31 protein-coding genes and 3 pseudogenes (1 of these 34 running past the window's edge) are annotated in these 57,671 nt (G+C 68.2%); 23 read left to right on the forward strand and 11 right to left on the reverse strand.

Features of this window, described 5'->3' with window-relative positions:
- Both CFN78_RS16445 and CFN78_RS16450 read left to right on the forward strand, forming a co-directional pair.
- Positions 1-17,998, forward strand: the 3' portion of a protein-coding gene (locus CFN78_RS16445) for a hypothetical protein (RefSeq protein WP_133116367.1). Its footprint begins 12,602 nt before the window's first position; 17,998 of the gene's 30,600 nt are visible here — the last part of the coding sequence; its start codon lies off the left edge, out of view; it ends in the stop codon at positions 17,996-17,998.
- A 114-nt stretch (positions 17,999-18,112) separates the two neighbouring features.
- Positions 18,113-18,409 (forward strand): hypothetical protein, encoded by a 297-nt coding sequence (locus CFN78_RS16450; protein WP_133116368.1) that lies wholly within the window; start codon positions 18,113-18,115, stop codon positions 18,407-18,409.
- A gap of 13 nt (positions 18,410-18,422) precedes the next feature.
- On the opposite strand, the gene CFN78_RS16455 is transcribed toward CFN78_RS16450, so the two are convergent.
- Positions 18,423-19,037 (reverse strand): helix-turn-helix transcriptional regulator, encoded by a 615-nt coding sequence (locus CFN78_RS16455; protein WP_094863699.1) that lies wholly within the window; start codon positions 19,035-19,037, stop codon positions 18,423-18,425.
- A 228-nt stretch (positions 19,038-19,265) separates the two neighbouring features.
- Between CFN78_RS16455 and CFN78_RS16460 the strand changes: the two genes are divergently transcribed.
- From CFN78_RS16460 to CFN78_RS29165, 16 genes and pseudogenes are all read left to right on the forward strand, one after another.
- A complete protein-coding gene (locus CFN78_RS16460; RefSeq protein ID WP_094863700.1) occupies positions 19,266-19,598 on the forward strand; it encodes a WXG100 family type VII secretion target in 333 nt (110 codons plus the stop codon).
- 26 nt (positions 19,599-19,624) lie between these two features.
- A complete protein-coding gene (locus CFN78_RS29160; RefSeq protein WP_165777579.1) occupies positions 19,625-19,909 on the forward strand; it encodes a WXG100 family type VII secretion target in 285 nt (94 codons plus the stop codon).
- Positions 19,910-20,024: 115 nt separating this feature from the next.
- Positions 20,025-20,591: a hypothetical protein gene (locus tag CFN78_RS16470; protein WP_133116369.1), complete on the forward strand. Its 567-nt coding sequence runs from the start codon at positions 20,025-20,027 to the stop codon at positions 20,589-20,591.
- Between the two features lie 115 nt (positions 20,592-20,706).
- Entirely contained in the window at positions 20,707-23,238 is a 2,532-nt protein-coding gene (locus tag CFN78_RS16475; protein ID WP_094863703.1) for a WXG100 family type VII secretion target, read from the forward strand.
- A 58-nt stretch (positions 23,239-23,296) separates the two neighbouring features.
- Positions 23,297-27,256, forward strand: a complete 3,960-nt coding sequence (eccCa, locus tag CFN78_RS16480; protein WP_094863704.1) for a type VII secretion protein EccCa — start codon at positions 23,297-23,299, stop codon at positions 27,254-27,256.
- 52 nt (positions 27,257-27,308) lie between these two features.
- Positions 27,309-28,679: a type VII secretion integral membrane protein EccD gene (gene eccD / locus CFN78_RS16485; RefSeq protein ID WP_133116370.1), complete on the forward strand. Its 1,371-nt coding sequence runs from the start codon at positions 27,309-27,311 to the stop codon at positions 28,677-28,679.
- A 6-nt stretch (positions 28,680-28,685) separates the two neighbouring features.
- Positions 28,686-30,020 carry a type VII secretion protein EccB gene (gene eccB / locus CFN78_RS16490; RefSeq protein WP_094863706.1) on the forward strand — a complete coding sequence of 445 codons (1,335 nt, stop codon included), beginning with the start codon at positions 28,686-28,688 and terminating at the stop codon, positions 30,018-30,020.
- 2 nt (positions 30,021-30,022) lie between these two features.
- Positions 30,023-32,731: a hypothetical protein gene (locus CFN78_RS16495; protein WP_094863707.1), complete on the forward strand. Its 2,709-nt coding sequence runs from the start codon at positions 30,023-30,025 to the stop codon at positions 32,729-32,731.
- Positions 32,732-32,772: 41 nt separating this feature from the next.
- On the forward strand, positions 32,773-36,051 hold the full coding sequence (locus CFN78_RS16500; RefSeq protein WP_094863708.1) for a right-handed parallel beta-helix repeat-containing protein: 3,279 nt from the start codon (positions 32,773-32,775) through the stop codon (positions 36,049-36,051).
- A gap of 108 nt (positions 36,052-36,159) precedes the next feature.
- The gene (locus tag CFN78_RS16505) at positions 36,160-37,173 is read left to right on the forward strand and encodes a methyltransferase (RefSeq protein ID WP_094863709.1); all 1,014 of its coding nucleotides are present in this window, start codon (positions 36,160-36,162) and stop codon (positions 37,171-37,173) included.
- Between the two features lie 667 nt (positions 37,174-37,840).
- Positions 37,841-38,590 carry an acyl-CoA carboxylase epsilon subunit gene (locus CFN78_RS29520; protein ID WP_240519503.1) on the forward strand — a complete coding sequence of 250 codons (750 nt, stop codon included), beginning with the start codon at positions 37,841-37,843 and terminating at the stop codon, positions 38,588-38,590.
- A 225-nt stretch (positions 38,591-38,815) separates the two neighbouring features.
- Complete coding sequence (locus tag CFN78_RS16520) at positions 38,816-39,853, forward strand: type III polyketide synthase (protein WP_240519496.1); 1,038 nt, start codon at positions 38,816-38,818, stop codon at positions 39,851-39,853.
- Positions 39,854-39,865: 12 nt separating this feature from the next.
- Positions 39,866-40,348: a MaoC family dehydratase gene (locus CFN78_RS16525; RefSeq protein WP_094863711.1), complete on the forward strand. Its 483-nt coding sequence runs from the start codon at positions 39,866-39,868 to the stop codon at positions 40,346-40,348.
- Between the two features lie 34 nt (positions 40,349-40,382).
- Complete coding sequence (locus CFN78_RS16530) at positions 40,383-41,177, forward strand: CoA transferase subunit A (protein ID WP_094863712.1); 795 nt, start codon at positions 40,383-40,385, stop codon at positions 41,175-41,177.
- Complete coding sequence (locus CFN78_RS16535; RefSeq protein WP_094863713.1) at positions 41,174-41,926, forward strand: CoA-transferase subunit beta; 753 nt, start codon at positions 41,174-41,176, stop codon at positions 41,924-41,926. The genes CFN78_RS16530 and CFN78_RS16535 overlap by 4 nt, the downstream gene beginning before the upstream one ends.
- Before the next feature lie 245 nt (positions 41,927-42,171).
- A pseudogene (locus CFN78_RS29165) lies at positions 42,172-42,401 on the forward strand (transposase); the annotation flags it as partial.
- Between the two features lie 679 nt (positions 42,402-43,080).
- Here CFN78_RS29165 and CFN78_RS30320 read toward each other — a convergent pair.
- On the reverse strand, positions 43,081-43,494 hold the full coding sequence (locus CFN78_RS30320) for an alpha/beta hydrolase (protein WP_165777580.1): 414 nt from the start codon (positions 43,492-43,494) through the stop codon (positions 43,081-43,083).
- A gap of 301 nt (positions 43,495-43,795) precedes the next feature.
- On the opposite strand from CFN78_RS30320, the gene CFN78_RS16550 reads away from it, so the two are divergent.
- The 4 genes and pseudogenes from CFN78_RS16550 to CFN78_RS30325 form a co-directional block, all read left to right on the forward strand.
- Positions 43,796-44,521 (forward strand): tryptophan 2,3-dioxygenase family protein, encoded by a 726-nt coding sequence (locus CFN78_RS16550; protein WP_094863716.1) that lies wholly within the window; start codon positions 43,796-43,798, stop codon positions 44,519-44,521.
- Positions 44,518-45,597, forward strand: coding sequence for a methyltransferase (locus CFN78_RS16555; RefSeq protein ID WP_205660535.1), 1,080 nt, complete (start codon positions 44,518-44,520; stop codon positions 45,595-45,597). Before CFN78_RS16550 ends, CFN78_RS16555 begins: the two co-directional genes overlap by 4 nt.
- Entirely contained in the window at positions 45,594-46,841 is a 1,248-nt protein-coding gene (locus CFN78_RS16560; RefSeq protein WP_094863717.1) for an LLM class flavin-dependent oxidoreductase, read from the forward strand. Before CFN78_RS16555 ends, CFN78_RS16560 begins: the two co-directional genes overlap by 4 nt.
- Positions 46,842-46,997: 156 nt before the next feature.
- Positions 46,998-47,375, forward strand: a pseudogene (locus tag CFN78_RS30325) (HAD family hydrolase); the annotation flags it as partial.
- On the opposite strand, the gene CFN78_RS30420 reads toward CFN78_RS30325, so the two are convergent.
- From CFN78_RS30420 to CFN78_RS16595, 7 genes are all read right to left on the reverse strand, one after another.
- Complete coding sequence (locus CFN78_RS30420) at positions 47,283-47,597, reverse strand: hypothetical protein (protein ID WP_165777574.1); 315 nt, start codon at positions 47,595-47,597, stop codon at positions 47,283-47,285. The pseudogene CFN78_RS30325 and the gene CFN78_RS30420 overlap by 93 nt on opposite strands.
- Before the next feature lie 331 nt (positions 47,598-47,928).
- Positions 47,929-48,561 carry a nuclear transport factor 2 family protein gene (locus CFN78_RS16570; protein WP_094863718.1) on the reverse strand — a complete coding sequence of 211 codons (633 nt, stop codon included), beginning with the start codon at positions 48,559-48,561 and terminating at the stop codon, positions 47,929-47,931.
- 161 nt (positions 48,562-48,722) lie between these two features.
- A complete protein-coding gene (locus tag CFN78_RS16575) occupies positions 48,723-51,557 on the reverse strand; it encodes an AfsR/SARP family transcriptional regulator (RefSeq protein ID WP_338065534.1) in 2,835 nt (944 codons plus the stop codon).
- Between the two features lie 41 nt (positions 51,558-51,598).
- Positions 51,599-52,153: an Hsp70 family protein gene (locus tag CFN78_RS16580; protein ID WP_240519497.1), complete on the reverse strand. Its 555-nt coding sequence runs from the start codon at positions 52,151-52,153 to the stop codon at positions 51,599-51,601.
- Between the two features lie 342 nt (positions 52,154-52,495).
- Positions 52,496-53,419, reverse strand: coding sequence for an aldo/keto reductase (locus CFN78_RS16585; protein WP_205660536.1), 924 nt, complete (start codon positions 53,417-53,419; stop codon positions 52,496-52,498).
- A 17-nt stretch (positions 53,420-53,436) separates the two neighbouring features.
- Positions 53,437-54,576, reverse strand: coding sequence for a type III polyketide synthase (locus CFN78_RS16590; RefSeq protein WP_094863722.1), 1,140 nt, complete (start codon positions 54,574-54,576; stop codon positions 53,437-53,439).
- 104 nt (positions 54,577-54,680) lie between these two features.
- Positions 54,681-55,097, reverse strand: a complete 417-nt coding sequence (locus CFN78_RS16595) for a nuclear transport factor 2 family protein (protein ID WP_094863723.1) — start codon at positions 55,095-55,097, stop codon at positions 54,681-54,683.
- A 185-nt stretch (positions 55,098-55,282) separates the two neighbouring features.
- Between CFN78_RS16595 and CFN78_RS29805 the strand changes: the two genes are divergently transcribed.
- The gene (locus tag CFN78_RS29805; protein ID WP_240519498.1) at positions 55,283-55,459 is read left to right on the forward strand and encodes a hypothetical protein; all 177 of its coding nucleotides are present in this window, start codon (positions 55,283-55,285) and stop codon (positions 55,457-55,459) included.
- Between the two features lie 9 nt (positions 55,460-55,468).
- Here CFN78_RS29805 and CFN78_RS30335 read toward each other — a convergent pair.
- Positions 55,469-55,786: pseudogene (locus tag CFN78_RS30335) on the reverse strand (Rieske 2Fe-2S domain-containing protein); the annotation flags it as partial.
- Positions 55,787-55,808: 22 nt separating this feature from the next.
- Complete coding sequence (locus CFN78_RS16605) at positions 55,809-57,314, reverse strand: cytochrome P450 (RefSeq protein WP_094863725.1); 1,506 nt, start codon at positions 57,312-57,314, stop codon at positions 55,809-55,811.
- Between the last annotated feature and the right edge of the window lie 357 nt (positions 57,315-57,671).

Below are 57,671 nucleotides of genomic sequence, written 5' to 3' on the forward strand. Positions count from 1 at the left end.
ACCGGTGCAGCCAACGCTGTATGTGTTCGCCGACGTGGACACCCACGGGCGTTTCCTGGTCCGGGCCCCCGGCGGCTTGTTCGCGTACTCGGGCAGCGAACTGGCCACGGTGGTGCACCTCGCGCACCGCCAGGAGACCGGAGACGCCGCAGGGGAGTCGGTGCGCGGGATTCGTCTCGTCGCATCCTGGTCGGGCAGGCCTGACCACGGTGGCGCCGCGGAGTTCGCCGGGAAGCTCGACCGGGACTTCGGGTGGGACGCCGAGGTGTTCGCCCCGACCGGACGGGTGGTGCTCGGCGAGTCAGGCGTCGACGTCCGGGGTGGCCGCTGGGAGGCCGTTCGCCCGGTACTGCCCAGGGTCGGAGTCGACCGGATCTGGCTGGACGCCGTGCCGCTGCACGACAGGTACGGCCGCGTCGTGGGCGTGAACCTGTCGGTGGACCGTGACCACGTCGTGGTGAACTCGCTCAGCGAGTCGAGGCGAGGGCACGCCACGTTCGAGCCGGACGAGGGAGCGGTTGTCCGTCATTGGTCGAAGCCCCGATGGGTCAACCGGCTGGGCAGCGACGACACCTTCTTCGTCGCGATCCACGGACGTCCACTGAACTTCGTTGTGAACAGTGCGGCGATCCATATGACACCGGAGCAACTCGCGCTGCTCCTGCACGATCACGGCTGGCTGCGGCAGGCCGCGAACCATTCGTCGATCACGCTGCTGGCCTCCGCAACCGGTGCGGTGGAGACACCGGTCTCGGCGGCCGAAGTGTTCGCCAGGGCGGTACGGCGACATGGCCTCGACCGGCCGGTGTTCGCTCCGACCACGGAGTTCGTTGTCACAGACGAGAGTTGGGGGGTGGACGGGCCCGGGAGATTCCGCACCGTCGACCCGTCCGGGTACGAGTTGGCACGCAGAGCCGTGCTGGAACGGCCATTGGTCACCGCCACGGTCGACGCCGCACCGCTGCGCCAGGAGATCGCTGACCTCCTAGCGCGCGGCGCGACTGGGGCCAGCCTTGCCGAGCTACGTCGTCAGGCCGACGCTCTTTTTTCCGATCACACCATGAGCGGGCAGGCCGGATACGTCCACGACCGTGGCGGCACCCCGGTTCAGCTGGGCGGCGGCGCAGTTGCACCGCGGGCCGAGGTCACGGTCAAGGTGATCGCGCTGCGGTCGATCGGTGACGACCGGTACGAGACGACGTATCAGATCGATCTCCGGTGGCCGGACCAGCCACGGGACGCGCCCCGGGTCCTGGTCGGGGAGGCCGACCTGGTGATACGGCTCGAGTCCGACTGGCAAAGCAGGACTCGTCAGTGGCAGGCGCCCTGGGCGCCGCACCAGTGGGGGCGCGTATGGCTGCACGGAGCGCCTTCCCTGCACCGCACCCTCCTTCTCGGAGGCGCGCTCGGCGACCGTGACCGGAACAACCCGCAACTGACCGACCAGGTCGAGCGCTCGGTCCAGACGACGTTCACCGGGGACGCCGCGCGGGACCTGGTCAACGGGCAGTCACGGACCATCCCGATCGGCGGGCCGCAGTCCGGCATCACGGCAGCGGTCACGGCGGAGCTGGACCAGGACGCGACGCAGGTGCGAGTCGACGCCGAGGACATCCCACTCGGACGCACTGTCGGTGCGGTGTACGGCGTCATCCTCCGCACCCGTGAACAACGGCGGCAGTACGTTTTCGGGTCCGTCAGAGTCACGTTGACGGACCAAGCCACGTGGGGTCAGCAGGTTCCGGTGATCGCTGTTCTCGAGGACGCGATGGTCCAGACTGTCGGCGAGCCGGCGGTCAGTACCGATGTCGACGAACTGCGCTCCGAAGCGGAGTGGGTGCGGGACGCCTCGGTCGGCTCATGGATGAGTGACGAGGCGTATCAAGCCGTCCGGCTGCTCGCCACGACCGCGCTGGTGAGAGCAGGCCACCCGGACCTGACGGGCGGTTCGTTCAACGAGATGTTCGCGGCTGCCTGGACGATGCGAGGTCCACGCAGGATCGAGCCGGAGTTCACCCTGCCACTGCTCGACGGGCGGATATCAGTGGTCGTCGAGTCTCGACTGGTACCCGCCGCGATGCCCTATCGGGGCCCGGTAGAGCAGCGCCAGTTCTTGCTCACCAGTACGGAGGGACCGTCGTCCGACCCCTTCCCCGCGCACCGCTGGGCGTACGACTTCGACGCAACCGTCACCGTCACGTCGCCGACCATGCTGCCGGGCATCGAGTCCGTCGCGCTGCCGGATCTGCTGGTGGCTGGACCGCGCCGGGCATCGGTGCGGCGGGCCGGCTTCGACCCGCTGCCGGACGACGGCCAGGAGCCGCAGGACGGGCCCAGACTTCACCGGCGCTCGACCGCGTCAGGCACCCCCTCCGCAACCTGGCACGACAGGGGCCCGACCGACGTGCCGGGCACCTTGGCGCCGTCGGGGCTGGGCGAGTCCGCGCCCCAGGTCGCGCGACGGCCGATCGGCGGGGTGACCGGCGAGCTGCTGTTCGATTCCGACGGACGACTGCGCGGCATCCACTTCCACCCGCAGGGAAGCACGCGGGCTGCGCAAGCGCGGTGGCTGGCTGTAGGTGGCTGGCCGGGCGTGGCCGACGATGAGATCCTGGTCTTCGCAGACGAACACGAGATCGGGTTCGCCGTCCACGGGCCCGATGGCGTGATCGGTCAGCACGGTGCGGAGTTCGCACACACCGTCCAGGGCGCTCTGCCCGCCGACCATCGCGGGACGGGCTACGTCCTGGTGACGCCTGATGCCGCCACACCACGGCGGCAGGGCTCGAACTCGCCCGCGAAAGCGTTCCAGCAGGTACTCACCGCCTTCTATGCCGACGACCGGCCGGTGGTGGCGACGACAGCGGGCACAGTGTCGCCCGACGATCGCGCCTCGTGGACGGTGCTCGCGGAGCCATTCGCCGACGGTGACGAGACGTTCTCGCCGCTGTTCGTGCGCGGCCAGGTGCGAGGAGCGGTGTTCCACGGCCGTGCGGGAGTGACCGATCGGCTGCGGGCGCTGCATCTGGTGGAGGCGGCTCCGGGGAGGGTGGTGACGTTCGACGGCGACAGCGCTGTGCCGATCAGCGACGAGCCCGCGCCGTGGGGCTACGGCAGCGATGCATTCTTCGTGTTCCTCCAGACCGAGCGGCCCGAAGCGCGCGGCCCCGACGGGCCGGGTGCGGTGTTCGCGCGACAGCTCCACCGTCAGGTACTGGGCCCTTACGCCGCGCTGGGGACCTCCGTCGTTCTGTGGCATGACACCCCGGACGGCTATCGCCTCCCGGAGTCCTTCGCCGGACTGTTCCAGCAGACTCTCGACTACGACACCCTGGCCAACCTGCCGGTGTTCGCACCATCGACCGGAGCGCGCCTGCACGTGTTCGACGGAGCGCAGGGGCCTGCGGTCGTCGTCCACGATGGCGGGATCGTCCGTCGTTACGACCACCAGGCGGAAGAACAGGTGACGGCCGCAAGGGAGGCCGCCCTGTTCCCGGTACGCCCGGCCGCCGTACCCAACTGGCAGCTACGCAGACCGAACGGGGAACTGGTTGGATTTCGCCTGCAGCGTCCGGATGTCGTGCGCGACGCCGCGCGCATTCGCTCTGCCCGGTGGCTGTCGTCGGTGTCCTCGGTGTTGTTCGTCTTCGTGGACACCGACGAGCATGGCCGCTTCCTGGTTCAGACCCCGAGCGGTACGGCGGTCTACTCCGGCACCGAACTGGCCACGTTCATCCATCACCAGCATGAAGTGGCATCGGGTACGAGCGCGCCGGCACCGGTCAATATGGTGCACCTCGTCGCCTCCCGATCGGCTCGCCCGGATCATGGCGGTGCGGCGGAGTTCGCCGGGGTGCTTGGCCGCGCCCTCGACTGGGACGTCCAGGTCGTCGCCCCGACCGGCGTGGTCTCCGTCGTCGACTCCAGCCTGCAGATCGAGCATGGTCGGTGGGAGATCGTCCATCCGCACCTGGAGACGGTCGGATTCGATCACCAGAGCCTGAACTCCTTGGTGCTGCGCGACGCGGCAGGCCGGGTCGTGGGAGTCGACCTCACCGGCGACCGCGGCATGGCCGCCGCCGATACCCTTCGGTTGCTGGGTTCAGGGACCTGGCCCGCGCGCAACAACCTCACCCGCCAGGCGTCGTTCGCCCCAGGCGCAATCGCGAACGTCCGCAACTGGTCGTCGCCCAGGTGGCCGCTCATATCCGGCAGGCCGGACACGTTCGTTGTCTCGATCCACGGAGCGGAGTCGACCTTCGGTGGCAACCGCAATGGCGTGCGGTGGACCGGTGACCATTTCGCCCAGTTGCTCGATCGGCACGGGTGGCTGCGGCAGGCCGCGAGATACTCCTCGATCACGCTGTGGGCGTGCAGTTCCGGCAGCCTCCTCCGTCCCGAGGGAGCTGCCGCGTCCTTCAGCACGGCGTTGCGCACGTTTGGCCTCGACCGACGTGTCTTCGCCACGACCACCGTCATGAGCACCTCTGTCGGCATGGTGGGCGTGGACGCACCTGGGACGTTCCGTACGTTCCATCCGTCCGCGAGCGAGGCGACGGTGCGGGCGCGGTGGGTGCGGCCGCCGCTCGGCGCTCTCGTCGACGCCACGCCGTTGCGCCGGGGGCTCTCGGAGCTGCTGGGCCACGTCACGACCGACTCGCGCCGCCCCGGTTGGCTCCCGGCCGTACGGGCGCAGCTCGACGTCGACTTCGCGGACCCCGTGGTCACGGCGCGTTTCGGCGAGATGCTCAATCACGGCGGTGTGCTGGTGCGGCTGGGTGGCGAGAACGGAACGCCCAGGGTGGAGGTGACGCTGGCGGTCATCCTGCTGAGGTGGACCGGTCCCGGCCTCGCCGAAGCCACCTACCGGATGTTCGTCCGCTGGCCGGACCTGCCGCCTGACCCGCACCGGGTCGCCGAAAGGGAGGTCGACGTGCCGGTCGCGCTGTCCTGGCCGAGCCGCCGGGTCACCTATGCGGCGGGTACACCGACGGCCGCGACCGAGTGGGCTCTGGCGGAGATCAGCGGAGGACCGCAGCTGCACACGGCACTCGTCGAGGACGGCCTGGATCGTCATCGACCACAGGTGACCGGCCAGCTCGCGCGCTGGATCGACAGCCTGCGGACAGGTGCCGGCGCCAGGGCGCTCACCAGCGGCGAAGCTCTCACCGCCCGGATCGGCATGCCCGGTCACGAAGCCACCGTGGCCGTGACTGTGAGTATGAGTCAAGAGGCCGTCGACATCACCGAGCACGCGACGCAACTGCCACTGGGGCGGACCAACGGTGCGGGGCACGACTTGCTCTGGCGCAGAGGCGTGCATCGGCGGCAGTATGTCCCTGGCAGGCTCCGAGCTCGGCTGATACCGCTCGACCCGGAGGAAAGCGGGCAACGTCACGATCTGCCGATCACGGCGGAGTTCGAGGGTGCGGTGAGCCGGGTGCTCGACGAGCCGTCGATCTCGGGGACCGATCACCGTGAGTTGCGCTCGGAGGCGGAGTGGGTGCGTGATGCCCACATCGGTACGCCCACCAGATCCAGCCACGGGGTTGCGCTCCTGCAGACCGCGCTCCGCGCGCTGGCCGACGCGGGTTACCCGCCGCGGGTGGGAGCTGTCCTCACGGCACAGTTCGCGGCCGCCCGCTCCCGATTGCGCTTTCCGCGTGGTGAACCGGTGGAGTTCGCCTTGCGGGAGGGTGATCGTGAGCTCTCCGTCGTCGTGGAGGCGGCGTTGACCCCGGCTGCCATGCCCTACCTGGGTTCCGTCGGTGGTGACGAGTTGGTCGTCACGCCCGCGTCCGGGCTGGCTTCGGGGCGATTCACCATGCACCGCTGGGTTTACGACTTCACCGCGTCCGTCACCGTTACGCCCGCGGGCCTTGAACCGACCGTTCGTACCGTCACCGCGTCCGACGTCGTGGCCGTGGGGCCGCGCCGGGTGTCGGTGCAGCAGGCTGGGCTGGATCCGTTGGCGGTCATCGGGCTACCGGCGGTTCCGGGCGAGCAGGGATGGTTCGCGGGCGGCAGTGAACCGGGCGAGGTCCACGCAAGGCCGGTGCGTGATGCCGCGAACCGGGTGGTGGGGGTCGTGTTCCATAGGGCGAGTGATGCGCGGCTGCCCGAGCTGGCCGACCTGTTCGTCGGCGGCGAGGACGGGCCGCCGGGTTTCGTCGAGTCGCACGTTCCCGGCGGGGCTCGGCGTCGCGCGCAGCGGACGGTCTTGACGCGGACGCGCGTACGTCGCGGGGTTGCGCCGTGGAGTGGCGCGCGGCCGTTCTTCGTGTTCGCGCACGGCGACGAGAACGGCCCGGGGCTTTCGGTTGGGCTCGACGGGCGGGCGCTGGCTCGTCGTGTGGTCGACGATGGCGTGCTACCCGCGGACGTCGACGTGGTGCCGTTGGTGGTCTGTCGCGCGGGCGGCCCGGACGGCGTTGCAGGTGACTTCGCGACGGCTTTGGCACAGTTGCGCGGTCAGCCGGTGCGGGTGGTCGCGCCGACGAACGCGGTGCGACTGTCCGACGACGGCACGACGGTGCACAGCCGTGACGACGGCGAATGGAGAACCTTCGACCCGGCGAACGAGCACTTGCTGGCACGCGTGCGCGATGCCCGTCCGCGGATGCAGTTCACGCCCGATGCGGCCCCGCTGCGGGCGGCGGTGCTGGAGGTGCTCGGCGACACCGCGGACTCCTACCGCGCCCAGGTCGAGTCGATGTTGTCCAACGAGGACGTACGCGCCGCCTTCGGCGAGTCCGTGGACGGCGGGCACCTCGTGCAGCTCGGTACGAAGGTGGGTGACTCCGAGCCCGAGATCTCCGTGACGGTGGTGGGAGTCGCCGACACGGGAATGCTTCTGGCCGACACGGGGCGCGCGGTCGACGTGGACAAGCACGAGCAACTGCGCGAGGAATCGGCACACTACGTCGCGGGCAATGTCCCGCGCACGTTCAGCACGACGGCCGAGACCGGCAAGACCGGGCCGAGCGCGCTGCCGTGGTCGGTCCGCGTCCCGCTCCCGCACGGCGGCCTTGAGCTCAGGGCGGGTAGCCTGCTTAATTCCCGGTCGCCGAGCTTCAGCTTCACCCGCTTGGGACGCCGCTCGGACCGGCTGGTCGAGTCGGCGTCGGTGGTCGATCCGAAGGCCTACCTGGTGCGCTACCGCGTCGAGGTCCGGTGGCCGGACGACGACTCCCGAGTCTCGTTCGCCGAGTCGAACCTGACGGTGGGGCTCACCTGGGCTGACCCCGGCTCGCCGGTCACCGCCGCTGTGACGGACCCCGTGACGCACGCCGTGGACCACGCCGAGTTGACCGGAATCCGCGCACTGTTCGACCGCACGTCGGCGCGGGTCGGCGGGTTCCGCGTCAACGACCCGGAGGTCCGCCGGTTCCGTACCTGGCTGGAAGGAATGCCACACGACGCCGCGCGGTTGTTCGCCGGTCAGTCCGTCCGTGGGCGGTTCGACTTCCACGATCACATCGGTACGTCGGTCGTCGTCCGGCTGGCGGACCGGGCCAGCCGTACAGCGGATGTCGCGCGGGTCACGGCGAAGACCGAGCACACCGACGCGCGCACCGAGACCTACAAGGACGAGCATTCCGTTCAGCGTCGGCAGGGCTTGCAGATGCGCGGGTTGGGTAGCGTCTCACCCATCGCGTGGCCGGCCACCATAATGGTCGAACCGGCGCTCGGCATCGCAAAGACATCTGGGGACCTGACGAGAGTCACGCACGACCACACGCGCGACGTCACCCAGCGTTTCGACGGTGAGCTGGAACGCCAGCGGTTCGGCATCATCTATGTGCTCGACGTTCTCGCCCGCGACGAGACGACCCTGGACCTCCGCTATCACAGTCCGGCCACTCGCACCGGCGGCGCGGACCGCATCGATGCCGAAGCCGTGGTCTGGATGCGTGTTCCGGACACGCCCGAGGTAGCGGACGACGAGGACGCGATCGAGGTCCTCGCGGACGAGGCCATGGTCGACGCCGAGCCCGCCGCGGACCAGCCCGCGGAGCCGACGCCGACGGCGGAGGAGGCGGACCAGGTCCGGCACCGGATCGCGGCCAGCTTCGAGATGGATGCCGGACAGGTCGACGCGATCGTCGGGCCGGTGTTGCAGCGCTTGTCCCGCGAAAGGCGGGTCCGGTCACGGCACCTGGCGCAGATCGCCGCCGACATGCGGCTGTTCGTCGCACGCAATACCCGTGAGCTGGCGACGAAGGCCGACGCGGTCAAGTTCCCGCTGAGCGCCTACCACCGCGGGTACCCCGACATCTTCCTGAGCGCGACGATCTGGCCCGCCGAGCAACCGTACCGGGGGCCGGTCGTGGGCGAGACGACCAGCCTGAAGACGACCGTGAAGTACGAGCACTTGGTCTCCCGCGGCCGAGCGGTCGAGTGGGATGCGGACATGACGGTCTCCGGGCGGGCGACGCTGGGCGCGGTCCGGGCGTATGTGAACGGCGCCGCGGGTTACAGCGTCAAGCGCGACACCGACGAGGGATCGGTGACGACTAGTTCGGTCGACCGCTCATCCTCGGGCCAGGCGCACCGGTGGATGTACGACATGGACGTGGCGGTGTCGATCGGCGGCCGGTGGGCGGAACCGACGCCGGTGCTGGACTGGCACGGTGAACCGAGCCTGCGCACCTCGGTCGAGGTGCGCGCGCCGCGGCTGCACGGGTCCGAGCGCGACTACCGGCCGACGGCCGACGACGGCGTCTGGCGCAGCAAGACCGACGACCGGGCGCCCCGCTTCGCCCGAGCGGGCCACCTGCCCGTCGACTACGAGCTCGTGGCCTTCCGGCCGACGCCGAGGCTGCTGACCACCATCACCGGAATGCTCGACAGCGCTAGGACGCACTCGGTCTGGAACGTCGTACGCCGCCCGTGGCTAGGAACCAAGAGACGCAACTTCGACGAGCACGTCTCGCGCCGCTGGCTCGGGGCCAACGACCGTGCCAGGCCTGAGGTCGACCAGCACGACGCGAGCCCGGCGGCGCTCGAGGCGTGGACGGAACCGACCACGCGGATCAACCGGTTCGACATCGCTGCGGTGTGGCGGGACACCCTCAAACTGCGCAGGCCGAGCACCGGGGGACTGGCTGGCTGGCGCGAGCCGATCGCCCGCGTCGACCTGCTCAGCTACCGCGGAAATCCGCGCATTCTCGCCGTCGACGACGAGCACCAGTTCCGTTCGCAGGCCTCGGTCCGGGTCGCCGCCAAGGAACGGGAGCAGCGCTCGGCCGCCTACTTGGTGAGCCAGCGCAACCTGGCCATCAGCACCTGGGGCGTGGCTCGCGGCACTGCCGGGCTGGAGTACTCGCACAAGATCAAGAACGCCACAGAACGCAGCACCACCAACACCGCGACCCAGGACGGCGAACAGTCGCGCACGACTCGCGGCTACCTCGTGTCCTACGACACCGAGACGGAGGTTCGGGCGGCAGCGCGCCACGACTGGTGGGATGCCCTCGGATTCCGGCATCGCGGCTCGTCCCCGCAGGACCTCAGCGCGGCGCGCAAGGCCACGCTCGTCGCCGACGCAGAGCGGATGTGGGTGCCCGCCAGCGAGATTCACACCGTTGGGGAGCTCGACGCAGACAGCATGGCCATGCTCACGCCGGAGGACGCCGCGCGAGTGGCGAAGGCAGGTCCGGCCTCCGCCTATCCGGCGGGTGAGTCCGGACCGGGCCCGGTCGCGCCCGCGATGGTCGGGCACGGGGTCGGCCACGTGCAGTTGCACACCGCGGAGGCGGCGACTGCCACGCTGGAGCACATCTCCAGCGCGGTCGAGGCACACGCCCAGGCATACCGCAGCGCCCGCAGCATGCAGGAGCTGGTCGAGGACCAACTGGCCAACGCCGGAGTCGGCCAGGCGTTCGATCGCATGCTTAACGGCGGCCTGAGCCTTTTCGTGCCGCAGAACGTCGCCATCGGCAAGATCGAACATCGCGTTCAAATCATCGCGCGGCTCGGCCAGGGCCGGTACCTCGACCGGGTACCAGGCTTCGAGATGAGCACGACAAGGGGCAGCAGGCACCGAGCCAGGACGACGGCCACCCACAGCAACACCGGTCAGGTCAACCTGGTCGCGTCCGCGATGACCCCGCTGGGCGAATCGTCCAACACGTACGCGTCCACCGGCGGTCGGCTGGCCGCCCACCGCGAAGCGACCTCGGCACGCACCAGGGCCGACGATCGGCGCGACGGTGTCCGTGTCGCGACGACAGCCGACCGAGTGCGGTTCGTGCATGACCTGGAGATCACCGTCGAGGTCAGCACCTATGCCGCTCGCTCGCGCCTGGGCATGATGGTGTCGCCGCTGGCGTCCGGGGGCGACGGCAAGTACCTCAGCGGGTCCAGCGGTCCGGTCTCGTTCACCATTGCGGATGCTGCCCGCTCCGTGCTGGCTCCGGCGGAGCTGGAACCGGTGAAGCCCGTAAGCGAGGTACCCGGCTGGTGGCGCCGGGAGCGCGTCGAGGCGGGCAAGCCCGTCCGGCTCCGCCCGCAGTCGGTACTGGTCATGCTGGCACATCCAGCGGTCGCGCTGTACCGGCTAGTGGACTTGGTGGTGCGCGAGCCGGGGTCGACGAGGTCACAGCTCCGACCGCAGGCGTCGCACCGGCTCGCGACAGCGCTCGACGTACACCTGCGCGCCGGACGACTGCCCGCGCTGCTGTCGGAAGAGGGCTACCGGATTACCTTCACACGAGGAGAACTACGGGCGCTGACCGTGCGCCTGGATCTGTCCCATCGGGTCGTTGAGGCGGTGCAGCCAGGGGGAATCCAGCGAACGGGCACCACGTCGGTGTCGGCTACGAACACCTCGAACGTGGAGTACGGCCTGATGGCGGGCACGGCGTTGGCGGCGGTTCCCCCAGGTGCCCCCGGTTCCAGAGTTCCCGGGATCGACCTGGTGTCCACGCTGTTGCCGATCGCGAACTCGTCCAAAGCCATGACCAACGAGGTCTTGGGCAAACCACACGCCAGCGGCAAGGACGCTGCCGAAGAAGTGCACTACCGGGTTCGTTCCGTTCCTCGCTGGGTGGTCGTGCCCGAGTTCCGCGGAAACCGACGAGGTCACCCCGTGACGTCTGAACCCGACGACCCGATGTGGCTGTTCGCGGACAGCTCGGCCCTCGCCGACCTTGGCATCCCCGTGCCGGTGACCTCGGCGTCGCAGGAAGCGGCTGGCCAGGCGGATGGTGCGGGCCTGCCCGCTCGGGCCGGTGAACTGCTGTCGATCCCGGACGGGCCGCGCTACCTCCCGATCGACGGACTGCTTCGCGACGTCGAGCGGCGCCTGGGACCACGCGCGCTGACCCTGCTCCCAGCGGCCAGTCCGGACGACCGCTCCGGAAATCGCGCAGCGCTGCGCGCACTGCTCAGCGGCGGACTCGACGCGGCAAGGGCCGCCCGCCTGCAGGAGGCCCCGGAGCGCGTGGCTCTGTGGCACGGCAGGGGGACTCACCTCGCCGAGCTGCGCTACGAGGACCCAGCCGACGAGACGCCGAGGATATCGTTGTCGATCTCCCACCGTGGCAGGTTGCTCGCCGAAGCATCCGCGGTCGTCGACGTCGGCTCGACGGAGGACACCCCGGGCGGGAGACGAGCCGCCCCTGACGACGTAGGAGAGTTGCCCGCGGAGTGGGAGACGGACGCGATCAGGGCATCGCGGGAGGAACTCGCACGACGACTCGACGAGTGGGAAGAGCGGCACGCCGCGACGACGCCGACCGCCGATGGTGTCGTCACGAGCGCTGCCTCGGCGTCGTTGTCCACCGACATCGGCGAGCCCGACGGTGGCCTGGCCCACTGGGCGGAGGTCGCCGAACAGTGGCTGATCCTCAATCCGGATGTCGCCCCGGTCGCGGTGGACGCGGTGAAGGAGGCGGAGCAGGCATATTGGGTCGCCAAAGAAGCGCACGACGCCCTCGTCACTGCGGCCTGGAACACCGCGCGAGGCCAGGTATCACCGCCGTCGTACTTCACCCAACGCGGCATTCTCGGTGAGGGCCGCGTTGAGCAGATCATGGGCAGCTCGCCGACCGACGACACCGAAGCCACCGAGGCGATCACAGCGCTGGCCACCCGCGACCTGCCGACCGAGCTGCGCCGTCCCGTGGTGTCCGCGGTTCATAAGCTGATGCGTCGCTACGGATCGATGCTGACCCTCGAACGGCTGCTGACCGGCGATGGGGTCGTCGTGGGGGAGGGCGACGAGGCGAGCTGGGTCGACCTGCGGCTGTCGTTCGACCTGCGTGGCACCGCGGAGCATGCGCAGGGCGCTACGCGCGACCCCGCCACGCTGGAGCACACGGGCCGCCTGGCGATCACTGGGATCGGCTTCGGCACCTGGACCGGTGACCACGGCCGTACCGTATCGGCTTCGGCTTCGGCCGGTTTGCCGCCGGGCGTCATCGGCGGCCAGGTAGGGGTCGGGCAGACGATCACCACCACGAACGTGGCGATGGCGGCACGGGCGGTCTTCCGCCGCGCGCTCACCCACGAGGCGTCTGCGGCGGCATTCGACGCCGATGTCGCCGTGCACACATCGGTCACGCCCCTCGTTGCCCGCGCCAAGCGGCGGTCCCACGTCAGTCTCGCGCCGAGCGCCTTGCGTTTGCGCTTCCCGGTCGGCAGCACCGACGAGAACGGGCCGATCCGGCCGGTCGGCAACTCCGCCGCGGTCGTCGGCGCCAATCTCGTGGTGGTCGCCACCGATCTGCTGGCGTCGGGCCGGGAACAGGTCATGAACTCGCTGGACGCGGTCTCCGACTCGCTGGTCGGGACCTTCCGCCATCCTGGGACGCGAGCTCAGCTCAGGGCCATGGCCGACCTGCGCTCGCGGGCGTCGGACCTGATGGCCACCGAGGAGGTTCTCGCGGAGGGGGGCAGGTGGCTCGCCCACGGCGTGACGTCGCAGGGCGCGCGGCTCCCGGCACCGCTGCCCGGCACGGTGCACGGCGGGCGGATCGTCCTTGGCAAGCCCGAGGTGTACTCCGTGCAACGGCTGGGTGAGAGTGACGTGCCGCTGTGGGGCATGGCCATCGCGATCGCGCAGGACGTGCCCTCGTTTGGCACATCGAGCTCGACCAATGCCGCCATCACGGGCGGCACCGGACTGAGCTCCGGTCCGGTCTCCGCCAGCTTGGGTTTGACGGTGAGTGCGTCCACCACCCGAAGACTGGCGTCGGAGAGCCGATCCAGGGCCGGGAGTTACCGCACGTTCACCGACCACGGCCGCACCGTGCTGTTCCGGCTTCGTGCGGGCAGCCGGGTCGAAGTTGACACGTCGGCCCCGATCAGTGGGCACCTCCGTGGCAGGACGGTGCACGGCGACGTCTACGTGCGTGTTCCCGCCACCGACGCGGACCGGTTCGAGGCGGCGCTCGTCGGTGACCCGCCATCGGCTCCTGGCGCGAGTGTCGCGCAGCTACGTGAGGTTCCGGCGACGCTGCGGCCCGACCAGCCGTTCGGCATTCACGCCGTACTCGCCGCCCCCGGCGTCGCCACCGTGCTCGACCGTGCGCGCGCTCAGTTCGACGACCTCCTCGCCGTCCTGCGCGGACGCGGCGTCCGGCTCGATCCCGCCGAGGTCATCCGGGTCCGCGCCGACTTAGACGACAGATTGCAATGGGAGATCGTGGCGAACATGGTCGACGACCTGCGGTTCACCCCGGCGCGGATGGAGTTCCGCCTCGCCGGGCGGCAGTACGCGGTCGGCCTGCGGGTCGAGGCCACTCGGCCGCCTGGATACGTCGGGCGTAGGAACGACGTGTCGATGGCGGTAACCAGCGACTCGCGCACGTTGACCTATCTCAGGCAGGGCATCACCAACAGCCGGGCGCTCAAGCTGTCGCTGGCCGACATCACGATCGACACCGCGAACATCGTGCCGGGGACCGACATCGGGCTAGGCGTGGACTTCACTTTCGGCTCCGGCCGCACCCGGGTGGCACACGCCGGTCGCGGCGGCGGCACCCGCGAGGCGATCGACTACCGCGGAGAAGCCGACGTGTGGTCGTATCCGGTGGCCTACACCGTGTCGCTCGAAGCGCCGTACGGCCTCGGTGCTGGTGTGCCGACCACGCTGGACGTCGCGGTGATGCCCCAGCCGGAGCGGGTGGCGGCCGTGGTGCACATCGCGGTGCCCGCGGATATGCCGGCCCGGCCGGAGTTGGCCGACGCCCAGCCGAGAGCGCACGACGACGTGCACGAGGCGCATCGCCTGACGGGAACCCGGTACGACGGCCCGGAGCTACGGGCGCCCGCAGGGTACGCGGCGCCGGCGTTGGTGCGCGGCGTCGAGGACATCCGCAACGCGATCAATCGCGTGTGGCGTGCGGTGGCGCCGCGGAGCACCACGATGCCCGACCTGCCGGTGCTCGGCCACGAACTACGGTCCCGGCTGCACCAGCACGAATGGCTCGTCCACCCCGACCCGGACGACAATGTGGTCCAGCGGTCGGCACCGAGAGTGCGGGTGCGAACGCGGTTGCTCAACGCCCGGCCGATCCACCTCGACCGGCGTTTCGCGTCCCAGCGGATCCACGGCAGCTATGGGATCGTCGACACCGCGACGGTGGATTTCAGGTCGTTCGGCGTCACCGGGCGGCTGCGGCTGGACGACCTGCTCGATGTGGGTCTAGGCACTGAGCGCGGCTGGGAATCGGTGCGCGGCCACGTACCGATCAAGAATTCCGTCTGGACCGAGACGGACGACCATCCGCACGTGTTGTACACGGCCGACCTCGAGGTGACGGTCGAGGGCTACGGGTGGAGCGCGGTGCACGAACTCACGGTCGCTCCTGCGTCGGCGGCGACCACGGTGGTCGTGCCGTCAGGGGCCGACCTGTGGATCTCCACCCGCGTCGTCGCAGAACTGGGGCTGCCCGCGATACCGGAGCACACCGTCGCGCGGGCGCCCGAACCCGTCCGCTACCTGCCGGGCAGTGCCAACCCCGAAGGCGCTCTCGGGGACGTGCAGGTGCGTCGCGTGGACAACTGGTCCGATGTCACGGAGCGCGTGCGCAAGGCGGTCGAGGAGGTCGCGCCGGAGTTCGCCAGGCAGCTGAGCGGGACGGCACCCGTTCTCGACCACTTCCTGCGGCCGGCGAACGCGCCAGCGGCGACCAGGTTGGCCGCCTTCGGTGGGTATGCGATGTCGGTGCCCCGGCCGGTGCTCGGCGGGGTCGAGATCCTCGAGGTGAGAATCACGGCAGACCTCGACTACGGCCGTGCGGCGCACATCCGTACAGACCCGGCGGTCACGATGTCCTCGGAGCGGCGGCCCACCGATCAGCGGGCGGTGGCGACCACGTGGCGGCGGACAGGCATGCAGTACGCCTCGGCTGGCTGGTCCAACGCCACCGGCGGCGGAGCGGGCGAAGGCAGCCGCACCCATACCAGTGTTAACCGTGCTGACGTCGTGTCGCGGACACGGGGCACGCAGGTCGCGATCAGCACCGCACCGACGGCAGAGTTCGACGTGCCTGCCGTCTACACCGTCTCCGTCTTTAAGCACCATGTCCGCGCCGAGCTGTTCCGGACACTGTCCGCCGCGCTGCTGCGGCCGCCCGCCGACCGTGCCCCGGAGAGTCGCGCGGTAGTCGTGCCCGAGCGTCTACGCACCACGGAAAGCGTCGTCCGCCTGCAGGTTCCTGAGGATGAGGCGCCGCTGACACCGCCGGATCCGATTATCGCTACCGTCCACACGGGTCCGTGGGAGCGAGTGCCGGGCGAATCCCGGCCTGGCGAGGTGAGACTTGACCACACGGCGATCATCTCCGCGATGCCGGGACATTCGGACCTGGTGCGGACGCTGGCCGAGCAGGTGCGCCGCGTGGCGCAAGGCCGGACCGGGACGGCCTTCGGCGAAGGCGACCGCATCCTCGGTGCGGGCACCGTCGGGCAGGCCCAGCTCGAGGAGTTCCTCAACGAGGACATGCTGCGAGGGATGTTCCTGCGAGTCCAGGACTTCGGCCACACCATCCCGCTGTACGACAACAGCCCGCTGGCCGAACGCACGTTCACAATCACCGCGGGGCTCCGGGTCGTCAACGCCCGACCGACTCCCGGCCGCAGGCACCTGGTGCACGAGCAGGGGCTGGAGATGTCCAGCATGACGGGTGTTCGGCAGAGCGACACCACCACGATCGGCGCGGACGGCTCCGGCGAAGGGGTCGCGAACCGGGTCGCGGGCGGCGTTGGCGTCAGTTCCTCGGCTCCGGCCAACGGTCCCGGGCAGTTCACGCTGAGGTGGCCGCACTTTCCCGCAGCGTCGACCAGGCCGGAGGACGATTACCTCGAGTACTGGGCCGACGTCGAGTATGACTTCGGTGTTCGACTCGGCCGGTCCAACGCCGTGGTCACCGGACTGAACGTGGCGCTGTCCGGTGTCCATTCGGTCGTGCGCGCCGCGCGCCCGTCACTGGCCGGGGGGCAGGCGCCGCGGATCGACCTGAACGGAGCCACGCAGTGGCGGACCACCACTGTCCGCAACGGTATGCGGTTCCTGGTCAGGAGACCGGACGCGCAACGGCTCGGCCTTCCGCTGGACGCCGAGCTGACGGCGGTCGAGCCACCGAAGGAGTCCTACGTCCGTAGCGGTGATCGGCTGCGGACGCCGCACGGCGTGCTCAGCCTGGCCGCCGTTCAGGACTTCAGCCGTGCGTTGACCGACGCGCTGAACGCCGACCTGCCCGCGTCCGGCGTGGCAGTGGAGACCGTCCCGATGACGCCGCAGGCGGCTGCGGATGCCCTTGGTGTGCGGTTGATCGTCGTAGACGACCAACCACCCGGCCCCGTGCCGGACCGACCCGACCTGCCGTGGCGGCAGGCCCGCCTCGAGCCCACTGAGTACGACGGGCGGCCGAAGGGCTCCGGTCAGACCGTTGTGCTGCTGGCGGAAGGTGACTGCTACCGGGCCGCGACCCTTGGCACCTCCGGCGGCACGGAGTCGACGCGCCGCCGTGAGCGCTTCGCGGCGCCGCCTCCGGGTGTTCCATGGAAGCACTCGACACCGCGGCCGGCTGCCCCACCTTCGTTCCTGCGCGGCTACGACTACACGACGCCGACGCCGCACCAGGCTCGACTGCTGTTCGAGAAACTCGACCTCGCCGCGACGGCCGAGCCGATTCGCGGTGAACTCGACCCTGGTCGCGCCCGGCACCGCCCAGGCTTGACCCTCAACGTACTGGTCGACGGGCGGCCCTCGGCGGTATCGGCGATCGTGCACGCCGTCGACGCGCCGCTGCCCGCGCTGCGCAGGCTGGGCCGGTACGCAGTGGAGAACCGGTCCGAAGTACGTACCGTCCTGTGGACCGACACGGTCAGGGAGGATCTGCGGCTACCCACGGGAAGCGCGGCAGGACGTCGAGCGCGCGCGCTGGTCGACTGGGCCAAGGAACATGGTGTCGTCCTGCTGTCGGTTCCCGAGGTGTTCAACGCCAACGCACCGATGCGGCTGCACGACCTGTACAGCGCCTTCACGCTCGACATGTCCGGTGACGACCGGTCCGCGGCGGACCGCCTGCTGCGCTGGGAAGTCCTCAACCGCTTCGGCGGAATCGTCACCGACGCAGCGCGGCCCGACGCGGATCTGGCCCGGCTGCGGTCGGTGTTGTCGACCAGGGGCGATGACGTCGCGCTGGACGACGTGTCGGAGACGCCAATCGTGGCGCCTGCCGGTCACCCCGTCCCGGAGCGGATGCTCGACGACATGCGCAGGCAGTACCTCCGGCAACACAGGCACCGACCATCGGACGCCCAGAGCGCGTCCGGCGAAGCCCGGTCCGTTGTGCCGCGCGCCATCCGCGCGGTTCCGCATGCTGGGGTTGACGAGCTGGCTCCTGCGAGCACCCAGCGCGAGCCAGAATCGGACTCCGAGGCCGGCGGCGGTGGTTCCCCGGAGACGTCCCGTTCGGATCTGTTGCTGCGGCGGAGGGAGATCCCGCGTTGGTTGCCACGGACGGACAGTCAGGACGAGTGAATCACCGGCGGATGGGCAGACGGCACGTCCTTGCACGCCAGCAGGCCAGGACGGCGGGGCAGAGTGTGCCCGCGGCAATGCGATCGTCCTGGCTTCCGTCGTAGCGTGGTTCAAGTGACTGCAGGGACACCCGACGGTGACGCGGTGAACGATGTCGGTTTCGACGACACCTTCACCCATCTTCTGCTGGCCGACCAGCTCGACGCCGTCATGGACCAGCTGGCGAGCCAGGTGCCGTTACAACGGAGCCAGCAGGCACGAGACAGACTGATCTCGTTTCTCTACGCGCACAGTCAGGCGGCTACGGCACTGCGTCAGTTCGTGGCAGGCTCCTACGACTCCCAGGAACACATGCGGGAGGCGACGATGCTGCTGGAGCGGGTCACCCCGGACGACTTCGTCATCTTCTGATCGCTCGGCGGCCTCAGATGGCTCCGGACCGCAGGGCATAGGCGACGGCGTGCGATCGGTTGCGCAGCTTTAGCCGTAACGTCAGCGCGTGGACGATGTACTTGACCGTGCGCTCCGAGAACATCAGCCGCTTCGCCACGGCCGCCGTGTCCAGACCGTCCGCAAGCAGACGCAGCACCGCCTTCTCACGCTCACTGAATGGCGACGGCGGCTTGTTCGGCGACGAGCGGATCGGGTGCGCAGGCGCTGCCGAGACCGTTTCAACGGCTGGCGCGCTGGTGGCCCGGCCCGCCTCGCGGACGGCCGCAAGCAGGCGTGTTTCCGTCGCCGCCTCGCGATAGACCACGGCACCGAGCGGCAGCCCGGCCAAACCGTCCGTGTCGAACTTGCCCTCGTGCGGGGTGATCAGCACGACCGGGCTGCTGACCTGGCGCGCGACTTGGCGCAGGACGGCTCGGGCGGCGGCCTGGCCTTCTCCCACCTCTTCGAGGACGACGACGGTGACGGTCGCATCGACCGCCGCCTCTCCGGTCACGAGTTCGAGACCGGGAGTCGACCGCAGAAGTCTGCTGATTCCTGCGTGCGTGAGCGGGTCTGCCGCGTATACCGCGACCTTGGTCTTGTCCATCGCGACCTCCACAGAACTGGGCGATGTCAGCAGGGTGAGCGGTAAGACTCAACAGTTTCTTTACGGCTGCCGCTCCGTCCGCGTTTGCGGGCAAGTTCTGAGGTACGGGCGGTACGAGATGCGGCGCCTGCACTCGCCGTCGCCGCCGGCCGACGGTTATCCATATCTGCATACCAACGGCCCGAGCACGTCGGCGCCTGTCACGTACCGAACCTCGAGGGAGCAGAGATGCCTGAAGCCTCCGTATCCGTTCCGGGCATGCAACAAGCATCTGAGCGCATCTCCGATGCCGCCAGCCAGTTGCGCGGACAACTCGGCCAGTTCCAGGAAGCCCAGGTGCGGCTGACCAGCGGACTGACCGGAGAGGCCGCAGAGGTGTTCAACGGAGCTCTGAACTCCTGGACATCGAACTACGAGCAGATCCAAACGGCGCTGACCCGCCTACAGGAATCCATGCGCAACAGCATCGACACCTATACGCAGACCAACAACGCGAACGTTCAGGCGGCACAGGACGCGGTCCAGACGATGAATGCCTCCGGCGGCCTTGCGGGCCTGTAGTCCTCACGAAAGACAGGAGTGATCCCGTGCCTACATACACGATCAACTGGGCCGTCGTGAACAGCGTTTTGTCGCAGTTCGACGTCATCAACCGGCAGATCAACACCATTCTCAGCAACCTCGAGTCCGAGACCGAGTCCAGCCTGCGCGAGTGGACCAGCGACGCACGCCAGGCCTATTCCCAGCGCAAGGCTCAGTGGGACGCCGCGGCAGCACGGCTGCCGGTCACCCTGCGCAGCGCTGAGACCTCGCTGCGGGGGATGGGCGACAACATGCAGAACGCCGAGCGCACCGGCGTAGACCTTTTCTGACCGACCTCCGGAGATGTAACTCATGCCTGAGAGAGCGCAGTCCGCAGCCAGCGTCCTAGCAGCCAGCGCCCTAGGGGTCCGCCTGGACCCGGCCGTCGCGTTCGAGGACGCCAACGTGACTGTCCCGGTCGACTTGGTGAACGAGACCGCGCCAGTCCGCGTGCCCAACCCGCCGGTGTGGTCGGGGTCCGCGGATGGCGGCGACGGGCAGACAGTTGTCAGCGTCGAAGCCATCAGGCACGTCGCGAACTCGATGACCTCGCTCGAGGAGCCGTTGCGTCGCGCCATCGACGACCTGCGCGGGGTGGACATCCGGCCGGGCGGCTTCTATCACGCGACGGCGATGCGCACCGCGATCAACGGAGCCAACAGCGATGGCGGCCTGAAGAGCGAGCTGACCCTCACGCTGACAAGCATCCTGCAGGGCGTGGTGGACATCCGGGACGCGATGGAGACGATGGCTGCCCGGTACACCAGCACCGACCAGCAGAACACCCTCGCCGCCACCGACGTCCAACGGCTCATGGCCGAGGCCGCCGGTGAGTTCACGCAGGCGAGCGGCGGTTCCGGCGCCGCCGCGCCGCCGGTCGCCACCGACTCAGGCGTCCAGCAGGCTTCGGCCACCGGCTCCGGGACGGCAACGGGCGGCTCGGCCACCACCGCCTCCACGCGGGAGAGCTGACAGCAACGTTCGCGGACGTCACGAACGTCTACCGACCCCGGCCCGCCGGGTGCAGCGTTGTCCAGCGCACCCGCGGGCCGGTTTCACTCGCACTACGGCGATGGGAGGACCACAAGTGCCAGACGATGACGACAGGTATGACGGAAACGGGTTCTCCTCCACCGACAACGGCATCTTCGCCGACCTGAACTCCTCGACCGGGGTAGCGGACTACGCGCAGTGGGATTGGAAGCAAATCGCGGCCGCTATCACCGGCGGGACGAACATGACCGGCGACGGCGCAGAAGCGATGGCCACTGCCGTCAGCAGTCCGGACAGCCTGCGTCAGGCCGCCACCGTCTTCAGCCAGGTGCAAGCCACCCTAACCGGCGTCGCGGAGGCGCTCACCGCGCAGGCCGAAGCCGTGGCGGGCAGGCCGACCTCCCCGTGGCAGGGCCCTGCTGCGGAGACGTTCCTCGCCATGATGCGCCAGTTCTCAGCCGGGGTCGGCACCAACGCCGACCGGCTCGGCGGCGGAGACGCGCGCGTCAACGCCGTACCGCAACAACTTCTGGACAACGCTAACGCCCTGACCAGGGCGATCGCCAACGTGCACGCCATTGACGCGCACTACGCCAGTGAAGCGCGCCGAGTGGGCGTCACCCCCATGTCCAACGGCCTCATTCCGGTCTCTCGCAGACCGGACATCGTCGAACTCCTGAACGCGGATATGCGGACCCAGCTCGACATGCTCGTCGGCAACTACTCCGTCACGGTCGTACCCCGCACCGCGCCGGTCCAGCCCCCGATCGGCATCGGTGGGACCGCCAGCGGCCTCGGCGGATCGCCGTCCGGTCTCACCTCGGAAGATCTCCTGGCCGGAGGTCTCGGGGGTTCGGACGCCGGCGGCGGGCCCGTCACGGAGTTCGACCCGGCTTCCGTTGGCCTCGGTGGTGACCTCGGTGGCGGGGCCGGCGCGGGCTTGAGCGCGGAAGACTTCGGCGTGGGCGAGCTGACGCCGTTCGCTAGCGCTGACGGCCTTGGCGCCGCGGGCATCGGCGGGGATCTCGGCGCCGGCGGCGAGGCGACTCCCTTCTCCTCCACCGACGGGTCGGGCGCGCTGGGCGCGCCATCACCGGTGTCGCCGTTCGGCGGGCTCGGCGGCGACCTCGGTGGCGGGGCCGGCGCGGGCTTGAGCGCGGAGGACTTCGGCATGGGCGCGGTGTCGCCGTTCGGCGGGCTCGGTGACGCGGGATCGGGCCTCGGCTTGGGCGTGGTGTCGCCGTTCGGCGGGCTCGGCGCGAGTCCGGGTGCGGGCGCCGGTTCGGGTGCGGACACCAGGTCCGGGCTCGGGTCCGCGCCCGGCCTGGGCGGCAAGGTCGATCCGGCACTGGACCGGCAATTGAATCCGGTCAGTCCTTTCGAGCCGGGGCAGTTCGACGACGCGGCACTCGGCGGCGGTGCGGGCGGCATCGGTGACCTCGGTGCTGGTGGCATCGGCGACGTGTCGCCCTTCACCGGCGCCGCAGATGTGGACGCCGTCGCCGCCGGTGACGTCGGCAGCGCCGGTGACGTCGGCGGCGCCGGTGGGGCGGACGCCGATCGTCCGGCCGAAGTCCCCACGGCGAGCGACGCGGGCGCGTCCTCTGCGGCCGCGGACCAGGCAACCGGGGCGGGACAACAGGGGATGGGTGGTATGCCGTTCATGCCCCCGACGGGTGGCATGGGCGGCATGCCGGCGAACCAACAGGCCGGGGCGGACCGCTCCGACGCCTCCGGTCTCATCGAAGGCGACAGCGAACCGTGGGTGGAGACCTCCCCGCTGTACGACGCCACCATGGATGACGTTCTGTCCGGCGAGAACATCACCGGAGCGACCGCGGGAACCGGTGCGTTGTCCGGTCTGACGGGCTCCGACGACGCTGTGGAGCGCCTGGACGACGTGGGCGTCGCGCTGACGGCGGCCGCTCCGAGCCTGACGACCGGCGGCCCGTCGGCCGCACCGGTCGACGATTGGTCCGAGGTTGCCCAAGCGCCTGCGTCGGATGCGGTGCCGACGGCGGGGGAGACTGCGACGGCGGCTGCGGGGATCACCGAGCAACCGGACGCGGCCACCGCGCTGGGCACCGCGGCTATGGCAGCGGCCGGTTTGGCTGGAGTGGCGGGCGCTCGAAGTGGACGCCGCCGCAAAGACGAGACCGGTGGCGACGACAGTTCGAACCCACCGCCCGAGCCGCAGGACGTTTCGCGGGTGGTCGGCCCGCCCGCAGCGGAATCCGATGCCGTCCGACCCGATGGCGCGAACGCCTGGGATGGCGCGGGACAGAGCGGTCCTGGCTGGACGCTTGGCCGTGTCGCCGAGGACGGGCAGCCCGACGAGCAGGCGGTGTCCCCGGTGACCGCGCGGAACGAAGGTGAGAACGACGGCCGGCAACGGTCGACGTGGAAACCCACCAAGGTCCAGTCGGTGGAGTTCGATCTGGCGGCCATGCCGCGCTCCGGGGACTGGGACGGCGTCGAGGAGGAGGAGGACGAATCGGAGGCGAAACCGGAGACAGAGGACAAGCCGCCCGCGGCGGGCGGGCCGACCAAGTTCGCGATGTTGCTCAACGAGGACGGCGGCAGCTGGCGGGGCAAGGACCGCATCACCCCAGGCGTCCTGGAATGAACACGAGACCACCGTTCGCCGGACCACGCGAGTGCGGCGCAGAGGCGGGAGGCAACCGATGAACACGGTCGTAGTCCGACGGCCGCCCCGTGCTGACGGCCCGCCGATGCCCGAAGGCGAGGTCGAGCTGCAGGAGCCGCCGGTGCTCGGCGAACCGCCAGAGCCAGATATGAGTTCCCTGTTCATGTTCCTGCCGATGGGACTCGGCGTGGCGGCGATGGCGCTGATGTTCTCGATGGGTTCCGGTGCATCGCCGTTCCTGTTCCTGATGGGCGGGACGATGGGCCTGGCCATGGTGTGCATGACGCTTGGGCAGGTGGTCCGTGCTGGGTCGGAACGCAATAAGAAGATGCGGGCCGAGCGGCGTGACTACCTCCGGTATCTGGCTCAGCTGCGCCGGCGCGCCCGCCGAGCGGCGGAGGAACAGCAGGCGGCGGTGCTGTGGGACAACCCGGACCTGGGCAAACTGTGGACGATCGCCGGGACACCGCGGATGTGGGAGCGCAGGCCGGGCCACCCCGACTTTGGTCGGGTACGCATCGGCATCGGCGCCCGGTCGGCAGCCCTGGAATTCGCGGCACCGCAGACCAAGCCGGTGGAGGACCTCGAACCGCTCAGCGCCATCTCGCTGCGTCGCTTCACCCGCGCGTACCGCACGGTGTCGGACCTGCCGATCTCGGTAGGGATGCGCAGTTTCACCAGCATCGAGTTCGAAGGCGACGGCAACGAGGCGTGCTCGCTCATCCGGGCGATGCTCGGCCAGCTCGTTACCTTCCACTCGCCGGACGAGCTGCGCATCGCCGTGCTCGCGGACGAGCACCACCGGGGCAGTTGGGACTGGATCAAGTGGCTGCCGCATTGCGCGCACCCCTCCGAACACGACCAAGCGGGTGCCTTGCGCCTGTTCGCGGGCGACCACGAGGCCCTCCTGGACGTCCTTGGCTCCGACCTCGCTGATCGTGGTGACCACGACAAGAGCGCCCAGCCGAGCGCGGGCGAGCCACTCCTGGTCGTGGTCGCGCACGGTGCGCAGGTGCCGGAGGAGTCGCGATTGCACGGCGCCGGGCTGCGCAATGTTGTCCTGCTGGACGCCACCGGTGAACTGCCCGGCGGACCGAAGGTGTTGCGCCTCAAGGTGGCCGGCGGCGCGGTGGAGTTCGTGGCGGGGGATGAGACGGCTTCGGTGCGTGCGGACGCGTTGGGTCTGTCCGCGATCGACACGCTCAGCAGGGTGCTGGCCCCGTATCGGACCGGTGGCATGGTGGACCTGACCGACGAGGCGCTGGAGGCCGACTTCGACCTGGTCCGGTTGCTCGGGCTGCGGGACGTCCACGGCTTCGATGTCGAAGCCACGTGGCGGGGCAGGCTTCCGTTGCGCAGCAGGCTGCAGGTCCCGATCGGGGTGACCGAGGCAGGCGAGGTCGTCGAACTCGACCTCAAGGAGTCCGCGCAGGGCGGCATGGGGCCGCATGGCTTGGTGATCGGGGCCACCGGGTCGGGCAAGAGCGAGCTGCTGCGCACCCTCGTGCTCGGGCTGGCGGCCACCCACTCCTCGCAGATCCTCAACTTCGTCCTGGTCGACTTCAAGGGCGGCGCGACCTTCCTCGGGCTGGACGCGCTGCCACACACCTCGGCGGTGATCACGAACCTGGCCGACGAGCTGCCGCTGGTCGACCGCATGCAGGACTCCATCGGCGGCGAGATGATCCGTCGGCAGGAGCTGCTGAGGGAGAGCGGCTACTCGTCGTTGCTGGAGTACGAGAAGGCGCGCGCCGCGGGCCAGCAGTTGGCACCACTGCCGACGCTGGTCATCGTCGTCGACGAGTTCAGTGAACTGCTCACCAGCAAGCCGGACTTCATCGAGCTGTTCATCATGATCGGCAGGCTCGGCCGGTCGCTCGGCGTGCACCTGCTGCTCGCCTCGCAGCGGCTGGACGAGGGGCGGATCCACCGGCTGGAGAGCCATCTGTCATACCGGATCGCGCTGCGCACCTTCTCCTCGATGGAGTCGCGCAGCGTGATCGGCGTGTCCAAGGCGTACGAATTGCCGTCCGCCCCCGGCAACGGCTATCTGAAAGTCGATAACGCCACGTTGGTGCGGTTCAAGGCCGCTTACGTGTCGGGGCCGTGCCCGCCTCCGGCCGAGGGGCTGGCCGCCGAGACATCGGAACAGGCCGCCCGCGAGGTCGTCCGGTTCGAGGTGCATCCACGGCCGATGACGCAGCGGCTCCTGGAGACGGTTCCGGAACCACTGGTCGACCAGGCCGGCGACGCTGCCGAGGCCGAGGACGACAACCTGCCGAGTCTGCTCGAAGTGCTGACCAGCAGACTCAGCGCCGTCGGCTCGGTGGCCCGACAGGTCTGGCTGCCGCCGTTGACCGAGCTGTCCAGTCTGGACTCGCTTTTCCCCGGCATCGAGCCCGATATGCAACGCGGCTTGATGGCCTCGGCCTACCAGGGAACCGGACGCATGCGGGTTCCCCTCGGCATGGTCGACCTGCCGCACGAGCAACGGCGTGAACTGCTGATGGTCGACCTCTCGGGCGCCGACGGCCACGTCGGCGTCGCGGGTGCCGCGCAGACCGGCAAGTCGACCTTGTTGCGCACCTTGGTGCTCTCGCTCGCCCTCACCCACACGCCGCGCGAAGTGCAGTTCTACGCGTTGGATTTCGGTGGCGGCGGGCTCGCCGCGCTGGCTGGACTGCCGCACGTCGGTTCGGTGGCCTCTCGCCTCGACCGCGACCGAGTACTGCGTACGGTCGAGGAGCTGGCGCAGCTGTCCGAACGGCGCGAGGCGACGTTCGGGCGCATCGGCGTCGACTCCATGGCCTCCTATCGGCAGGCCCGCGCCCGTGGCGAGGTCGACGATCCCTACGGCGATGTCTTCCTCCTGGTCGACGGCGCGTTCACCCTGCGTCAGGACTTCGCCGACCTTGAGCAACGCATTCAGGAAATCGGCGCGCGCGGCCTGAACTACGGCATCCACCTGATCGTCTCGGCGGCCCGCTGGTCGGAGATCAGACCGTCACTGAGGGACACGCTGGGGACCAAGCTGGAGCTGCGCCTCGGCGACGCGATGGAGTCCGAGCACGGCTCCCGCAAGAACAGCACGATCCCGCAACAGCCCGGCCGCGGCCTCACCGGCAACGCCGCGCACTTCCTCAGTGCCTTACCCCGGCTCGACGGTGGACGTGGCACCGACGACCTGACCACAGCGACGAAGAGCGCCGTCGAGGAGATCGCCACGTTCTGGACAGGGGAGTCCGCACCGTCGGTGCGGCTGCTGCCCGGCATGCTGCCCGCGTCGCGGCTGCCCACTGACGACGGCGAGAAGCTGTGTCTTGGCTGGGACGAGAACCGGCTCGGGCCGGTGTGGCACGACTTCGGCAGCACGCCGCACCTGATGGTGTTCGGCGATACAGAAACCGGCAAGACGAACCTGCTGCGTCTGGTCATCCGCCACGTCACCGGACGGTACGGCCCGGACGAGGCGAAGCTGTTGCTCGGCGATTCCGAACGCGAATTGTACGAGATGGTGCCTGAGCCGTACCGGATCGGCTACGCCATCTCGACCGAGACGCTCGCCGAGCTGAGCACCAGCGCTGCGGTGTCGTTGCAGAAGCGGCTGCCTGGCGCCGACATCGCACCGGAGCGGCTGAAGGAACGCGACTGGTGGACCGGCCCCAAGCTGTTCATGCTGGTCGACGACTACGACCTGCTGGCGCCCGGCGGGGTGCAGTCGCCGCTGGAGCCGATGCTGCCGTTGCTCGCGCGCGGGGTGAACATCTCGATGCACGTGGTCCTCGCGCGCAGCACGTCCGGGGCGATGCGCGCCGCGATGGACCCGGTGATCCGGCGGATGTGGGAGTTGGGCACGCCGGGTCTGGTCCTGTCGTATCCCAAAGAGGAGGGCAAGTTCCTCGGAGAGGCCCAGCCACGGCAGTTGCCGCCCGGCCGGGCCCAGCTGGTGACCAGGCGCGAGGTTCGGCTGGTGCAGACGGGGCTGGTGGGCGCATGACCCGCAGACGTCTTCGAACAGGTGGCTTCGCGAGTTCCCTGAAGGAGGGCACGTGAGCGTAACCGTCGCGGCATCCGCAGGTCGCACCGAGGTGTGCCGGATGACCGTCACCAGCCCGTTCGGGTCCGCAGACCTGGCCGTCCCGGTCGGTGTGCCACTCGCCGGACTGCTGCCCGTGCTGGTCTGGCACACCGTTCCCGAGGCGGAACGCGGTAGCGGCTGGGTGTTGCAACGCCTCGGTGGCGCCCCGCTGGACCTCGAATGCACCGTCGGCTCCGCCGACCTGAGGGAGGGCGAACAACTGCACCTGCGCCCGGTCCACGACACCCTGCCCGAACTCGCCTACGACGACCTGCCCGACGGGCTCGCCGAGTCGATCAGAGCCCGGCGCGAGCTGTGGCGCCCGCTGTTCACCAAGGTCGCTTGTCTGCTGGCGGCCGTCGTCATGGCTGTCATCGTGGCCGTCGGGCTGGTCGCGGCGGTCCGCAATCCGGTGCCGCATCTGGTGCTTGCGGGTCTGGCGCTCACGGGCACCTACGGTCTCGTCCGCAAGCGAGACCAGCCGGTGCTCGGGATGCTGCTCACCGGGATCGCCGCGCTGTTCGCGGCGGGTGCTGGCATCGTGACGGCACCGGACGACGTGTCCGCGTTCCTGCTCGCGATCGCCGGTGTGGCGGCGGCCTGTGCGGTCGGCGCCGCGATCATGATGCAGGTCCGCCGCGCTGTGACCGTCCTCGGCGGGGTCGTGCTGACCGGGTTGTGGCTCGGCCTGCTGGTGCTGCTGGTCACCGAAGGCGGCGTGACGCCGCTCGGGGCCGCCGGCGCCGTGGTGACCGGTGGGTTCGTCGTGCTGGTCGGCTGTTCCCGGTTCGCCTTGCGGATGGCCCGCGTCCAGGGCCCGCAACTGCCGCGCACGGCGGAGGAACTGCAGCAGGATATCGACCCCGAGCCAGCGGACACCGTGCGCACCCGCGCGCGCTGGGCCGCGGGGTACGTCACGATGTTCGTCTCGTCCGCTTCGCTGGTGATCGTCCTCGGTGTCGGCGAGGTCCTGAGCCATCCCGGGTGGGCGCCGTTGGTTTTCATCGGCTTGGTGGCCACCGCACTGATGACGCGGGCGCGCGGGTTCGTTCCGGCGGCACAGCGCGGGCCGGTGTTGCTCGCGGGCGCGGTGAGCGCGCTCGGACTGTACGCCAAGGCCCTCCTGGGAGCCGGATCGCTCATGTTCTGGCTGCTGATCGCGCTGGGAGTGCTCGCGGTGGTCGCCCTGCTCGCCGCCTCCGTGCGGCTGATGTCGCGCGCGCCGGTGCCGATGTGGCGACGCGTCGGCGACGTGCTCGAAGTCGTCACGGTCGTGGCGATCGTGCCGATGCTCGGCCAGTTGTTCGGTCTGTACTCCTTCTTCCGTGGCTTAGGTGGGTGAGGGCACGTGCAGTCAGCCAAGGACCAGGTCCAGGCGCATCAATTCACCGAGCGTCGGCTCGCGGCCGCGCTGGTACTGGGTGACGCCACCGGCGCGGTGGCGCCCGCCCGCCGGGCCGCCGTCGGCGTCATCTTCGGGGTCGTCGTGCTGATTCTCGGCGCCGGCGGCTTCTTCGTGTTCGGGCTGCTTTCACCGGGCGCCAGCACGGCGTGGCGAGAGCCGGGCTCAATCATCGTCGAGGAGGAGACCGGCAGCAGGTACGTGTTCGCCGACGGTGTCCTGCGACCGACCCGCAACCTGGCCTCCGCGGCACTGGCCACCGAGGGATTGAAGATCGTCTCGGTGCCGGGGAAGTCGCTCGCGGGCGTGCCGCGCGGTGCGCCGCTCGGGCTGCTGGACGCCCCGGAGGTGCTGCCGCGGGCGTCCGCGCTGCACCCCGGCCCAATCCTGATGTGCGTGCCGACGAAGGCAAACGACGCGGCGACGACGGTGGTGCTCGACGCCACCGTGCGCGCCGCGCCGGTGGCGGTGCCGGACGTCGCGTCCGTGGTCGGACCGGACGGCGAGCGGTACTTGGTGGCGGACGGCCGCCGCCACGCGGTCACCGATCGCTCGGCCGAAACGGCGCTGGGAATGGACGCGGTCCCTCCCGTCCCGGTCAGCGAGGTGTGGCTGGACACGGTGCCGTTGGCCGCGCCGGTCGCCCCGTACCGCCCGCCGCAGGAAGGCGCTGCGGCGCTTCCAGTGGCGGGTTCGGACACCAGTGTCGGTGAGCTGTTCCGGGTCGACGGGGGTGGGGCGCGGTACTATCTGATGCTCTCCGACGGCCTCGCTGCTCTGTCGCCGACCGACTTCGCTTTGTCGTCGGCCGAGGATGACAACGTCCGGACGGTCACCGCGTCGGAGGTCGCCGAGGTAAAGCGAAGCGAGACCTCGCTGGTGGGGCGCATGCCCGACCTGCGGGACATGCGGTACTTGCGGCCGGACGGCGCTGCGCTGTGCGCCACCGCGGTGCCGTTCGGTGCCCCTGCGCTGTCCCTCGTGGACCCTCGTGTGCTGCGGCCGGGCACGTTGGATTCGGTCGCCGTCGCTCTGCAACCGGGCGGCGGAATGCTGGCAGTACCTGCCTCCGTCGCGGATCAGGAACAGGCCAGCACTCAGGTGCTCATCACCGAGCCCGGCGTCCGGTACTCGCTCGCGGGTGACCGGGAGGCCGTCGCGCTCGGTTACGGGTCGGCAACCCCGCGCGTCGTGCCGAACGTCGTGTTGGACGCGCTGCCCGCAGGCGTCCGGCTGTCGATCGCCGCTGTGTCGACGCAGAACGGGACCGGAGGAGGCTAGCGATGGCAAGGCAGACGACACAGGTGCGTGGCGCGACGGCGGCGAGCCAGATCGAGTGCAAACAGATGGGCCGGGCCATGGTCGTGCACCGTCGTGGGCACATGAGCGAGGTCGCACAGTCGCTCGCGTGGTCGATCGCGGAGGACCCGGACAACGACATCGTGGTGCTGGACCTGCCGGACAACTGCCCCGTGTGGATGTGGGAGGCGGTTGCCACCTCGCTGCCCAAGCGTCGGCGCGGACTACGGCTGGTCGTTGGCGCCCGCTCGCACGGGATGACCGCGATGACCGGCCAGTGGTTGTCCGAGCGCTTGCGCCGGACGGTGTACGCGCCGGACGGCATGGTGGTGCGCGGAACCGCGGGCACCTTGTTCGTTCACTCGGGACCCGAGTCGGGGTGGGTGCGCTTCACACCGGGCAAGGCGCCCCGGTGGGAGGCAAAGCGGTTCCCTCGGCCGCGCTGGGAGGGCATCGCCGTCGACCACCCGTGGCCGACCAGTTCGGGGGGCGTGGCCGAACCGATCCCGGGCGGCGTGTGGCTGAGGTCCATGCACACCGCCCCGGGAACGCAGGACCATCGCAGGTTGCTCGCCCAGGCGATGCTGGTGCAGCGCGACCGACTCGCCGTGGTGTTGGGTTGCCCCGGCAGTGTGCCGCTGCCGTTGGACGACATCGCCCGGTTGTGGGTGAATCTTCCACCGGAGGCACGCCGGGACGTGCGGTTCGTGCGGTTCGGTCCGCTCAACCTGCCGCCGGGTGTCAGTGTCGGCCAGGCCATCGCCGACGTCGTCGACCAGCCGGTCATCGTCTCGCAGGGCATGCCCCTGGAAGGTGTGGACGGCTCGGTCGTGCGCATCGTGCACCCCAACGGAGCGCTGGGCTGGCGACCGTTCGTCCGTGAACTCGGTTTCAACCCGCGCCGGATGACCGGGGGAGTCGCCACCTTGCCCACGGTGCTCGATTATGACACGCCGTTGGAGGGTTTACCGGAGATCAGCTCCGGTGTGTTTCAGTACACCCCCGACGCGGCGCTGGAGGTCGTCCAGGGCGGTCTGTGGCTGCGGCCCGCCGAGGGCGCGGTGCAATCGGAAGCGGTCAGGGCCACCCCGCTAGATCCCGCGCACTTCTGGTTCGTCTACGACTGTCAGTCCGAAGCCGTCAGCTCCCGGATGCGGACGCTGGCCCAGGACGTGATAGCCCGGCTGGATGCCGATATCCAGCCGTTCTGCCGCCTGCTTCCCGCGTCCAGCATCGCGTGTGGCGCCGTGCGCCGGACCGCTGAGCGACTCGGCCGGGCCGGCGGAGTGGCGATGCCCGCCGTCGATCGGATGTCCGACGGACACTCGGCGGCCGCAGGCCGAGCAGACCTGGTGTGGGAAGGCGACCAACCTGCGGTCCCGGCCGAGGTAGGCGCGACGCACACGGGATCCGGACTTGTCCGGGAACGGGCAGCGGAGGTCGCCACCCACTCCGACGTCGGCCTCGAGTCCACCGACGAGGATGACACAGCCGTAGGTCAGGTCGCGAAAGCCGGTGCGGAGGAACGGACTGCTACCGCCGTTGCCGACGTGGGCAGCATCGCAGAGCGGCTGGCGCCGGATCAGGGCGCGCAGGCCGCAGCCCGTCCGCTTCCGTCGCCGGCCCACGAGTCGGAGCCGACCGAGCGGATCTCCACCGCGGGGAAGCCTGCCGGCCAGCGCCGTTCCACCGCCCCACCATTGGCTGCGGCAGCCGGGGTCCGGTTGGAGAGCACGCTGGACTACGACGACGCGTCGCTCGATCTCGGGCTTGGTCACGATGGGCTCGACGACCACGACGAGTCGGACACCACGGATACCGAGACGGCTGGGTCGAAGATCGAGGCAAGCCATAACGACGGCCCGCTGGCGACCGAGCGCAAGACCGTGGGCGTGCGGCCCCAGCCTGTGCCGGAGCCCGAAGCGGCGGCTCTGCTTCCCGCGACCGGCATCGAGAAAGAACGAGCCTGGCTGCGCCGCACGCTGAGCAGACAGTTCGACAACCTGTCCACCTCGGCGGGCCGTCTGTTGTCGGAACAGCCCGGTCTGCGCAGTCAGGGTCATGATCGCGACGTGATCACCGACCTGGTCGCGCTGCGCCTGTATCTGTCCGAGGAGGGCGAGACGCTAGACGAGGCGCTGCACACCGCGACAGTCGGGCCGCACGTGCCGTTCGCCCGGTGTGTGGTGGCCGGCCTGCGCCGGCTCGGCACGCACCGGGGTCGGGTGAGCCTGCGGGCACAGGTTGAGCCGGAGCATTTGGATTGGTATCAGGACAACCCGCGGTTCGCGGACTGGAGTTTCGTCAATTGCCTGCCGACCGGTCCCGGCAACTGGCCGGGCAACTGCGACATCGACATTTGGTCGCTGAGCGGGCGGCGCACCACGGGGCTGGAACCGCAGGCGTCGGGTCTCGACGAGCGGGTCATCTTCCCGCCGGGAACCCGATTCAAGCTGCTCGGCATGGAGCGGGCCGACACGCCGGACGGTAGGCATCGCATCGTCCTGCGTGAGTGTGGGGCGGCGGAAGCCGGTGACGATGACGGAGTGAACGCGGCCGCGCTCCACTACGACGACATGGCCACGGTCGGCCTGGAACGGGTCGCGGACACCCCGGGGTTCTCCGGCGCGACTCCGCCGGACGCGACCGTGGCGCGGCTGTCCTCGCTCCCGGGTTTGGTGACCTCGTGGTGAGCCAGGCTGGGGTGCGGATCACAGCAGCGGGAGGCGACAGGATGAGCAAGCAGAGGCTGGTGGTTGCCCCCGGTCGCCCGGGTGCCTATTCCTCGATCGCCGAAGCTGTCGTCGATGCGGACGACGGTGCGCTGATCATGGTCGCGCCCGGGCGGTACGAAGAGTGCCTGGACCTGAGCTGCGTGGTGTCCGTCGTCGCCGATGGCGACGGTGAGGTGCGCGTCCACGGCGTCGGCGCCAGCACCATCGTGGTGCGGGCGGAAGCAGTGCGGCTGCGCGGGCTGACCTTGTCGTGTGAGTCGGAGGACCTGCCGGTCGTCGACGTGCAGCATGGTGAGGCCGCGATCGACGAATGCGTGGTGGCGGGCCGGGCTTGGACAGCCGTGCTTGCACGCGGCACCGGCTGCCTGGCCATCCGCGGCTGCACGCTGGCCAATCCGGTGGGCGCGGGCGTCGTGGTGATGTCCGCGGGTGGCAACACGATTCTGGACACGCGGTTCGCCGGACTCGGGTCGTCCGGGCTCGTCGTCGTGGAGGACGGCGAGGTCGTGGCCCAGCGGTGCGTGATCACCGAGGCCAAGGGCAACGGCGTGTGCGCCAACGGCAACTCGAGGCTACTGCTCGAGGAGTGTGAGATCACCCAGGTGGACAAGCCCGCCCTGGTGATGGAGGAGCAGGCCCGTGCCGAGCTGACCGACGTCACGGTGCGCGAGTGCGGCGCGGTCGGCTGCTACGTCTCGACCACGGGCGCGGTGACCCTCTCAGGTGGTGTCTTCGCGAGCACCGCGGGGCCGGCGGTGCACATCGCGGGCCGGTCGGCTCCCGTGCTCAGCGACGTGCGGATCGACCGGGCCGGCCGGATCGGTATCAGGGTGACCGACGACGCGAGTCCGCGCTTCACCCAGTGTTCGGTGTCCGGGACGGCGGTAGGCATGCTGTTCGACGGATCCAGCACGCCTACCGTCGACCGGATGGAGGTGCGTGGACCCGAGAAGGTGGCGATCCGCGTGGCCGGCAGCGCCCAGCCCGCCATGGCAGACCTGCGGGTCAAGGACGGGCGCGCGAACGGGATCGTCGTCAGCGGTTCGGCCCGGGTGGCCTTGTCGACCGGGTCGATTGAGTGCGCATCGGTCGCCCTGCAGGCCGCCGAGGGCGGCCGGCTGGACAGCACGGAGATCGTTGCCTCGACGAGCGGACCGGTCGGTATCGAAGTGCGCAGTGGTGGCCGGGTGTCGCTCACCGCGCTCCGGCTACACGGCGGCGGTGTCGTGGTAGGCGGCGAAGGCAGCTGGTTGTCGTTGCTGGACAGCGAGATCGGCGAGGCCGTGGGGGATGGGTTGCGGGTGGCGGACGGCGCCGTAGCGTCGGTCCAGCGGTGCCGGATGCACGCTAGCGGGGGCTACGGCGTCTCGATCGAGCGGGCCCGCGCGGACGTGACTTCGTGCGAGGTGTTCGACAATCGGGGCGGCGGCTTCCGCGTCGACTCCGAGCTACCCGTCGTCATCGCCGACTGTGAGGTGCAGGGCAATGACGGCGAGGCGCTGCGAGACGTGGCAGCGTCCTCGGGGCTGGTGGTGCGCAACATCTCCGGCGACCAGTATGGCGAAAGGCCGGAATCATCGGGCACCGTCCCGGTTGCGTCGGAGGAACCCGAGACCACGCGGAAGTCGCCGGGCAAGCAACGGCGCAGGCAGTCCGGACCGCTGGCGGAACTCGACGAACTGGTCGGGCTGGCCGGGGTGAAGCAGGAGGTCAACGCGCTGGTCAATCTGATCAAGATGGGCCAGCGGCGCGAGCAAATGGGCCTGCCGATGCCGCCGATGAGCAGGCATCTGGTGTTCGCGGGACCGCCCGGCACCGGCAAGACGACGGTCGCGCGGCTCTACGGCGCCGTGCTCGCGGAGCTGGGCATCCTGTCCGATGGGCACCTGATCGAGGTGGCGAGGGCGGACCTGGTCGCGCAGATCATCGGCGGTACGGCGATCAAGACCACCGAGGTTGTCACCAAGGCACTCGGTGGCGTGCTGTTCGTCGACGAGGCGTACACGCTCACCAGCCAGTCCGGCGGCAGCGGCCCGGACTTCGGGCAGGAGGCGGTCGACACCCTGATGAAGTTGATGGAGGATCACCGCGACGAACTGGTAGTGATCGTCGCAGGCTACTCCGAACAGATGGACACCTTCCTCGCGTCCAACCCGGGTGTCGCGTCGCGGTTCACCCGAACCGTCGAGTTTCCGAACTACAGCGTCGACGAGCTGGTCACCATCACCACCGGCCTGTGTCACAAGCACCAGTACCAGCTCAGCGTCGACGGTGTGGCCGCCGTGCGGGACTATTTCGACCGGTTGCCCAAAGGCAAGACCTTCGGCAACGGCCGGGTGGCGCGGCAACTATTCGAGTCGATGGTGAGCAACCAGGCCTCCCGGCTGGCGCAGGAGCCGGAGCCGGAAGGTTCCACGCTGTCCACGCTGACCGCCGCGGACCTCGGACAGCCGACGATCGTCACGGAGGGCGAACCGCCGGCGCAGCCCCTGGACCTGCGCGGACCGGAACCCGCCGGGTGCAGCCCGCTCGGTGAGAGCCGCGCCGTCCGGCGGCTGGCCGCGATGGTGGGCCACAAGCAAGCACGCGCGAGCTTGCTGGGCAGACTCGAAGCGCTGGCGGCCAGTGGTCCGCAGCCCCTGGGTGGGCCTGCCAGCGTGGTCATTGAAGCGCCACGAGGCACCGGTCGCCGGGAACTCGCCGGACGCTACGCGGCGGGCCTGGTGGAAGTGGGCGTCGTGCGAACCGGGGCGCTGACGCCGGTGTCGTTCGCCGACGACCTCGTGCCGGAGTGGCTGGGCCAGGAGAGGGCACTGGTTGCGGAAGCCTTCTCCAGGGCCGAAGGCAGTGTGCTGACCGTGCTCGTCGACGACCAGCCGCCCGCGCATGAGCACGCTTGGCGCCAGGCGGGCGCCGCGCTCGCGCGGGCGATGCGTGACCACCCGCATCAGGTGGTGGTCGCACTTGGTGTCCGGGACGCGCTCGGTATCGTGTTCGGTAGCCAGCACGACGACTTGACCAGCACGTTCGCGGACTACCTGCGATTGGCCGAACACACCACGGATGAGTTGGCGCAGCTGGCGTCCAGCAGGCTCGCGGCGCTCGGGTGCACGCTCGACGAGCGCACCAAGATCGAGGTCCGCGAGGCGGTCGCTCAGCACGCTGAGAGCGGCGGGGCGTACGCGGCTCACCGCGTCGCCGAATGGCTGAGTACGACGCTGTTCCGCGAGGGAATGCCGCTCACAGCCGAACGCCCACTCGCGGAAGCAGGCTTCTGACCTGGGCAGCAGGACATCGGGGCAGGTTATCCAAACATTCGGTCGTATCCCGTTGTCCACCAGGAAGCGGTCCACGATGCTGTGCTCAACCAACCCAGGAGGGCCGTCATGACCACCGCTGACATCGATGACGCGAACGAGCTGTTGCTGCTGGGGCACGCGGCGATCACGGCGAAGGTACTGTCGCTGGTCGCCGAGGTCGGCGTCGCGGATCATTTCGACGGTGCGCCGGTCACCGTGGAGTGGCTCGCCGAACGGACCGCGGCCGAGCCGTCGGCGCTGCGCAGTTTTCTGCGCGTGCTGGCGGGCCATGACGTGGTGCGGGAGCTGCCGGACGGCCGGTTCGAGCTAACCGAGCGCGGCACCCTGCTGCGCTCGGACCATCCGAAGTCGTTGCGATCGATCTTGTCGCTGCACAAGGTGCTGTTCCTTCCGCTTGACCGCGCCGACCACACCCTCTTCACTGGACAGTCGTCGTTCGAACTGGTCCACGGCACGCCGCAGTTCGAGTACTACCGCAAAAACCCGGAACTGGGCGCCCTGTTCAACGCAGGGATGGCCGACCTGAGCAATTGCGAACGTGACGACGTCCTCCGGTGCTACGACTTCTCGCCGTACCGACGCATCGTCGATGTGGCCGGAGGTGACGGCACGTTGCTCTGCGCCGTCCTGGGCCAGCATCCGGAGGCGACCGGGATTGTCTTCGAACAGGACCACGTCACGGCCGAAACCGAGAAGAATCGCGCCCGGCACGGCCTGCAAGACCGCTTGGAGGTCGTCGCGGGCGACTTCTTCGCCGAGGTGGTTGCCGGTGGCGATCTCTACCTGTTGAAGTCGATCATTCACGATTGGCCGACGCCGGAGGCCGAGAAGATCCTCCGGCGTTGTCGGGAGGCCATGCCCGTCGGCGCCCGGCTGGTCCTGTTCGAGCGGGTGCTCTTCCCGGACAACGCCTACGGCCTCGCCAAGACGTTCGACGTCATGATGCGGACGCTTTTCGCGGGCGCGGAGCGCACGGTCGACGAGTTCGCCGAACTGTTCGCGAACTGCGGATTGGAATTCGTCGGCACCACGCCCGTCGGTGGCTCGTTGCATGCCGTGGAGGCGGTCCGCGCCGACTGACATCTCCGAGTCGGGGGGAGCGCACGGCGACCCACTGCAAGGAGAAAATGTGACGACTCTCAAATCAGGCGATCACACCGCGGGCTTGGTCGACGACGACCGTGCGCCGGGCGGTCGCCGAATTGATCGCCCTCAAGCGGCTCGTCCGGGAAGTGAGTCTTCGCTACCGCCATGGCAAGGGCAAGCTGTTCGACGCGGGGTCCTTCGTCGAACTCGAAGGCCTTCGCCGGCGCCGGAGGACATCGCAGGCGTTGGCCGCGCGAGCACGGATTGTGTTGCGGTGCGCCGAGGGAATGCAGGGATCCTGGGACGTGGCCGTCACGGCGAGCGGCACCCGTCGTCGGTCTGTGCGACGGCGCCAGAGCGCGAATACCGAAGGGTGTGACCGCGCTGACCGGCTATGGCGGCATGCCCCACAAGTGGCAGTTCCGGCTTGGCGTCGTTCGTGTACGAAGACGAGGAGAACTGCCTGGCCGACGTCCGTTACCTGCTCTCACTTCTCCCGTGCGCCGCCCGCGGTGACCTGAACGGACCCGGCCGGCCGATGCTGTGACGCGTTGCTCGACACGGTGCCGGACAGACCCGAGCACGCCTACCAGGTGATGGACTTCCCGCATGGGTCGTCGACGACGAGCTGTTCGACGTCCACGGGCGACGGGCCAAGAACATCGTCCGTGCCTTCGCAAGGCTGGGCGGACACGTCGTCGGGATCGTCGCGAATCAGCCGTCATACCTGCCCGGTGTGCTCGACAGCATCGCCGCGCAGAAAGCCGCCAGATCCGTTCGCTTCTACGATGTCTTCGGTATCCCGCTCGTGGTGCTGGTCGGTGTACCAGGCTTCCTGCCCGGCGTCGACCAAGAGCATGGTGGCGCCATCAGGTACGGCGCGCAACTCCTGTACGCCTACTGTGACGTGACGGAGCCGAGGGGCCAGGTCGTCCTCCGCAAGGCCTACGGCGGCGCCTTCACGGTGCTCGGCTCGAACTCCGTCGGCGCAGACCTTTCGCTCGCGTGTCCGACGAACGAAATCGCGGTGATGGGCGCCGAGGCCGTGACGAACGTGATCTTCCGGTCCGAGATCGCCTCGTCCGGCGATCCCGAACTCACCCGCAAACGGACGATCTCCGAGTATCGCGACCAGCTGAAGCAATCCCTACTACGCGGCGGAATGGGTCAGGTCGACGAGGTGATCGACCCGGCGGTTACCCATACCGCCGCCATCGAGCCGCTACGGGGTGCTGCGCGCGAAGTGCCGGGAGCAACCCAGCCGCAAACACGGGAACCACCCGTGGCCGACACCGTTCGGATCACCAAGAGGGAGCCGACTCCGCAGGAACTGGCCGCGCTCATCGCCGTGCTGGCCCGGCTCACCGCAGGCACCCGGAGCGCGCCGGGCAGGAAGCGCCCCGCCGCATGACGTACAGAAGATCGTTGGCGATGCGGCTGGCTCGCAGGTCGACATCCGGAATGCGCGACTTTACCCGATCCCGGGAACGTTCGGACATAGCTAATTGTCTCGTTAGAAAGCGCGCGCCTAGGTTGATCTCGCCGCTCTGAATTCCCTGCGCCTCTTCCATGTGCGCATGGCTCGTGCTCGCGGGAGGTATTGACTGTGGTTGTGCTCTGTCCACCTGTGGTAGCCGTGCCTGAACACATCATCACCCAGGCCGAGACGATAGACATAGGCCAGCGACTGTTCGCCGGGCATCCGCACTTGAAGCTGGCCACCCGAATGATCGAGAACACCGGGGTGCGCAAGCGGCATCTCATCAGGCCGGTCGATGAGACACTCCGCGACACGGATTTCGGGCACCGGAACCAGATCTTCGACCAGGAAGCCAAGACCAGAGTTCCGCCGGTCATCTTCGCCGCGTTGGACAATGCGCGCCTCACGGTCGCCGACATCGACGCGATCATCTTCGTCACTTGCAGCAGTTACTCGATGCCGTCGATGACCGCCTGGTTGATCAACGAACTCGGCTTTCGGTCGGACACGACCCAGATACCCATCGTGCAGCTTGGCTGCGCGGCTGGTGGAGCGGCGATCAATCGCGGGTACGACTACTGTCGTGCGAACCTGGGTTCGCACGTCTTGATCGTGTCCTGCGAGTTCTGTTCTCTCCTATTCCAACCAGCCGACCAGGCGGTGGGAAATCTCCTTTCAGACGGACTTTTCGGTGACGCGATCGCTGCGGCGGTTGTCCGCGGAGACCGGGAGGTTCCCGGCCTGTTACTCCAGGCGAGGCGATCGCACCTGATTCCGCACACAGAGGATTGGATCTCCTATGAGGTCATGAGCACCGGATTTCACTTCAGGCTGTACAAGGGCGTGCCCGGCGCGTTCCGTGACGCTATGCCGGTGCTGGCCAAGTTCACGTCCGACGAAGGGCATGACCTGCCCGACCTCGACTTCTACGCGATCCATTGCGGAGGCCCGCGCATCTTGGACGCGCTGCGCGATCCCGGCGGAGTGGCTCCCGAGGCTCTCGCCATGAGCATGGCGACGCTGCAGGACTACGGGAACATCGCCTCGGCCAGCGTCTTCGACGTTCTGCGCAGGATCGTCGCCGCCGGGCCACAGCCGGGGCAGATCGGCTTGATCGCCGGATTCGGCCCGGGAATCACCATGGAACTCGCGATCGGTACCTGGCAATCCGGCCATCGCACAACGATCTCGTGACAGGAGCCGACTATGTCCTTTGGCACTTTCTTTGACGATGTCAAGGTTGGAGAGGTCTATCGGCACTGGCCCGGTAAGACCATATCGGAATCGGAGCACCAGACGTTCTGTCTGCTGACCATGGTTCGTCATCCGATACATCTCGACGCGCACCACGCGAAATCAGCCACTCGGCTCGGCCAGCCCCTGGTCATCGGATCTTACGTGTTCTCCCTCCTGATCGGCCTGTCCGAGTCCGACATCACCGGTAAGGCGCTCGGTCACACTGGATTTGACCGGGTACAGCATCAAGCTCCAGTTCTGCATGGGGACACGATTTATGGCGAGAGTGAGATCCTGAACAAGGAGAATCTCGTCGCCAAGGCTGATCGGGGAAAGGTGTCGGTCGAAACGCGCGCGGTCAATCAGAATGGCGTCCTGGTCATGAGCTTCCGCCGGAACATGATCCTGGCTACGCGGGAGTATCGCGGGAAAAAGATCGGACCGATCGGGTAGGCGTTGAGGGAGAGGGCGGGGAATAGTGAAATTCATGTCGGTGGCCGAGGGCGTGGAATTTCTGGTGAGCGACGGCGACACTGTGGCACTCGAAGGCTTCGTCGATCTCCTACCCATGGCCGCTGGTCACGAGATCATTCGGCAGGGAAAGCGTGACCTGACCTTGGTTCGCATGTCGATCGATCTCGTATACGACCAGCTGATCGGCGCAGGATGCGCCAGTACGCTCGTGTTCGCCTGGGGTGGAAACCCGGGCCTAGGCACATTGCACCGCTTCCGCGACGCCGTCGAGAATGACTGGCCCGGCGCGCTCGAGATCGAGGAACACAGCGATGCCGGCATGGTGAATCGATATTCGGCGGGCGCGTCCGGCTCACCGTTCGCGATTCTGCGGAGCTACCTGGGAACAGATCTTCCGTCGCAATCAACCTCCGCGAAATTCATGACCTGCCCGTTCACCGGGGTGGAAGTCGTCGCGTTACCGGCTCTCAATCCGGACGTGACTGTCCTGCATGCTCAGCGCGCTGACCGTGCCGGCAACGTGCAGTTCTGGGGAGTGCGAGGCGCGCAGCGCGAGGCGGCGCTGGCGGCGCGGAGGACTCTGGTGACCGTCGAGGAAGTGGTCGACAGACTGGAGCGGATGCCAGGCGACGTGGTGTTGCCGTCGTGGGCAGTCGACGTCGTCGCCGTGTCGGCCGGTGGGGCTGCGCCGTCGCACGTACCGGGCTATTACGAGCGCGACGGCGGCGCTTACACGGAGTGGGGGAGACTCAGCCGAGATCGCGCCGCCTTCGGAGCCTGGCTGACCGAATTGAAGGCAGGACGATGAACGACTACCGCCCGGACGAGATGATGGTCGTCGCGGCTGCGCGCCTGCTAGACGATCACAGTTCCTGCTATCTCGGCATTGGCCCAGCGACCGAGGCGGCGATGCTGGCACAGCGCACCCACGCGCCCAACTTGCGCCTGTTCTACGAATCCGGGTGTATCGACGCAGCACCCACCACGATTCCCGGCTCTATCGGGGATCCCAGTCTTCTGGCCACTGCGGATGTCGTGGTGAGCGTTCCTTTCATGCTCAACTACCTGGTATCTGCCGGTCGAATCGACGTCGGCGCCATCGGGGCTGCCCAGATCGACAAATTTGGCAACATTAACAGTTCGATTATTGGGGGCGGTTATCGACGCACCACGGTGCGACTGGCAGGCCCCGCGTCCCATCCTGAGGTCGGCTATGCGTGCGGCCGGGTCCACGTGTTAATGCGGCACAGTCCTCGGTCCTTCGTCGAAAAGGTCGATTTCGTCACCTGTTTCGGCTACGGTTCGGGAAGGGGTGAGCGGGAACGTTGGGGAATGACCGGCGGTGGGCCGACGGCCGTGGTGACCGACCTGGGGCTGCTCAGGCCGGACCTGGCGACGGCGGAACTCACTCTTGCCGCCGTACACCCCGGGGTGGAGGTCGATGATGTCGTGGCCGCCACCGGGTGGGACCTTCGGGTCAGGCCCGACGTCGGCGTATTCGCCGCGCCGACCGAGGCTGAGCTGACAATTCTCCGAAGGCTGCGCCGAGAAACGTGAGTTGGGCCACCCCAATATGGCTCCAGCATGGCACTCTGTCCGATAGGACTACTGGTTCCGGCGTGTCCCGGCAGTGGACCGGCAGTGGACCGGTAAAAGAGTGGATCCACCGTCTCCTTCAGTCAGAAGTGGCGCCTGTGGAGCTGTAGCGCTGGACAAAAGGGATTCACAGTGGTGCCGTTGCGCATCGAAAAATGCCATTCGGGGCGATACCTTTGCTTTGTGGGTGCTCGAGCCTCTGCTTCCGCGGACGGGTCCGCGACCGCGGCATCGGTGTCCGTATTTCCTGCAAAGCGTCGAGAGCACCCGGAAACTGGGCAGGCACCGCTGGGTCATCGAGCGCACCATGGCCTGGCTGAGCGGATACCGCCATCTGACCCTGCGCTACGAACGCAAAGCCACCCATTTCCCTGCCTTCCGCACCCTCGGAGCCGCCATCACCTGCTACAAGAAACTCGCCAAACTAGCCACGTAAGACGACCTCTGAGGTCGTGCAGCCAAACCCAACATGTGCTGGTAAAGCACGTACAGGCGGTCGGTTTCATTGCCGCCGTACAGGCCCTCCTACAGACCTATCGACAGGGCCAGGTAAGTATCCGAGGTATCGGCAGGATGGCCAGATGCCGCGCAGCGCGGCCAGGTCGCGGGGAAGGGCGTGTCCGGCAACTCCGGGGCGAGCGTGCCGTCCTCGTAGATCGCGGTGAGCGAGGCGATCCGCCAACCCTCGTCGGTCCGGCATGCTGAAGCAGGTAGACGCCGCACATGCGTACCAGCAGTCCGGTGACTCCTCCTCCGTCGATGGCCTTGTGCAGGCCGCTGGACCGTGCCGGGTAGCCAATGCCGCGAGCAGGATCGTTGCCTGATAGCACTCGGAACCCTTCTCGCCCGGGATCACGCCATAGCGGTCAGCTCAGGCGTTCACCCGAGGCCACGCACTGGACAGCGAGTCGATGAGCGCGAAGTGGCCTACGTCCGGCACCGTGACCAACGAGGGCAGGTGCGTGCGCACGTAGCGGCTCGACGTCGCGTGCGGAACCGCCTTGTCCTCCTAGCCGTACGTGATGGTGACCGCACCACCGCGTGCCGCCAGCTCCGCTGGATCGAGGTCTGGGCGTTCATCCGGTGACGTGCCGGGGAACGCGGCGACGGCGCCGTCACCGAGATTGCATGCGTGCGCCGCTCGGAGGTCGGTAATCGGCGCCAGGGCGAGCGTTCCCCGAAGCTCGGCCGGGGGGACAACGCGACGCGACCCAGAGCGCGAGCTGCCCGCCTGCGGAGTGGCCGACCAACACGGTGCCCACGACATGGTGATCGAACAGTGCCTCCACGTCGCTCGGCACGTTCCGCATCGCCAAGCGAATGTCGTGGGTGTCGTCGTCCGGCTTGCCCGGTGTGCGCCGGTACTCGATCGATGGCACGGACCAGCCTGCTTGCCGCAGTGCGGCGGCCATCGGCTGTGTGTGCGTGCGGTCGTACCTCGGCCTCCAGAGACCCCCGTGGACCAAGAGGACGAGCGGCTTGTCCGACGACGAACCGTCCCACCAGAAGTCCGCCACGTTGGCGGGCACCGGCCCGTACCGGAGTTCCAGATCCGGGCGGGCGGCTTCGGGGCAAGCATCGAGGTGTCTTCCTCGAACGGGGGAGCCGCAACGCCATCGGTCCGGCAGGTGTCCATGCGCAGCTCGTGTCAGAGGCGTGGTGCGCGGGTGCCGCCGATCGTGCGCGGCCGGCAGCAGGCAGGAGCGGTCTGTTGCCCGAATTGCCTGCGCGCCGCGGAAACGCGGTCAAGATCGGAGCCGGCTCGGCCGACGCCACTGATTCGCGGTGTGAGACTGCTGCCATCCGTGGCGAACGAAGGGAGGAGCCAAGTTGGTTGCGCTAACGAAGTCGTCGGGGGATTCGGCGGCGCTGACATACGACTCCTATCTTCAGTTGGGCAAGGTCCTGTCGGCGCAGGCCCCGGTCGGGGACGACCCGGACGACGAACTGCATTTCATCGTCGCTCACCAGGCCATCGAGCTGTGGTTCTCCCAGGTGGTCCGGGAGGTGCGCCGGGCTCGTGACGCGATGCTCGCCGTGAGCATTGAGGACGCCGTCGTCCACCTGGAGCGCGCGACCGCCTTCGTCGACGTCGTCACCGCACAACTGGACACCCTGATGCTGTTGCCGGTCGACGTCTTTCGGCGGCTACGTCAGTACCTGGGGACGAGCAGCGGCCTGCAATCGCTGCAATTCCGGGTGATCGAGGCACTATCCGGCGGCGAGACGGGAAGTGCGCGCCGCCGGTTGCGCGTCGCGTTTCCCCGAGGTATCCCGGCGCCGGTCGAGGCTGCCTTCGCCGAGGGAAGTCTGCGCGGCGCACACGTGGCGTTACCGGCACACGTACACGAATCTGAGGCAGGCGGCCGGGTGGTCGCGGCGCTGGTTGCCTACGACAAGGCGTGGGTGGGGTGGCGGCTGCGGCACGCGCAACTCGTCATGCACATGATCGGCAGGCACGCGACCGGCACGGGCGGCACCGATCTGCGCTATCTGACTCGGCGAGTGGAGGCTTCCTACTTCCCGCATCTGCCATCGAACAGGAAACGATCATGACGACTTCCACATCCGGGCACCGGGCAACCGGTAACGATCAGGCGCGGCACATCGCGGCCGAGGAGCTGATGCAGATCACGGCGGGGTTCTGGAGCTTCAAGACGCTCGCGGCCGCGGTGGAGCTGGGGTTGTTCGCCGCGCTCCGGGACGGGAGGTGCCTGGGCCGTGCCGAGGTAGCCGCCGAGCTGGACATCCCGGATCGGCCCGCCGACATGCTGCTGGCCGCGTGCGCTTCCCTGGGGCTGCTACGCCGTGAGCGGGACGGCTTCGCCAACAGCGCACTCGCCGAGGACCTGCTGGTTCCCGGCAGGCGCCGGTACTTCGGCGACTTCGTCTTGTACGCCGACCGCCGTGAGTACCCGGCATGGCTCGGCGCGGCCGAGGCGCTGCGCACCGACCGTGCGCAGACCTGGAACCCCGACGAGCAGGAGTCCGGGTACGCGGTTGAAGACACGATGATGACCGACCTCTTCTGGAACGCCATGCATTCGCTGTCCAGCTCGACCGCCGAGGCACTGGGTGACGTCGTCAATCTCGGTAGCCATCGCCGACTGCTGGACATCGGGGGCGGCTCCGGGGCCTACAGTCTGGAGTTGTGCCGTCGCAATCCCGGGCTCACGGCTACGGTCTACGAACTGCCGCATGTGTGCGAGCAGACCGCCGCCCGGATCGCGGAGGCGTCCCTGGAACACCGCGTCGACACGATGCCGGGAGACTTTCGGGGGCTGGCGGCCGCGCTGCCCGTCGGCTACGACCTGCTGCTGTTGAGCATGGTGCTGCACTGCTTCGACGAGACGGCCTGCCGTGACCTGCTGCGCAAGTGCAGGCAGGCGATCGAGCCCGGCGGCACGATCATGATCTGCGAACTGCTGCTCAACGAGGACCGCAGCGGGCCGCGGCTGGCGGCGCTCATGGGGATGAACATGGTCGTGGAATCCCAAGGCGGCCGCAACTACTCGGAACTCGACTATCGCACCTGGCTTCTCGACGCGGGCTTCGGCGACGTCGAAGTCGTCCGGTTCCACGGCGCGGGTGCCAACGGCGTGGTCGTGGGACGGGCGGGGGCACTCCCGTGAGGTTCGACGTCTTCTGCAGCCTGGCACAGACGCCGCGTCCAGGAGGCTTGCCGGAGCATGCGACGATCCTGCGTGAGTTCCTCGACCAGGCCATGCTGGCCGACGAACTGGGTTACGAGTGCGTGTGGGTGGCCGAGAGCCACTTCAGCAGCGAGGTGCAGAAGCGTCACCAGCACCCGGTGATCCCGCACTGGACGGGCGAGGTGGGCGTCAACACCGACATATGCCAACTGGCGCCCCGTGTGTTCGACCGGACCAGCCGGGTTGACGTGGGCTCCGCGATCCTCAACATCGTCGCAGGTGGCGGACCCGTCGTAGCGGCAGAGCGAGTGGCCACCGCGCTGGCTTGGCACGGACTGGACCCCGCCGAGCGGCGGCGCTTGCGGATCGGCTTCGCGGGTGGGCGCTTCGAGTTCATCGCCCGCACCACCGGCATCACGCCCCGCGGCGCATGGGAAGCGGCGGGGTGGCGCCAGGTCAAGCAGGCGCTGTTGTGGGAGGCGGGCGAGGTGTTCGTGCGCCTGCTTCGCGGTGAGACGCTGGCGGCGCAGGACGTTGCGGAGCGGTGGCTCGGCCATGGCGACTTCCCGGACGCGGAGGCGTTCGAGCACGTCGCGTCGCTCGCCGGAGTAGCCGGGGAACAGCGCGTGCGGGTACCGAGACGGTGGGACTTCGAGGCGACCAAGATCGTGCCTGACCGGCGTGCCGACCTGCTGCGCCTGTATGCGGGCACCCACGACGCCGGGCTGCAGACGCACCTCAACCAGTTTCGCCCGGTCCGCGCCTTCAACCTCAGCATCACCCCGCCCGCCGTGATCGAGGCGACCCACGAGCGCTTGGCTGGCGCCTACAACCTCGACGGTGGAAAGTGGCAGCGGAGTTACCTGCCGCGCACCACCTTTGTGTTTCTTGACGCGAGCGCGGGCGCGTCACGAGCCACTCGCCGGGAACGGGCCCAGCGCCACGCGCGCGAGGCGCTCGCGGCGTACTGGCAAGCCATGGAAGGCACGCTCGACGAGCGACGGGTCGCCGACGCCGTGGGCAACGCGCTAGTCGGTGCGCCGGAGGACATCGCCGAGCAGATCGTCGCACGCTTCCACCCGGACGACCGGCTCATGCTCTGGTTCGACTTCTTCCCCCGGGACGGCCGCCAGGTGCTGATCGCGATGGAGGAATTCCGGCACCGGGTGGTGCCGCTGCTAAGGGACGCCGAATTCGGCGGCCACGAGATCGCGCACGCCTGACTTATCGCGGCACGAGCCGCTCGCTCGCATCCTGCGCGCCGGGCTGGTGGAGAGCGTCCACTACGGGTCCATGGCGATGCTCGACCCGGCAGGTGCGGTGCTGTTCGCCGCAGGAGAGCCGGACGCCGTGCACGATTCCTGGCTGGCGGGAGCTGGATGTCCAGGTCGGCGCCGAACGCGTGCGGATGCGCCGCAACGAGGACGGCGGTCGGGAATGAACGCTTCGGTCCAGCGGGCGACACCTCTCGGGTACCGTCTCGCGGAGGTCCGCGGTGTCGTGCTGGATATCGACGGCTGCCTGATCCTCGCAACCCACCCCGCCGGCGGGGACGCGAAGGTGCTGCCCGGAGCGGTCGACGCGATGTGTGCGTTGCGGGACATGGGTTTGCGCACTCTCGTCTTCGCCAACCGTCAAGCCGTCTACCCGCGCACATCGCCGCGTCATTGGCCGAGCTGGGTTTCCCAGTCAGCGCCGACGACGTGACGACGCCGTCCGTCGTCGCCGCCGCGGTGTTCAAGGAACGTTGCGGCACCAAGCCGGTACTGGCCCTCGGCGGACACGGGGTGGTGGACGTTCTGAGCGAGCACGGGGTCGCGGTGCTCGACCACCGCGAACCCGGCGCCGCCGCGGTACTGGTCGGCTGGGACACCGGGCTCGACCAGCAGCGCCTTCAGGTCGCCGCCGAAGCGGTGTGGGCGGGCGCGCCGCTGCTCGTGACAAGCGATGCCCCGGCATTCGTCACCGCGGGAGGGCATTCCGCCGTATTCACCGGGTTCATCGCTAACGGCCTCACCTACGTCACCGGCGTGCCGTACGCGGTGCTCGGCAAGCCGTCCGCGCGCGGCCCGCTGGCTCGGTGTGCCGGGCCCCCGGACGCTCGTGGTGGGCGACGACCTCACGCTGGAGGTGGCGATGGCGACCGCGCCAAGGCGCCGAACGGCTGCCCGAGTCCGAGCGCCCCGACCTGGTCGTCGACCGTCTTGGCGAGGTCGTGGACGCGCTGCGGCGTGCGCGTGGGACCGCACCGAAGTAAGGCACCGGCGGCTTGTGAGGTCATGGCTCGAGCCGACGCACAGCCGCCGGCGCTCACCGGGGTCTGCCCGCTGCCTGTTCGCGGTTGTGCAGCCACGCGTACGCGTGCTCGTACAGGTCGTGCAGGTGGTCGGGCTCGTCGTCGCCGTACAAGCCCTGCTGCGTCGACCAGCCCGACCGCGCCAGGTAATAGCCGAGGTATCGGTACGAGGGTCTGACGCCACGGAGCACGGCCAGCTCGTAGGGGATGGACGTGTCCGGTAACGACGGGGTGAGGGTGCTGTCCTCATAGATGGCGGTGAGGGAGGCTATCCACCACCTGTCCTCGGTCCGGCTCGCCTGGTAGAGGAGCCTGCCGTGCGAGACGAGGTTCGCCTGTACGCCGTGGATCGTGACGTGGTTGACGATCGCGGCACCGACCTCGGCGACCGCACGATCGCGATGGACCTCCACTACGGGGGGCGCGAGCCGGTGGACCGGTCGCTCGCCAGCGTCGAACATCGCCTTCGACCGGGTAACGAATTCCTCGGCCGACCCGTCGATCCAGCTCAGGAAAACCGGGGCCGCTGGACGGTAGCTGTCGCGCATGGGCGCCCACCAGCCGCGATCGCGTGCCTGGCGTTCCCGCAGGATCAGGTGGCTCACCGCGGCAACGTCGCCGACCGAATCGTGGGGCACGCTACTCACCGTCCGTCCCTCTTCGGCTCCGTCCTGCCTGACGTCTGCGAATTCACACTAGCCAACGGGCCCGATCGGGGACCCGAATCGGCCCTTCGGTCCGCGGCGACGGGACGAAAGGGGCAGCCTGGTAGTCGGTGTGCGCCCGGGTGTCGTCACCGAACAGTCGATCAACCCGCGAGCGCGCGGAGGAAGTCGCTGGCCACACCGGCCTCCTCGGCGTCGATCTCGACGAAGATCTCCAGCGCCTGCTCCGCCTGGCTCCTGGCCAGGTCCTCGCGCGTTCTTCGGCGGTTCTCCCTGGCAAGCCCGAGCAGGCACAAACCCTCGTGGTATCGATCGCCGATCGACCGGCAGAACGACAATGCGTTCTCGTATTCGGCGATCGCGCGATCGAACTGACCGAGGTCGCGGTAGGCGTGACCGACGTTGACCAGCAGGTTCGCCTCCGTCAGTGTCAACTTGATCGTTCTGGCGACCGCGAGACCCGCCCTCCCGAAGATCAACGCCTTCTCCGGCTGCCCCAACTCCACGTACAGTTGGCACGCCACGTCGAGGGTTCCCGCCTCGAAGTACGGCAGCCCCGACCGCTGGGCGATGGTGACTGCCTTCAACGCGTAAGGCAGCCCCTCGTCGTAGCGGCCCATTTCGCGCAGGGTAGATGCGAGGTTGCCGAGCGTGGTTGCTCGCAATGTGTCGTCACCGGTGTCGCTGAGCAGCGACAATCCCTGTTCGAGTTGGTGTACCGCCGTGGTGTTGTTGCCGATTCTGGAATTGGCGATACTGAGCTGGTTGAGTAGCCGGACCTGCGGTTCCTGGGCGTTGTGGCGCTCGGCAGCCGACAGACCGGTGCTGAGTAGCCGGATCCATTCGGTGAGTAGGCCGGTGCTGTAGTAGTGCGAGTACATCCGCAGGCTCAGCTGCCAGGCGATCTCGTCGAATCCCAGCTCCGCAGCCTGTTCGGTGAGCGCAAGGATATTGGGGGCTTCGTGTGCCTGCCAAGCGCTGGCGGACTCCGCGTTGTCGAACGTCATGGCCGTCATGCCGACGGGCAGCGGTACGGGCGCGCCACGGTTCGCTCCGGGCTCGCGCAGACCCGCGGCGGCGACGGCGCCGTGCAGGTACCAGACCATCAAGCGCCATGACGCCTGGTGTCGTACTTCGGGAGAATCGTGTTGTTCGGCCAGCTCCCTGGAGTAGAGGCGAACCAGGTCGTGGAACCGGTAGCGGTCTTCACCGGGCTGTTCGAGCAGGTGCTGGCCGCTCAGACCCCGGAGTACCGTGACGGCCTCGGCCACCGGGATCCCGGCGAGCACGGCGGCGGCTTCGACACCGAACTCCGGGCCGGGATGCAGACCCAGCAGGCGAAACGTCGATGCCAGTTGCGGTTTCAGGGACTGATAGGACCACGAGAGGACACCGCGCACGGACGACATCTCGTCGTCGTCGACCGAGAGTGAGTCGAGGCGGTTCTGGGTTGCCGCGAGTTCCGCGGCCAGCTCGTCGAGAGCGGACGCCGGCCGCATCGACACGAGCACTCCGATGATCCGCAGCGCGAGCGGCAGGTACCCGCACAGCTGGGCGAGCGTGGCGGTAGCCGCCGGAGCGTCGTCGATGCGACGGTCGCCCACGAGTTGACGCAACAGCGCGAAGGACTCCGCGGGTGAGAGCAAGCCAAGCGTCAGCCTGCGCGCGCCGTCGCGGACCACGAGACCGCCGAGGCGGCTTCTGCTGGTCACGAGGACCAGACTGTTCGACGTCCCGGGCAGCAGATCTCGGACCTGGTCGGCCGAGACCGCGTTGTCGAGCATGATGAGGACGTTCCTGTCGGCCAGCAGGCTGCGATAGAGCGCTACCTGCGCGTCGACGGTGTCCGGCTGGGTGGTCACTCCGAGCCCGCGCAACAGCTGGGTGAGCGCCTCCGGGGTGGTCAACGGCGGACGGCTGGGGTCGAACCCGCGCAGGTTCACGAACAACTGGCCGTCCGGGTGGTCCGCCATGACTTCGCGGGCGAAGTGCACCGCGAGCGTCGTCTTGCCGATGCCACCCGCACCGTCGATCGCCGACACGACAAGCGCCGAAGCACCACGCGCGGACGGCGAGTGCCACTGGTCCAACACCGCGAGCTCGTCCGCGCGACCGACGAAGTCCGGCACCGTATGCGGCAGCTGGGCGGGCGCGACCGTCTGCCGCGGCGCGGCCCCTGCCTTGCTCGCCGGGTTCAGCAGGCCGGGATCGGAGCTCAGGATGCCGTCATGCAGCGCCACGAGTTCGGCTCCGGGAGCGATGCCCAGTTCCTCGAGGAGTACCCGTCTGCCGTCCTCGAACACCGCCAACGCCTCTGCTTGGCGTCCACTGCGATACAGCGCCAGCATGAGCTGGCCGCGCAGACTCTCCCGCAGCGGTTCACTGCGCACCGCGGTGTCGAGCTCGTCGATGGCCTCCCGGTGGTTACCGCTGCCGAGCAGCAGCCCAGCGTGCTCTTCCACCAGGCGCAGCCGCAATAACTCCAAGCGGCCGCGCTCGGCTTCGGCCAGCGGTCCGGATGCCCCGCTCAGCGTTACACCTTGCCAGCGCCGCAGGCACTCCTGCAGCATTTTCGCGGCTTGTTCCGGCGCTCCCGGGGCCATTCGCCGCGCCTCGGCGACGCCCGCTTCCATTACGGCGACGTCAGTCTGCTCGTCTGTTGCCTGAAGCACGTAAGCGCCGCGCGTGCGCACCAGCAATCCGGTCGCGCCCACCTCTTCCAGCGCCCGGCGCAGGCCGCTGACGTAGGTGTGGATGATGCCCTGGGCTGACGTGGGCGGCGCATCACCCCACAAGGCGTCGACGATCTCGCTGTTGGTGACGATGCGTCCGTTCCGCAGTGCGAGCATGGCGAAAAGCGCACGTTGCTTAGGCGGCCCCAAGGACACTCCGCGACCGTCCGACCACGCCCGCACCTCACCTAACAACTCGACCCACAACGAGCCACGATCGGTATCCCGCACGCCAATCAGCTCCACACACGATCGACAGAGTGCGCGTCAGGCGCCCTTGAGATCCATTATGTGGTCCCACTGACCGAGCCACCAACGCCGCCCGGTACTTGGGCGATTCCGCGGTCCTTGGTAGCGCTGTCATGGTTGCCTCGGACGGTCATGATGCCGACCGGCACGATCGTGTCGCGGCTGACCGTGACGTTCTGTGTATCACCGTGCAGCTTTAAGTGGACGACGGTCTCGGTTGTGGGGGAGAGTTGTTCTTTCGCCGCCTTGCATGCCTCCCGCGCGCTGAGGAGGGCCTGAACTTTTTCGGGGTTCTCCAGGTCCAGCAGGCTGACCTGGAGAACCCCGCTCAGCTTGTCATCGACAAGAGCCAGCAACGTGTCGTCGAAGTCGATGCCGCCGAGTTGGTCGACGCCATCCGGCATACCCAGGTTATCCATTGCGTGTTGGCTTGCCCGCAAGATCGTGGCGTCGAAGGTGTTACCACCGAGGTCGTACACGCCGACGATCTCTCCTTCGCCGAGCCGACGTTCGACGGAGTAATGCATGGCGGCTGCTTCGGGCTCAGTGATTACCCGCACGTGCTTCAGCCCAGCGATGCGCGGTAGCGCCACGAGGTGCTCCCGGCGGTGCGGTCCCCGTACCGCCGGGCATATGAAACCACTGCTCGTGGTGCGCACCTCATGTTCTGCCATTGCCAGCGGCCGTGTTCTGCAGTTGCACCGCCATCAGCGCTGCGGGCGCCCTCACGGCTCCGGCGATCTTGACCGGTGTGGGGTCGGTGAGCCGCCACTTGTGCCGATGGGATGCTCGCCGAGATTGGCTTTTGCGTCGCCCTCGGCCGCGTCGCCGTTGTCCTGATTGAACTCAGCGGCTGCGGCGACGGTGAACCTGACGTGAATGAAGGGTAGAGAATGCTGCCTGTTCAATCGGCCCGTGAGTTGCTTGTCTGCGAGCTAGGCCGAAGCCTGCCCGGGTCGCCAGGGTTGCTCGTGTGTGCAGAGTTCGGCGATCTCGTCCCACAGGCCGTCATCGAGGTCGAGGTCGCCTGCGCGGACGTTCTCTTCGAGGTGGTTGATTGACGTGGTGCCGGGGATGAGGATGTTGTTGGGTGAGTGGTGTAGTAGCCAGCCGAGTGCTAGTTGCGATGGGCTTGCCCCGACGGACGGCGCGATCTTGGCTAGTGCTCCGTTGGGCCCGAGTAGGTCGCCGTGTCCCATCGGGAACCATGGGATGAACGCGATGTCGTTGTCCTCGGTGTAGTGCAGGACGTCTTCGCCGGAGCGGTCGGCGACGTTGTAGAGGTTCTCCACCGCCACGATGTCGACGATATCCCGGCAGGCCGCGACCTGTTCGGCGCTGACCTGAGGTTGGCCGGAGACGCCGATGTGGCGGATCTTGCCTTCCTGCTGAAGTTGTCCGAGCGCACCCAGTTGGTCGGCCAGCGGAACGACCGGGTCGATGCGGTGCAACTGGTACAGCGGGATGCAGTCGAGGCCGAGGTTGTAGAGGCTCAGCTCCACCTGCTGGCGTAGGTATTCGGGTCGGCCGAGCGCGACGGTGTAGGGGGGCTTGCCACTATCATGCAGCCAGTCCTGTTGGCCGCTGCGCAGCATGCCGCCCTTGGTCGTGACAACCAGGTCGTCCGGGTAGGGGTGGAGCGCTTCGCGAATGATCCGTTCGTTGTAGCCAGGACCGTAGGAGTCGGCGGTGTCGATGAAGTTGATACCGAGTTCGACAGCGCGGCGGAGGACGGCGATGGCGTTGGCGGGGTCTTCCGGCGGGCCCCACATGCCGTGGCCGGTGAGGTGCATGGCACCGTAGCCGAGGCGGTTGATCGTGAGATCCCCACCGAGGGTGAGAGTCTTTTCCGGGGGCATGGTCGTATCCCTCATTCCTAGTTGACGGAAGTCCAGACGTTGCTGGGTTCGGAGACGTCGAGCGCATCGGCGAGCGTCTGAAAACGAACCTCGGGTTGTGTCGGTATCCGGTGGGCTGCCGACCAGGTGCCGACCGAGCACTCCGCGGTCATTCCGGGACCGAAACCCGCGATGAGGCCGCGAGCTCCGTCAGGCACCCCTTCGTCGTGGAAGCGGCGTAGTGCGTCGAACACCACCGCGGAAGCGATGTTGCCGTATTCGGTGAGGGTGGCGCGGCTGTGGCGGAAGGCCTGTTCGTCCACGCCCAAGTAGTGGCTGAGGTCGCTGAGAATGCGTGGGCCGCCGGCGTGGATGGCGTAGAAGTCGAGTTCGGAGGCATTCCAGCCCTGCGCGCCGCTGAGTGTGTGCAAGGTCGGGGCGAGCAACGCCATTGTCGTCGGTACGCGCTTGTCGAGGCGGAAGTGGAATCCCGTCGCCTTGACGTTGTAGCTGATCCAGTCCTCGGTGTCCGGGACGAGGTAAGACATGTTGCGCTCGAGGCGCACACCTTCGCCGCCGACCCCGCGGAGCACCACGGCGGCGATCGCGTCACCGAAAAGGCCGTTGGACAACAAGGAGCCGATGTCGTCGTCGGTGGGTTGGTAGCACAGCGAGCAGAACTCACACGCGACGATCAGCACGTTGGTGTCGGGATAAGCGGTGCAAAAGTCGTGTGCTCGGCTGATCGCCGCGCCCCCCGCCGCGCAGCCCAACTGGGCGATGGGGATCTGTCGGGTGTCGCTGCGGAACCCCATGTCGTTGATCATCATGGAGGTCAACGGTGGCATCGCGAATCCGGTGCAGGACACGAAGACGATGGCGTCGATGTCCTGGATCGCCAGACCGGCTGAGGCGATCGCCCGTTTCGCCACCTCTGGGATACGTGCCCTGGCCTCTCTGAGATAGGTTTGGTTCCGCACCTCGAAGCCTGGGTGGAGCAACGTTTTCTCAATCGGCTGGATGAGGTGCCGTTTACGTACTCCGGTGTTCTCGATCATGCGGAGGATCAGCGGCAACTTCGGGTGGTTGGCGTGCAGATGTCGGGCCAATGAGAGCGTCTCGTCGAGGGTGATGATGTTTTCTGGAACCCAGACCTCGGGTCGGCACAACGTAGGCATAAATCGTTCTTTCTCTAGGCACTGGGCCTGTCGGCCGGTCGCTGTTCCAGTCGTTGAAAGGGCGGATCGCTGCGGTTGCGACCCGCCGAGTATCGCAGTTTCGTTTAGCTGGGGCTCGCAGGCTCGGTGAGAACTTGAAGCAGCGCTGGTGGGTCGTAGGCGTTTTCCCAGTGCTCGGCGATCTTTCCGTTCTCGAACCTCCACAGGCCGCAGAAGGGCATTACCGTCGGTCGGGGCTGCTTGAGACGGATCACGCCGAACACCGCGCCGAAATTGTCATTGGACGCGATGTGTTCGACATCCATGACGAGTGTCCCGTTGGTCACTTCGACGAATGCGGTCTCGTGTGCGATGACCTCGTCTCTACCGACGATTGGCTGCGGGTTCTCGACGGTGCGGTCGGCACGGTGCAGGACGACATCGTCGGTGGTGTACCGGCCGATGCTCGAGAGATCGGCGTAAAGGGCGCGCAGGACCTGCACGTTCGGGTGATGTCCGTTCGCAGGGTGTGTTGTGACCATGGTCGGACTCCTTATAAAAGAGAGGAGCAACTGAGCTGGTGAGGTCGGGCATTCGACCGATAAATGAGAAGATTAGTTGGCGAATGTCGATCGCGAAGTACGCTTGCCCGTTTGAACCCTGCGTTATGGATAGATCGACGCCGGCCGGGGTGTCCTGTGCGTCGGGTTAAGGTGAGACACGGGGTGTGAGTTCCTTCCCGCTGCACGGGCGAGAAGTGAGAAATTTGGTGACCATGACTTTGGGTGATGCCGCCCGGATCGATGATGAGGTGGTGATCCCGAGGTTTGCCCGTGGGGTGATGCCAGACCATGATCTGGTCGTTGACCTCGTGCACCGGACAGGTGTCGATGGATGCTTTTGATGGGATCCTGTTGTCTCTTGGAATGTGCACGCAGCTTCCGGAGGTGACGAATTGCCAGCCGCGGAACGTGAACTTCAGATGCTCACTTTGGCCGCGTGCGAGCCCCAGGTGGTCGCCTGGATGCGGGCAGAGCGAGTCGAAGATCGTCAGCTTCCCCGAAGTCGCGCGGACGATCACCAGATCCCGACCGAAGTAGCGGACGGTGTGTTTCCGGCCCACCGAAACCTGGGTGTTACTGGCGACTCGGAACCACCCAATGGGATAGGAAAACGGCCACGCATCGACGCTTCCGGGCTGGGTGTGGTGGTGGGTGGGTCGCCTCGCGATCCGATCTCGGGGCGACTCAGCATCAGATCAACCAGGTTGCTCGATTCGTCGGGCGACGTGTGCCGGGGCCAGATCGGACCGCCATACTCGCCAGGGTGGTTGACGCAGCGGCATTCGCCCGGTTACCGCGCGTACGCGTACTCACGCGAACCTGCAGCCCTCTTGCGGTCAAGTTCGGGGCGGCGCAGGACCGGAGGGGTCGACCCGGGACGGATTCCAGCGCCCAGCGAGACGCGATGGTCGCCAGCGTCAAGGCCATCTCAATCGGAGCCCATTCGACGGCGATGCACTGACGTGCGCCCCCGCCGTAGGCGACGGACGCGTGGTGCGCCGGATGAGGTGGGCGGTCGTCGGTCCACCTGTCGGGGTCGAATGTATGCGGATCGTCGTACAGCTCGTCCCGTCGGTGGTGGACGTAGGGGCTGTAGGCCATTTCTGTCCCTGCAGGCAGGAAATGATCTCCGAGTTGAGTGTCGGCCGTTGTCACCCGCGCCGGTCCGAGCCATAGCGACGGGTACATGCGCGTCGCCTCGGTCACGATGGCTCGCGTGAGCCCCAACTGCGGCAGGTCGTCGAATCCCGCTGGTGACCCGTTCAGCACCGAGTCGAGCTCATGGTGCAGCCGATGTTGCAGCTGAGGATCCTGCGCCAAGTGGTGTAAGGCCCAGCCGAGGACGCTGGACACTGTCGCTGTCGAGGCGATGAGGAACGTCGCTACGTGATCTTCCAGCACGGACTCCTCCAGCATCGGCTTGTCATCGGTGCCGTTGGTAAGCAGTGTGCTGAGCAGATCTTGACGCTGGTCTCCTGGATTCGCCCGACGGGCAAGTACGGTGCTAGTGATCACTTCGCGCGTGCGCTTGATGGCTGCGTCGTGTGCCCGGTTGAGTGGTGTAGGGAGGTGGCTGAGGAATGGCGGCATTTGCATCCGTTTGGCGAATCCGATCTGGATTGTCGTGAAGTCCTCCGCCATCTGGTCGACCTGGGCGGTATTGATCTGGTCCGAGAACAAATACTTCACCGATGCGTGGATCGCGATCCGTCGCAACTCAACCGGCACGTCGATTGCTTGTCCGTTGCGCCAGTCTCGCGTAATGGCGGAGGTCGCGACGATCGTCTTTCTCGCGTAACTCCGGTACCGGTCCGGTCGGAAGTCGGGCTGAACCAGCCGGCGCGAGGGCCGGTGCCTGCTTCGCGGGCACGTGACGATACCGTCACCTACCAGCGATGAGACGATGCTGATGAGGGGGCCACCCTTGTCGAACGTGCGGTCGTCTTTCAGCATCTGCTGGGTCAGCTCGGGGTCGCAGACGAGAGCGATCGGGTGCGGTCCGAGTAGAACCCTGACAATGTCGGCGTCTCGGGGAATCCCGTCGAGAAAGCTCATCGGGTCGCGCCCTAGGCGCCAGGCATGGCCGAGAACAGGGACCGCCCCCGGCGCCATCGGAATGCCGGATCGTCCGTCCTGGTAGATGTCCGCCGTTTGGCGACGATAGCGGAGCCGGGGAACAACGGAGTGGATGCCCATGGGGCGCCTCCTGACGTTGGTGAGGTCGTCCTCAGATTCCACGATGAGGACCCCCGCTGTTTGTCTTGTCTGCCCGGATGGCCACCATCTCGGCTAGTTCGTAGGCGATCCACTTGCCTTGAAGTGCACCTGATGGTAGTGATTGATGGCCTTCGATACGGGTCGCACCCGACGTTGTTCGAGGTCGAAGAGGTCGCCGTCCGCGACGCCCACCATGACTGATGACCGCGCCAGAGTCGCCATGCGCGAGGTTCGCGTTCGTACTTGTCGTGTCCCTGTTCGGGGAACCGTAGCCGCACCAGGGCGCCGCCGGGCAAGCTGTGACCGAACCACGCCAGCCAGTCAGGCTGCGTGACT

It is taken from the genome of Amycolatopsis antarctica, assembly GCF_002262875.1.
Classification (GTDB): domain Bacteria; phylum Actinomycetota; class Actinomycetes; order Mycobacteriales; family Pseudonocardiaceae; genus Amycolatopsis; species Amycolatopsis antarctica.

What these genes read in the sequence shown, in the direction of transcription:
- CFN78_RS30420 (WP_165777574.1), bottom strand. Translation starts at nt 47,597, where the DNA reads ATGCCCTCCCGCGGTGACGAATGCCGGGGCATCGCTTGTCACGAGCAG.
- CFN78_RS16605 (WP_094863725.1), bottom strand. Translation starts at nt 57,314, where the DNA reads ATGGGCATCCACTCCGTTGTTCCCCGGCTCCGCTATCGTCGCCAAACG.
- CFN78_RS16455 (WP_094863699.1), bottom strand. Translation starts at nt 19,037, where the DNA reads ATGGACAAGACCAAGGTCGCGGTATACGCGGCAGACCCGCTCACGCAC.
- CFN78_RS16530 (WP_094863712.1), top strand. Translation starts at nt 40,383, where the DNA reads ATGTCGGTGGCCGAGGGCGTGGAATTTCTGGTGAGCGACGGCGACACT.
- CFN78_RS16585 (WP_205660536.1), bottom strand. Translation starts at nt 53,419, where the DNA reads ATGCCCCCGGAAAAGACTCTCACCCTCGGTGGGGATCTCACGATCAAC.
- CFN78_RS16535 (WP_094863713.1), top strand. Translation starts at nt 41,174, where the DNA reads ATGAACGACTACCGCCCGGACGAGATGATGGTCGTCGCGGCTGCGCGC.
- CFN78_RS16500 (WP_094863708.1), top strand. Translation starts at nt 32,773, where the DNA reads ATGAGCAAGCAGAGGCTGGTGGTTGCCCCCGGTCGCCCGGGTGCCTAT.
- CFN78_RS16525 (WP_094863711.1), top strand. Translation starts at nt 39,866, where the DNA reads ATGTCCTTTGGCACTTTCTTTGACGATGTCAAGGTTGGAGAGGTCTAT.
- CFN78_RS16495 (WP_094863707.1), top strand. Translation starts at nt 30,023, where the DNA reads ATGGCAAGGCAGACGACACAGGTGCGTGGCGCGACGGCGGCGAGCCAG.
- eccCa (WP_094863704.1), top strand. Translation starts at nt 23,297, where the DNA reads ATGAACACGGTCGTAGTCCGACGGCCGCCCCGTGCTGACGGCCCGCCG.
- CFN78_RS16595 (WP_094863723.1), bottom strand. Translation starts at nt 55,097, where the DNA reads ATGGTCACAACACACCCTGCGAACGGACATCACCCGAACGTGCAGGTC.
- CFN78_RS16505 (WP_094863709.1), top strand. Translation starts at nt 36,160, where the DNA reads ATGACCACCGCTGACATCGATGACGCGAACGAGCTGTTGCTGCTGGGG.
- CFN78_RS16590 (WP_094863722.1), bottom strand. Translation starts at nt 54,576, where the DNA reads ATGCCTACGTTGTGCCGACCCGAGGTCTGGGTTCCAGAAAACATCATC.
- CFN78_RS16460 (WP_094863700.1), top strand. Translation starts at nt 19,266, where the DNA reads ATGCCTGAAGCCTCCGTATCCGTTCCGGGCATGCAACAAGCATCTGAG.
- CFN78_RS16555 (WP_205660535.1), top strand. Translation starts at nt 44,518, where the DNA reads ATGACGACTTCCACATCCGGGCACCGGGCAACCGGTAACGATCAGGCG.